This window comes from Sphingomonas caeni (genome assembly GCF_026013415.1).
Lineage (GTDB): Bacteria > Pseudomonadota > Alphaproteobacteria > Sphingomonadales > Sphingomonadaceae > Sphingomonas > Sphingomonas caeni.
In genome coordinates this window covers 1-55070 of record NZ_JAPDOK010000008.1, presented here as the reverse complement: position 1 = coordinate 55070, position 55070 = coordinate 1, and the positions used below count along the sequence as shown (strand labels likewise).

Annotated in this window: 59 protein-coding genes (1 of these 59 running past the window's edge); 27 read left to right on the top strand and 32 right to left on the bottom strand. The window is 66.9% G+C overall.

Annotated features, from left to right (window positions below):
• From OF829_RS17095 to OF829_RS17080, 4 genes are all read left to right on the top strand, one after another.
• A protein-coding gene (locus OF829_RS17095; RefSeq protein ID WP_264941359.1) for a P-loop NTPase crosses the window boundary here: on the top strand, positions 1–361 show its 3' portion. The gene continues 935 nt to the left of window position 1, outside the view; the window shows 361 of its 1296 coding nt (coding positions 936–1296); its start codon lies off the left edge, out of view; it ends in the stop codon at positions 359–361.
• 82 nt (positions 362–443) lie between these two features.
• Positions 444–1421, top strand: coding sequence for a type II secretion system F family protein (locus OF829_RS17090; protein ID WP_264941358.1), 978 nt, complete (start codon positions 444–446; stop codon positions 1419–1421).
• A gap of 7 nt (positions 1422–1428) precedes the next feature.
• Entirely contained in the window at positions 1429–2424 is a 996-nt protein-coding gene (locus OF829_RS17085) for a type II secretion system F family protein (RefSeq protein WP_264941357.1), read from the top strand.
• 79 nt (positions 2425–2503) lie between these two features.
• Entirely contained in the window at positions 2504–3073 is a 570-nt protein-coding gene (locus OF829_RS17080) for a hypothetical protein (RefSeq protein WP_264941355.1), read from the top strand.
• 117 nt (positions 3074–3190) lie between these two features.
• Here the strand turns inward: OF829_RS17080 and OF829_RS17075 are convergent, their stop codons facing one another.
• From OF829_RS17075 to OF829_RS17050, 6 genes are all read right to left on the bottom strand, one after another.
• The gene (locus tag OF829_RS17075; RefSeq protein ID WP_264941354.1) at positions 3191–4342 is read right to left on the bottom strand and encodes a cupin domain-containing protein; all 1152 of its coding nucleotides are present in this window, start codon (positions 4340–4342) and stop codon (positions 3191–3193) included.
• The gene (locus tag OF829_RS17070) at positions 4339–5229 is read right to left on the bottom strand and encodes a hypothetical protein (protein ID WP_264941353.1); all 891 of its coding nucleotides are present in this window, start codon (positions 5227–5229) and stop codon (positions 4339–4341) included. The genes OF829_RS17075 and OF829_RS17070 overlap by 4 nt, the downstream gene beginning before the upstream one ends.
• An 83-nt stretch (positions 5230–5312) precedes the next feature.
• Positions 5313–5798, bottom strand: a complete 486-nt coding sequence (locus OF829_RS17065) for a hypothetical protein (RefSeq protein ID WP_264941352.1) — start codon at positions 5796–5798, stop codon at positions 5313–5315.
• Positions 5799–5802: 4 nt separating this feature from the next.
• A complete protein-coding gene (ppdK, locus tag OF829_RS17060; RefSeq protein WP_264941351.1) occupies positions 5803–8466 on the bottom strand; it encodes a pyruvate, phosphate dikinase in 2664 nt (887 codons plus the stop codon).
• Positions 8467–8898: 432 nt separating this feature from the next.
• Positions 8899–11232, bottom strand: a complete 2334-nt coding sequence (glyS, locus tag OF829_RS17055) for a glycine--tRNA ligase subunit beta (protein WP_264941350.1) — start codon at positions 11230–11232, stop codon at positions 8899–8901.
• Between the two features lies 1 nt (position 11233).
• Positions 11234–12088: a glycine--tRNA ligase subunit alpha gene (locus tag OF829_RS17050; RefSeq protein WP_264941348.1), complete on the bottom strand. Its 855-nt coding sequence runs from the start codon at positions 12086–12088 to the stop codon at positions 11234–11236.
• A 129-nt stretch (positions 12089–12217) separates the two neighbouring features.
• On the opposite strand from OF829_RS17050, the gene OF829_RS17045 reads away from it, so the two are divergent.
• The 7 genes from OF829_RS17045 to pth all read left to right on the top strand — a co-directional run bounded on the left by OF829_RS17045 (position 12218) and on the right by pth (position 17248).
• Positions 12218–13282, top strand: coding sequence for a TraB/GumN family protein (locus OF829_RS17045; protein WP_264941347.1), 1065 nt, complete (start codon positions 12218–12220; stop codon positions 13280–13282).
• A 116-nt stretch (positions 13283–13398) separates the two neighbouring features.
• Positions 13399–14283 carry a TraB/GumN family protein gene (locus OF829_RS17040; RefSeq protein WP_264941346.1) on the top strand — a complete coding sequence of 295 codons (885 nt, stop codon included), beginning with the start codon at positions 13399–13401 and terminating at the stop codon, positions 14281–14283.
• Positions 14284–14514: 231 nt separating this feature from the next.
• Complete coding sequence (locus OF829_RS17035) at positions 14515–14841, top strand: ArsR/SmtB family transcription factor (RefSeq protein ID WP_264941345.1); 327 nt, start codon at positions 14515–14517, stop codon at positions 14839–14841.
• 2 nt (positions 14842–14843) lie between these two features.
• A complete protein-coding gene (locus OF829_RS17030) occupies positions 14844–15326 on the top strand; it encodes an SRPBCC family protein (RefSeq protein WP_264941344.1) in 483 nt (160 codons plus the stop codon).
• 264 nt (positions 15327–15590) lie between these two features.
• Positions 15591–16199, top strand: coding sequence for a 50S ribosomal protein L25/general stress protein Ctc (locus OF829_RS17025; protein WP_264941343.1), 609 nt, complete (start codon positions 15591–15593; stop codon positions 16197–16199).
• Positions 16200–16278: 79 nt separating this feature from the next.
• Positions 16279–16677 (top strand): hypothetical protein, encoded by a 399-nt coding sequence (locus tag OF829_RS17020; protein ID WP_264941342.1) that lies wholly within the window; start codon positions 16279–16281, stop codon positions 16675–16677.
• A gap of 4 nt (positions 16678–16681) precedes the next feature.
• Positions 16682–17248, top strand: a complete 567-nt coding sequence (gene pth / locus OF829_RS17015) for an aminoacyl-tRNA hydrolase (RefSeq protein WP_264941340.1) — start codon at positions 16682–16684, stop codon at positions 17246–17248.
• Here the strand turns inward: pth and OF829_RS17010 are convergent.
• Entirely contained in the window at positions 17217–18236 is a 1020-nt protein-coding gene (locus tag OF829_RS17010; protein WP_264941339.1) for a hypothetical protein, read from the bottom strand. The two genes, pth and OF829_RS17010, sit on opposite strands and share 32 nt — an antisense overlap.
• 45 nt (positions 18237–18281) lie before the next feature.
• On the opposite strand from OF829_RS17010, the gene OF829_RS17005 reads away from it, so the two are divergent.
• Positions 18282–18797 (top strand): MarR family transcriptional regulator, encoded by a 516-nt coding sequence (locus OF829_RS17005; RefSeq protein WP_264941338.1) that lies wholly within the window; start codon positions 18282–18284, stop codon positions 18795–18797.
• 143 nt (positions 18798–18940) lie between these two features.
• Here the strand turns inward: OF829_RS17005 and OF829_RS17000 are convergent, their stop codons facing one another.
• Positions 18941–19957 carry a transferrin-binding protein-like solute binding protein gene (locus OF829_RS17000; RefSeq protein ID WP_264941337.1) on the bottom strand — a complete coding sequence of 339 codons (1017 nt, stop codon included), beginning with the start codon at positions 19955–19957 and terminating at the stop codon, positions 18941–18943.
• A 294-nt stretch (positions 19958–20251) separates the two neighbouring features.
• Positions 20252–20830, bottom strand: coding sequence for a hypothetical protein (locus OF829_RS16995; protein WP_264941335.1), 579 nt, complete (start codon positions 20828–20830; stop codon positions 20252–20254).
• Positions 20831–20994: 164 nt separating this feature from the next.
• Here OF829_RS16995 and OF829_RS16990 point away from each other — a divergent pair, with 164 nt between their 5' ends.
• Positions 20995–21711 carry a hypothetical protein gene (locus OF829_RS16990; RefSeq protein WP_264941334.1) on the top strand — a complete coding sequence of 239 codons (717 nt, stop codon included), beginning with the start codon at positions 20995–20997 and terminating at the stop codon, positions 21709–21711.
• Between the two features lie 48 nt (positions 21712–21759).
• A complete protein-coding gene (gene ychF, locus OF829_RS16985) occupies positions 21760–22857 on the top strand; it encodes a redox-regulated ATPase YchF (protein WP_264941332.1) in 1098 nt (365 codons plus the stop codon).
• Between the two features lie 535 nt (positions 22858–23392).
• Here the strand turns inward: ychF and OF829_RS16980 are convergent.
• Positions 23393–24424, bottom strand: a complete 1032-nt coding sequence (locus OF829_RS16980) for a glycoside hydrolase family 88/105 protein (protein ID WP_264941331.1) — start codon at positions 24422–24424, stop codon at positions 23393–23395.
• A 50-nt stretch (positions 24425–24474) separates the two neighbouring features.
• On the opposite strand from OF829_RS16980, the gene OF829_RS16975 reads away from it, so the two are divergent.
• Genes OF829_RS16975 through OF829_RS16955 form a run of 5 tightly spaced genes read left to right on the top strand, consistent with a single transcriptional unit; the run spans position 24475 to position 30046 of the window.
• The gene (locus tag OF829_RS16975; protein ID WP_264941329.1) at positions 24475–24780 is read left to right on the top strand and encodes a hypothetical protein; all 306 of its coding nucleotides are present in this window, start codon (positions 24475–24477) and stop codon (positions 24778–24780) included.
• 43 nt (positions 24781–24823) lie between these two features.
• The gene (locus OF829_RS16970) at positions 24824–26659 is read left to right on the top strand and encodes a hypothetical protein (RefSeq protein ID WP_264941328.1); all 1836 of its coding nucleotides are present in this window, start codon (positions 24824–24826) and stop codon (positions 26657–26659) included.
• Between the two features lie 53 nt (positions 26660–26712).
• Positions 26713–28248 carry a carboxylesterase/lipase family protein gene (locus tag OF829_RS16965; protein WP_264941327.1) on the top strand — a complete coding sequence of 512 codons (1536 nt, stop codon included), beginning with the start codon at positions 26713–26715 and terminating at the stop codon, positions 28246–28248.
• A gap of 43 nt (positions 28249–28291) precedes the next feature.
• Complete coding sequence (locus OF829_RS16960; RefSeq protein WP_264941326.1) at positions 28292–29578, top strand: alkaline phosphatase family protein; 1287 nt, start codon at positions 28292–28294, stop codon at positions 29576–29578.
• Positions 29579–29599: 21 nt separating this feature from the next.
• Complete coding sequence (locus OF829_RS16955) at positions 29600–30046, top strand: MaoC family dehydratase (RefSeq protein WP_264941325.1); 447 nt, start codon at positions 29600–29602, stop codon at positions 30044–30046.
• A gap of 188 nt (positions 30047–30234) precedes the next feature.
• On the opposite strand, the gene OF829_RS16950 is transcribed toward OF829_RS16955, so the two are convergent.
• The 5 genes from OF829_RS16950 to petA all read right to left on the bottom strand — a co-directional run bounded on the left by OF829_RS16950 (position 30235) and on the right by petA (position 34392).
• Positions 30235–30864, bottom strand: a complete 630-nt coding sequence (locus OF829_RS16950; protein ID WP_264941324.1) for a hypothetical protein — start codon at positions 30862–30864, stop codon at positions 30235–30237.
• Between the two features lie 186 nt (positions 30865–31050).
• Entirely contained in the window at positions 31051–31602 is a 552-nt protein-coding gene (locus OF829_RS16945; RefSeq protein WP_264941323.1) for an adenine phosphoribosyltransferase, read from the bottom strand.
• Between the two features lie 99 nt (positions 31603–31701).
• Complete coding sequence (locus OF829_RS16940) at positions 31702–32556, bottom strand: cytochrome c1 (protein ID WP_264941321.1); 855 nt, start codon at positions 32554–32556, stop codon at positions 31702–31704.
• A 16-nt stretch (positions 32557–32572) separates the two neighbouring features.
• Positions 32573–33829, bottom strand: coding sequence for a cytochrome b (locus OF829_RS16935; RefSeq protein ID WP_264941320.1), 1257 nt, complete (start codon positions 33827–33829; stop codon positions 32573–32575).
• An 11-nt stretch (positions 33830–33840) separates the two neighbouring features.
• Complete coding sequence (petA, locus tag OF829_RS16930; RefSeq protein WP_264941319.1) at positions 33841–34392, bottom strand: ubiquinol-cytochrome c reductase iron-sulfur subunit; 552 nt, start codon at positions 34390–34392, stop codon at positions 33841–33843.
• Between the two features lie 327 nt (positions 34393–34719).
• On the opposite strand from petA, the gene OF829_RS16925 reads away from it, so the two are divergent.
• The 4 genes from OF829_RS16925 to OF829_RS16910 all read left to right on the top strand — a co-directional run bounded on the left by OF829_RS16925 (position 34720) and on the right by OF829_RS16910 (position 37109).
• The gene (locus tag OF829_RS16925; protein WP_264941318.1) at positions 34720–35169 is read left to right on the top strand and encodes a tRNA (cytidine(34)-2'-O)-methyltransferase; all 450 of its coding nucleotides are present in this window, start codon (positions 34720–34722) and stop codon (positions 35167–35169) included.
• 10 nt (positions 35170–35179) lie between these two features.
• Positions 35180–35401 (top strand): pentapeptide repeat-containing protein, encoded by a 222-nt coding sequence (locus OF829_RS16920; RefSeq protein ID WP_264941316.1) that lies wholly within the window; start codon positions 35180–35182, stop codon positions 35399–35401.
• Between the two features lie 171 nt (positions 35402–35572).
• The gene (gene hemF / locus OF829_RS16915) at positions 35573–36409 is read left to right on the top strand and encodes an oxygen-dependent coproporphyrinogen oxidase (RefSeq protein WP_264941315.1); all 837 of its coding nucleotides are present in this window, start codon (positions 35573–35575) and stop codon (positions 36407–36409) included.
• A 100-nt stretch (positions 36410–36509) separates the two neighbouring features.
• On the top strand, positions 36510–37109 hold the full coding sequence (locus OF829_RS16910; protein ID WP_264941314.1) for a GNAT family N-acetyltransferase: 600 nt from the start codon (positions 36510–36512) through the stop codon (positions 37107–37109).
• On the opposite strand, the gene OF829_RS16905 is transcribed toward OF829_RS16910, so the two are convergent.
• The gene (locus OF829_RS16905; RefSeq protein ID WP_264941313.1) at positions 37073–37801 is read right to left on the bottom strand and encodes a hypothetical protein; all 729 of its coding nucleotides are present in this window, start codon (positions 37799–37801) and stop codon (positions 37073–37075) included. The two genes, OF829_RS16910 and OF829_RS16905, sit on opposite strands and share 37 nt — an antisense overlap.
• Positions 37798–38592 carry a hypothetical protein gene (locus OF829_RS16900; RefSeq protein ID WP_264941312.1) on the bottom strand — a complete coding sequence of 265 codons (795 nt, stop codon included), beginning with the start codon at positions 38590–38592 and terminating at the stop codon, positions 37798–37800. Before OF829_RS16900 ends, OF829_RS16905 begins: the two co-directional genes overlap by 4 nt.
• Before the next feature lie 126 nt (positions 38593–38718).
• On the opposite strand from OF829_RS16900, the gene lipB reads away from it, so the two are divergent.
• From lipB to OF829_RS16885, 3 genes are all read left to right on the top strand, one after another.
• Complete coding sequence (lipB, locus tag OF829_RS16895; RefSeq protein WP_264941311.1) at positions 38719–39375, top strand: lipoyl(octanoyl) transferase LipB; 657 nt, start codon at positions 38719–38721, stop codon at positions 39373–39375.
• 86 nt (positions 39376–39461) lie between these two features.
• Positions 39462–39701: a hypothetical protein gene (locus OF829_RS16890; RefSeq protein ID WP_264941310.1), complete on the top strand. Its 240-nt coding sequence runs from the start codon at positions 39462–39464 to the stop codon at positions 39699–39701.
• Between the two features lie 447 nt (positions 39702–40148).
• Positions 40149–40841: a hypothetical protein gene (locus OF829_RS16885; RefSeq protein ID WP_264941309.1), complete on the top strand. Its 693-nt coding sequence runs from the start codon at positions 40149–40151 to the stop codon at positions 40839–40841.
• A gap of 155 nt (positions 40842–40996) precedes the next feature.
• On the opposite strand, the gene queE is transcribed toward OF829_RS16885, so the two are convergent.
• The 11 genes from queE to OF829_RS16830 all read right to left on the bottom strand — a co-directional run bounded on the left by queE (position 40997) and on the right by OF829_RS16830 (position 50208).
• A complete protein-coding gene (gene queE, locus OF829_RS16880) occupies positions 40997–41629 on the bottom strand; it encodes a 7-carboxy-7-deazaguanine synthase (RefSeq protein WP_264941308.1) in 633 nt (210 codons plus the stop codon).
• The gene (gene queC / locus OF829_RS16875) at positions 41626–42321 is read right to left on the bottom strand and encodes a 7-cyano-7-deazaguanine synthase QueC (RefSeq protein WP_264941307.1); all 696 of its coding nucleotides are present in this window, start codon (positions 42319–42321) and stop codon (positions 41626–41628) included. Before queC ends, queE begins: the two co-directional genes overlap by 4 nt.
• Before the next feature lie 169 nt (positions 42322–42490).
• Positions 42491–42892: a DUF3617 domain-containing protein gene (locus OF829_RS16870; protein WP_264941306.1), complete on the bottom strand. Its 402-nt coding sequence runs from the start codon at positions 42890–42892 to the stop codon at positions 42491–42493.
• A 98-nt stretch (positions 42893–42990) separates the two neighbouring features.
• Positions 42991–43917, bottom strand: coding sequence for an Hsp33 family molecular chaperone HslO (gene hslO / locus OF829_RS16865; protein ID WP_264941305.1), 927 nt, complete (start codon positions 43915–43917; stop codon positions 42991–42993).
• Positions 43918–43953: 36 nt separating this feature from the next.
• Positions 43954–44367, bottom strand: coding sequence for a hypothetical protein (locus OF829_RS16860; protein ID WP_264941304.1), 414 nt, complete (start codon positions 44365–44367; stop codon positions 43954–43956).
• 36 nt (positions 44368–44403) lie between these two features.
• On the bottom strand, positions 44404–45321 hold the full coding sequence (gene argF, locus OF829_RS16855) for an ornithine carbamoyltransferase (protein ID WP_264941482.1): 918 nt from the start codon (positions 45319–45321) through the stop codon (positions 44404–44406).
• A gap of 153 nt (positions 45322–45474) precedes the next feature.
• Positions 45475–46671 (bottom strand): aspartate aminotransferase family protein, encoded by a 1197-nt coding sequence (locus tag OF829_RS16850; protein ID WP_264941303.1) that lies wholly within the window; start codon positions 46669–46671, stop codon positions 45475–45477.
• Positions 46672–46778: 107 nt separating this feature from the next.
• A complete protein-coding gene (locus tag OF829_RS16845; RefSeq protein ID WP_264941302.1) occupies positions 46779–47171 on the bottom strand; it encodes a GIY-YIG nuclease family protein in 393 nt (130 codons plus the stop codon).
• A gap of 151 nt (positions 47172–47322) precedes the next feature.
• Positions 47323–48696: a patatin-like phospholipase family protein gene (locus tag OF829_RS16840; protein ID WP_264941301.1), complete on the bottom strand. Its 1374-nt coding sequence runs from the start codon at positions 48694–48696 to the stop codon at positions 47323–47325.
• 233 nt (positions 48697–48929) lie between these two features.
• Positions 48930–49352, bottom strand: a complete 423-nt coding sequence (gene arr, locus OF829_RS16835) for an NAD(+)--rifampin ADP-ribosyltransferase (RefSeq protein WP_264941300.1) — start codon at positions 49350–49352, stop codon at positions 48930–48932.
• Between the two features lie 13 nt (positions 49353–49365).
• Positions 49366–50208, bottom strand: coding sequence for an ABC transporter permease (locus tag OF829_RS16830; RefSeq protein WP_264941299.1), 843 nt, complete (start codon positions 50206–50208; stop codon positions 49366–49368).
• 66 nt (positions 50209–50274) lie between these two features.
• Between OF829_RS16830 and OF829_RS16825 the strand changes: the two genes are divergently transcribed.
• Positions 50275–50934, top strand: a complete 660-nt coding sequence (locus OF829_RS16825) for a GcrA family cell cycle regulator (RefSeq protein WP_264941297.1) — start codon at positions 50275–50277, stop codon at positions 50932–50934.
• Positions 50935–50949: 15 nt separating this feature from the next.
• Here OF829_RS16825 and OF829_RS16820 read toward each other — a convergent pair whose 3' ends face one another.
• From OF829_RS16820 to OF829_RS16805, 4 genes are all read right to left on the bottom strand, one after another.
• Complete coding sequence (locus OF829_RS16820; RefSeq protein ID WP_264941296.1) at positions 50950–52314, bottom strand: phage terminase large subunit family protein; 1365 nt, start codon at positions 52312–52314, stop codon at positions 50950–50952.
• Positions 52315–52839: a hypothetical protein gene (locus OF829_RS16815; RefSeq protein ID WP_264941295.1), complete on the bottom strand. Its 525-nt coding sequence runs from the start codon at positions 52837–52839 to the stop codon at positions 52315–52317.
• Between the two features lie 194 nt (positions 52840–53033).
• Positions 53034–54464 carry an ImmA/IrrE family metallo-endopeptidase gene (locus OF829_RS16810; RefSeq protein WP_264941294.1) on the bottom strand — a complete coding sequence of 477 codons (1431 nt, stop codon included), beginning with the start codon at positions 54462–54464 and terminating at the stop codon, positions 53034–53036.
• Positions 54455–54889, bottom strand: a complete 435-nt coding sequence (locus OF829_RS16805; RefSeq protein ID WP_264941293.1) for a hypothetical protein — start codon at positions 54887–54889, stop codon at positions 54455–54457. Before OF829_RS16805 ends, OF829_RS16810 begins: the two co-directional genes overlap by 10 nt.
• Between the last annotated feature and the right edge of the window lie 181 nt (positions 54890–55070).

Below are 55070 nucleotides of genomic sequence, written 5' to 3'. Positions count from 1 at the left end.
CGCGCCGCAGACCCAGGTGATCGTGCTCGCCAACAAGGTGCATCCGCAAGCGCTGCTCGAGATCAGCCGCAAGGATTTCGAGGGCTCGATCGAGCGCAAGGTCGATTTCGTGGTTCCCGCCGAACAGAAGATCGCGGCGCAGGCCGCCAAGCTCGGCAAGCCGTTCGCGGAAGCCGGCAAGAACGCCAAGTCGCTCGCGCCGCTCGTCGAACTGGCCGGCCGGGTGACCAACATCACCGATTCGGGCGAGCGCGACGATGCGCCGGCCAAGGGAAGCAAGGGCGGCAAGAGCGATGCCAAGGGCGGCAGTTCGCTGCTCGACAAGCTCAAGCTCAGCATGCCGAAAAAGGCAGCCAAATAGGCGTGGGCAAGTAATCGCTTAACCGGACCGGGGCTATCCTGCCCCGCGGTTGGCAAGATCGGGTGGCGGAGACGGGAACGGCATGGACTTTCTGCCGTATGTGTTGATCGGTGGCGGCGCCTTCATGGTTCTCGCGATGATGGTCTTCGCCTTCTCCGGACCCTCGGCCGAGCGTGCGGGCGCGCGCCGCCTTACCGCCGTTCGCGGCCGCCATTCGGGCAGCCCGATCGCGAGCGCAATGGAAGCCCAGCTCCGCCGCATCTCGACCAACCGCACGACCAAGATGGACACGTTCGCCGGGCGGTTCATCCCCAACCCCGCGCTGCTCAAGAAGCGGCTGCACATGACGGGCAAGAACTGGTCCGTCGGCAAATACGGCATGGTCTCGCTCGGGCTGTTCGTGATCCCTGTCGCGCTGCTGCTGCTCCGCGGCGCACCGATCTGGCTGTCGCTCGCGATCGGCATCTTCGTCGGCGTCGGCCTGCCGCACAAGGTCGTCGGCTTCTTCATCAAGAAGCGCGTGCTGACCTTCACCGCCAGATTCCCCGACGCGATCGAGCTGCTTGTCCGCGGCCTGCGCTCGGGCCTTCCGATCACCGAGACGATCGCGGTCGTCGCCCAGGAGCTGGACGGTCCGGTCGGCGAGGAATTCCGCGCCATCTCGGACAAGATGAAGATCGGGCGCACGCTCGACGTGGCGCTTCAGGAGACCGCGGACCGCCTCGGCACCCCCGAGTTCCAGTTCTTCGTGATCACCATCGCGATCCAGCGCGAGACCGGCGGCAACCTCGCGGAAACGCTCGGCAACCTCGCCGATGTGCTGCGCAAGCGCAGCCAGATGAAGCTCAAGATCAAGGCGATGTCGTCCGAATCAAAGGCGTCGGCGCTGATCGTCGGCGCGCTGCCCTTCATCGTGTTCACGATGATCTGGTTCATCAACAACGCCTATATGTTCCACTTCTTCACCGACGAGCGGCTGATGGTGGCGGGCGGCGGCGGCCTGGTCTGGATGGCGATCGGCGCCTTCATCATGGCCAAGATGGTCGATTTCGAGATCTGAGGGCCCCATGCAACCGACCTCCGGCCCCACGATCCTTGGCGTAGACGTCCTCATGGTGGCGACCTTCCTCGCCGCCATCGCCGCCTTCTCGGTGCTGCTCGCGGTCTATGCTGCGACCACCGTGCGCGATCCCATGGCCAAGCGCGTCAAGGCGCTCAACGACCGCCGCGAACAGCTCAAGGCGGGCATCACCGCCTCGACGTCGAAGCGCCGCGCCAAGCTGGTCCAGAAGAACGAGAGCGCCGACAAGATCCGCGCCCTGCTCTCGTCGATGAAGGTGCTGCAGGAAAGCCAGCTCAAGGTCGCCCAGCAGAAATTGATGCAGGCCGGCATCCGTTCCAAGGAATGGGCGCCCGCCGTGATTTTCGGCCGGCTCGTGCTGCCGATCGTGTTCGGCGGGCTGATGATCTTCCTCGTCTACGGTACCGAGATGTTCGCCGACTGGACCCCGATCAAGGCCTATGGCCTCGTCGCGGGCGCGTTCATCCTGAGCTACAAGGCGCCCGACATCTACCTCAAGAACAAGATCACCAAGCGCAGCCATGCGATTCGCAAAGGGCTTCCCGACGCGCTCGACCTGCTCGTCATCTGTGCCGAAGCGGGACTGACCGTGGACGCCGCATTCGGCCGCGTCGCGCGCGAATTGGGCAAGGCCTATCCCGAACTCGGCGACGAATTCCAGCTCACCGCGATCGAACTGGGCTTCCTCACCGACCGCCGCCAGGCCTTCGACAATTTCGCGCAGCGCATTGATCTGGATGCGGTTCGCGGCGTCGTGACCACGATGATTCAGACCGAAAAATACGGCACGCCGCTGGCATCGGCGCTGCGCGTGCTCTCCGCCGAGTTCCGCAACGAGCGCATGATGCGCGCCGAGGAAAAGGCCGCGCGCCTGCCCGCGATCATGACGATCCCGCTGATCCTGTTCATCCTGCCGGTGCTGTTCATCGTCATCCTCGGCCCGGCCGCCTGCTCGATCAACGACAGCTTCATCAACCGCTAAGCCGCGGACGCGGATCGAGTCTGGAACGAATCTCCCGGCCAAGGTAAATTCCCCCGCATAAAATTGGGGGGAGCCGAACATGCAGGACTTGCCGTTCCAGTCGCCGACGCAATTCACGGCGCTGGTCCTGACGCTGATTGCCGGATGGCTGTTGGGGCTGGGCAGCGCTTCCGGGGGGCGCAAATGGCGCGAGCGCTATGAGGACGAGGAAGTCGAGCACTCCAGCTATCGCCACCAGGCCGAGATCGACCTGAAGGAAGCCAATCGCCGTGTCCGCGATCTCGAGGCCGAATGCGAACGGCTGAAAAAGGCGGTGACCGCCGCCGAGGCTACCGCGGCGACCGCCGCGGTGGCACCCGCCGCTGCCGCCGCAAGCGAGGAATCGGGCGGCGGATGGCGCGGCTGGTTCGGCTGGGGCCGCGACAATCTCAGCCGGATCAAGGGCATCGACGAGGCGCGCGAGAAGCGTCTCAACGAGCTGGGCATCAAGACCTATCGCGAGATCGAGAAGATGACCCCCGACGACGAGGCCGCGCTCGAGCAGAGGCTCGAAATGGAGAAGGGTGCGATCGCCAAGGAAGAGTGGCGCGAACAGGCCGCCTTGCTCCGCGCGGGCAATGAGGACGAGCATCTCAAGCGCTTCGGCTGACTTCAGCCTCGATCGCCGGATTATCATCCCGGCGAAAGCCGGGACCCAGGGTGGCAAAGCGCATCGCTCGCGGCTCTGGGTCCCGGCTTTCGCCGGGATGACGGCTTTCCGCTGAGCTCAGTCGTCCGCGAAGAGAAAGACCAGCGACTTACGGGCGAGACCGGCAACGGCGTCGCCCGTTGCCGTCTGAGGCAGCGCCTTTTCCAGTTCCGCGATCGTGGCGCTGTCGCGCGCGAGCAGCTCGGCGAGCACCGCGCGCTCGTCCGGGCCCAGCTGCACCGGCTTGCCGCCGATCGCCACGCGCGGTCCGTCGAGCGGCACGCGCCGCCGGAGCGAGGGCGTGACGAGCGTGCCGGGCCGTAGCTCCTGCATATGTCCCAGATTGATCGGCCGCATCGGGCCGGTGTCGCGGTCGATCTCCGCGGCAAAGCGGTTGAGGTCGAGCCCGTCCGCCAGCGCGCGAAGGACCGCCTGCAACCGCTCGGTCCGCGCGGCGCGCGCTTCATCGCCGGCCAACGCATTGATATCCTCGCGCCCCGCCTCCTCGCGCTCGGCGATCGCGGCGAGCCACGGCAGCAGGTCCGAGGGACGCGGCGGCTGGATGCGCACGGTCAGGTGCATCGATGCCTCGCCCACCGTCTCGGCCCAATGCACCTCGCCGCGCGGCAGATAGAGGAGATCGCCCGGCCGCATCAGGATCTCGGCCTCGACCGGGCCGGGATCGTCGCCCACCGGAAAGCGCTGGCGGTCGAGCGGGAAACGGTGCGGCTGGCCGTGGCAGAACCAGCGCTTGCTGCCATGGATCTGGAGCACGAGCACGTCGTGCGGATCGAAATGCGGCGGGAAGGCGCTTTCGCGGCGAAAACTGGCATAGCAATTGACGTCGGTGCTCGCGCGGAAATGCCGCTCGATCATCGCGTTGAGCGCGGCGACGCGCGGCACGTGGCGGCCGACGCGGTTGAGCACCATGCTCATCCCCTGCTCGCACAGATCGTGGAGCGCCCTGGCCGAGAGCTTGCGCTCGACATCGACGCGGGTGCGCGGCACCAGCAGGTCGAACCAGGCATCGCGCCCGCGCTGGATCACGCGCAGCTCGGATTCGAGCAGCATCGCCCGGCTGGGTAGCATGTTGAACACGTCCCAGGGCAGCAGCCGGGCGAAGGCGGCGGCGCGATCGGTCGAGAGATGCACCCGCCGCAGCTCGAGCATCGCCGCCTCGATCAGCGCGGGATCGTGCGGGTGGCAGAGATCGGCGACAGAACGGATCAACGGAAGGCCTCGCGCGCCAATTGGTCGGGCAGGCGAATCTCGGGCGCGCCGCTGCTCCAGTCGCCGCGGCACACCGGCAGCTCGAGCGCCCCCGCCATCCGCCCGGGCTCGAGCGGCTGGGGGCCCGTATCGAGCAGCATCTCGCTCAGCACGCGCCCGTCCCCGCCGAATGCCTGGGCATAGATGGTCTCGCCCGTCCTCGCCTTGCAATCGATCCGCACCAGATAGTGGACGCGGGTGATCCCGCTCTCGCCCTTCTCGATCAGCACCATCGTGCTCACCAGCCTGCGCCCCGCGCTGTCGGTGATCACCGATCCGCGTTCGGCGAAATATTGCAGCCGTTCGGGCGCGTCGCCCGCATCGGTCAGCCGCTGCCAGCCATTATGGCCGCGGCTGTCGACCAGCGACCGGCGCTGCACGATCAGCTCGAGCGAGGGCGCGATCGGGTTGACGCCCGCCACCTTGCGCAGATGGCTGAAGGTCTCGTCGCACACCAGGTCGCGCAGATCGGCCAGGATCGTGCCGCGCTCGACGTCGCGGGCCGGGCCGTCATTGTCGCCGCCCACCACCCTGCCCTTTTCGGACCAGGCCTCGGTGTGCACCGGCTGGTAGGTGCCGCCCTTGCAGTCGAAGCGGTAGACGACCTGCGTCATCGAGAAACTCTTGCCCGACGAAAGCCGCCCGGGCCGCTCGCTGACCATGGCCGCGCGGATCTCGCGGATCCCGGTCGCGGGCCGGCGCAGCGAGGCCAGGTCGATCAGCGCCAGCGCCTCGTCGTCGCCCTCCCCCATGAAGCTGATCGCGCGCCAATCGGGGGTGACCTGCACCGTCTGCGCCGCGGCGGGGCTTGCGAGCAGCGCCAGCATTCCAACGATCATGCGCTTCATGCGTCCCCCCATCCTCGGCGGACCCACGATAGGGCGAAGCCCGGCGGCAATCGAGTCCCCCGGCGTGGCGCCCACGTGCGGGATCAGGACGTGAAGACCTTGGCCTGCAACCCCTCGATGGGAGCATCGATCGTACCCGTGGCGCTCCAATCGCCGGTGCAGACCGCCTGGAGCGCGGGATAGGCCGCCGACTGGGGCGTCATCATCACGCGCTCGCCGGAATCCGGCGGAGACGGTTTTCGGGTGCCGTTATAATATTCGACCTTGCCGAGATTGACGACGGCCATCTCGTCGCAAACGACCCGCATCCGCGACATGATGCCGTCGCCCGGGGCCATTCCCTCGACCGTCACGAAGAAACTGAACTCGCGGACATTGGGCGTCCCGATGACCGCGACCGAATCGCGATCGACGAGGAAGGCGGCGCGCTTCGGCGCTTCCCCGTACAGCCCGATCACGTTCCAGTGTTTCGAGGTCAGGCTGCGGTCGAACGGGTCGCCCTGCTGCGCCTGGGCGGCGCCCGCGGAGAGCGCCGCACCGATAACCGCAATCGCCAGAAGCTTCCGCATGCCTTCACTCCCGCTTGAGCGCCGCCTGCGCCGCCGCGAGCCGCGCGATGGGGACACGATAGGGCGAGGCGGAGACGTAATCGAGCCCCACCTGTTCGCAGAAATGGATCGAGGCGGGATCGCCGCCATGCTCGCCGCAGATGCCGAGCTTGATGTCGGGCCGGGTCGAACGCCCGCGCTCGGCGGCGATGCTGATCAGCTCGCCGACGCCCTCGACATCGATGCTGACGAACGGGTCGCGGGCATAGATGCCCTTTTCGACATAGGTGGTGAGGAAGCGCCCGGCATCGTCGCGGCTCACGCCCAGCGTGGTTTGGGTGAGATCGTTCGTACCGAAGCTGAAGAACTCGCCCACTTCGGCGATCTCGGCGGCGCGCAGTGCCGCACGGGGCAGCTCGATCATCGTGCCCACCAGATAGTCGATCGTCCGGCCCTTTTCGGCGAAGACCGCCTGCGCCGCCTTGTCGACCACCGCCTTCATCAGCTCGAGCTCGCGGCGGGTCGCGACCAGCGGGATCATCACCTCGGGGATCGGCGCCTCGCCGCTCTTCTCGGCGACGTCGCACGCCGCCTCGAAGATCGCGCGGGCCTGCATCTCGTAGATTTCGGGATAGGTGACGCCGAGACGGCACCCGCGATGGCCGAGCATCGGGTTGAACTCGTGCAGCTCGGCGATGCGGCGCTTGAGCTTCTCGACATCGAGGCCGACCGCGGCTGCAACTTCGGCGACTTCCTCCTCCGCATGCGGCAGGAACTCGTGGAGCGGCGGATCGAGCAGGCGGATCGTGCAGGGCAGCCCCACCATCACCTCGAAAATCTGGGTGAAGTCGCTGCGCTGCTCGGGCAGCAGCTTCGCCAGCGCGGCGCGGCGGCCCTTCTCGTCCTCGGCGAGGATCATCTGGCGGACCGCGGTGATGCGCGCGGCGTCGAAGAACATATGCTCGGTGCGGCACAGGCCGATCCCCTCGGCACCGAAATCGCGCGCGGTGCGGCAGTCCTGCGGGGTCTCGGCATTGGTGCGGACCTTGAGGCGGCGGCCGGTATCGGCCCACTCCATCAGCGTGCCGAAATCGCCCGACAGCTCGGGCTGGACGGTCGGCACCGCGCCGAACATCACCTCGCCGGTCGTGCCGTCGATGGTGATCACCTCGCCCTCGCGCACCTCGCGGTTGCCGACGCGGAACAGCTTCAAATGCGCGTTGATCGCCAGCGTGCCCGCGCCCGAGACACACGGCCGGCCCATCCCGCGCGCGACCACCGCGGCGTGGCTGGTCATGCCGCCGCGCGCGGTGAGGATACCCTCGGCGGCGTGCATGCCGTGGATGTCCTCGGGGCTGGTCTCGACGCGGACGAGGATGACCTTCTGCTCGGCGGCCTTCCACTTCTCGGCAGTGTCGGCGTCGAACACCACCTTGCCCGATGCCGCGCCCGGCGAGGCCGGAAGGCCCTTGGTCAGCACGTCGCGCGGGGCATCGGGATCGAGCGTCGGGTGGAGCAGCTGATCGAGCGCCGCGGGTTCGACGCGCAGGATCGCCTCCTCGCGGGTGATCAGCCCTTCATCGGCCATGTCGACCGCGATCTTGAGCGCGGCCTTGGCGGTGCGCTTGCCCGAGCGGGTCTGGAGCATCCAGAGATGCCCGCGCTCGACCGTGAATTCGATGTCCTGCATGTCGCGGTAATGCCGCTCGAGCAGGTCGAAGACCCTGGCGAGCTCGGCGTAAACCTCGGGCATCGCCTCTTCCATCGAGAGCGGCTTGGCCCCTGCCCGCTCGCGCGCGGCCTTGGTCAGGTACTGCGGCGTGCGGATGCCCGCGACGACGTCCTCGCCCTGCGCGTTGATCAGGAACTCGCCATAGTAAGCCGCCTCGCCGGTCGCGGGATCGCGGGTGAAGGCCACGCCCGTGGCCGAGGTGTCGCCCATGTTTCCGAACACCATCGCCTGGACATTGACCGCCGTGCCCCAGTCGCCGGGGATGTCGTTCAAGCGGCGATAGACCTTCGCCCGCTCCGACTGCCACGATCCGAACACCGCGCCGATCGCGCCCCAGAGCTGGTCGTGGACGTCCTGCGGGAAGGGCTTGCCCCACAGCTCCTGCACGATCGCCTTGTACTCGCTCACCAGCGCCTGCCAGTCGGCGGCGGTCATGTCGGTATCGAGGACGTGGCCGCGATCCTCCTTGGCGATCTCGAGCGCTTCCTCGAACCGATCATGATCGAGTTCGAGCACCACATCCGAATACATCTGGATGAAACGGCGATAGCTGTCCCAGGCGAAGCGGGGATCGCCGCTGATCTCGGCCAGCCCGGCGACGGTCGCATCGTTGAGGCCGAGATTGAGGACCGTGTCCATCATGCCGGGCATCGAGGCGCGCGCGCCGCTGCGCACCGAGACCAGCAAAGGATCGGCGGGGTCGCCGAAGCGCTTGCCCGTGATCCCCTCGATATGCGCGATGCCGTTCGCGACCTCGGCGGTCAGGCTGTCGGGGAAGGCGCCGCCATTCTCATAATAGAGCGCACAGACCGGGGTGCTGATCGTGAAGCCCGGAGGCACGGGCAGCCCGATGCTCGCCATTCCATCGAGATTGGCGCCCTTGCCGCCAAGCAGGTTCTTGTCGCCATTGCCGCCGTCCGAGACTCCGCCGCCGAAGCGGTACACATATTGCGTCATGCGACTTCCCTGTTCGTGCGCCCGCGCGGGCCTCCCCGCGCCTACCGCAGGTGCGAACAAGGGGGAAGCGCCTGACCGCGTTGTCAGGAGAAGAAATGCTTCGCGGGTGCGAAAGCGAGCCGGAAGGTGAGGCGAAAGTTAGGCCCGTGCGCGGTTTCGCTCACCAGCTGGGTGGGTGAAAGGTAACACCAGGGTTGCAGTGGTTCGCACCTTTCAGGCGCACCGGTATCGCGATGTCAAAGAGCGGCCCCGGATCACGGAGCGCGCCGAGCCAAGCAGGCGAAATCCTACATTGCAAGCCGATCAATCCTCCCCCGCCAGGGGGAGGTGGCGCCGAAGGCGTCGGAGGGGGAGGAATCACGAACAAGCGTTTGGGCTTCCTCCCCCTCCGTCAGCTGCGCTGACACCTCCCCCTGGCGGGGGAGGATTGGGTCAGCCCTCGATCTTCGAGAAATCCGCCACCCGGTGCACCGCATCCCGCATCCGCGCGAGCAGGGCGAGGCGCGCGGCGCGCTTGGTCTGGTCGGCGTCGTTGACGGTCACCTGATCGAAGAAGGCATCGATGGGCGCCCGCAGCGTCGAGAGCGCGGCCATCGCGCCCGCGAAATCCTCGGCCTCGATCGCCGCGGCGGCGCGGGGCTCGGCGGCGTTGAGCGCCTCGATCAGCGTCGATTCGGCGGGCTCGGCCGCGTAGATATTCGCGCCGGTGCCGGCATCGGTGCCGTCGAAGCCCTCCTTCTTGAGGATGTTCGCGGCGCGCTTGTAGCCGGCGAGGAGGTTGGCGCCGTCCTCGGTGGTGACGAAGGCCTGGAGCGCGTGGACGCGGGCGAGCAGGCGGACGAGATCGTCCTCCCCGCCCAGCGCGAACACCGCGTCGATCAGGTCGTGGCGGACCCCGGCTTCGCGTTGCTGGACCTTGAGGCGGTCGGCGAAGAAGTCGAGGAGGCCGGGCACACCGGCGACCAAAGCTCGGTTCGCCGAATAGCGAAGCCAATAATTTACGAAGAACGAACCGCCGATTTCGACCGGTGGGTCTTCCGGGTCATCGTCGGGATCGACCGCAATTAGCTTCTTCCAAGGAGTTCCGCTGAATTCGAGCTTGGAATCGGGCTTCAATTCACTGCGGACCCGTTGGTCCGCCTGATCGAAATACCGCTTTGTTCCAAAGGCTATGGGGCTCTCGAGGTGATACCGAAGTCCCGAAACAATCGTCAGTATTTCGACGGCCAAAGTCGCGCGCCGTAGCGCAAAAGGATCTTTCGACCCAGTTGGGCGCTCGTCTGAAAGGAAGAAGCCGACAAGCGTATCCAGCTTATCCGCCAGCGACACCGCCACCGTCACCGGCGCGGTCGGGACATCATCCCCCTGCCCCACCGGCTTGTAGTGGTCGCGGATCGCTTCGGCGACGGCCGGGTCCTCGCCCTGCGCGGCGGCGTAATAGCCGCCCATCAGGCCCTGGAGTTCGGGGAACTCGCCGACCATGCCGGTGACGAGATCGGCCTTGGCGAGGCGGGCGGCGCGTTCGGCCTGATCCGCGAGCTTGGCCACTTCTTCGTCATCCCGGCGAAGGCCGGGACCCAGGGTTTCGGGCGACTGCCCTGCTTGGCTCTGGCCCCCGGCCTTCGCCGGGGTGACGATGTTTTCGGTGACCAGCCACCGCGCCAGCTTCGCCACGCGCTCCACCTTGTCGGCGACCGTCCCGAGCTTTTCATGAAACACGATCTTCTCGAGCTTGGGCTGCAAATCCTCCAGCCGCGTCTTCAGATCGGTCTCGTAGAAGAAGCGCGCATCGCTCAGCCGGGCTGCGAGGACCTTCTGGTTGCCCTCGACGATCTTCGCCCCGCCATCGAGCGCGTCGATATTGGCGGTGCAAATGAAGGCGTTGGCGAGCTTCCCGTCCGCGCCTGAGCAGACGAAATATTTCTGGTTCACGCGCGCCGTCAGCTGGATCACCTCGGGCGGGACGCTCAGGAAATCGGCGTCGAAGCGGCCGAGCAGCGGCACCGGCCATTCGGTGAGCCCGGCATTTTCGTAGAGCAGCCCCTCATCCTCGATCAGCGCGAGGCCGGCCTTGCCCGCCGCCATCTTCGCGCCGACGGCGATGATCGCGCGGCGTTCGGCACCGTCGACGATGACGTGGCAGGCGCGCAGCTTCTCGATGTAATCCGCCGCGCTGCCGATGGTGATCGGCCCGGGATGGTGGAAGCGGTGGCCGACCGTGGTGACGCCCGATTTGACCCCCGCGACCTCGAACTGGACGAGCGCGTCGCCGAACAGGGCGACGATGCCCTGCAGCGGGCGGACCCAGCGCAGGCTCTCGGTCGAGGCCGAGGCTTCGCCCCAGCGCATCGATTTGGGCCAGGGAAAGGCGTGGATGACGTGCTGGCACGCGTTGGACAGGACCGAGGGCGCGGGCATGCCCGGACGCTCGATCACCGCGAACAGCAATTTGCCGCCCTTGGCGTCGTCGCGCTCGACGAGCTGGTCGCGGGTGAGGCCGGTCGAGCGGAGGAAGCCCTCGATCGCCTGCGCGGGCGCGTCGGCGCGGGGGCCCTTGCGCTCCTCGGTCATCGCGGTGGTGGCGTCGGCGACGCCGCGGACGATCAGCGCGAGGCGGCGCGGGGTGGCGTAGCTCTCGATCCCTTCATGGTCGAGGTTGAGCGCCTCGAGCCGCGCGGCGAACAGCGACGCCAGATCGGCGCGCGCCTTTTCCTGCATCCGCGCGGGGATTTCTTCGGAGCGGAGTTCGAGGAGGAAATCGGTCATGTCACGCCGCCCACCCGTTCTTCTCCATCCACGCCGCGCACGAGCCCTTTGCGAGGTCGCGCACCCGCCCGATATAGGCCTGGCGCTCGGCGACCGAGATCACGCCGCGGGCGTTGAGCAGGTTGAAGATGTGGCTCGCCTCGATCGCCTGCTCATAGGCCGGGATCGGCAGGCCGTGGCCCAGGCAATTCTCGCATTCGGCCGCGGCCTTGCGGAACAGGTCGAACAGGGTCTCGGTGTCCGCGACCTCGAAATTCCATTTCGACATCTGGCGCTCGTTTTCGAGGAAGACGTCGCCATAGGTGTAGACCGGGCCATTGCCCTCGGCGTCGTTGAAGACGAGGTCGTACACGCTGTCCTTGTTCTGGATGTACATCGCCAGCCGCTCGAGCCCGTAGGTCAGCTCGCCCGCGACGGGCTTGCAGTCGAAGCCGCCCATCTGCTGGAAATAGGTGAACTGGGTCACCTCCATCCCGTCGCACCACACCTCCCAGCCTAGTCCCCAGGCGCCGAGCGTCGGGCTCTCCCAGTCATCCTCGACGAAGCGGATATCGTGGGTCTGCATGTCGACGCCGATCGCCGCGAGGCTGCCCAGGTACAGCTCCTGCAGATCGGGCGGGCTCGGCTTCAGGATCACCTGATACTGGTAATAATGCTGGAGCCGGTTGGGGTTCTCGCCATAGCGGCCGTCGGTCGGGCGGCGGCAGGGCTGGACGAAGGCGGCGTTCCACGGATCGGGGCCGAGCGCGCGCAAGGTCGTCGCGGTGTGGAAGGTGCCCGCGCCCATCCGCATGTCATAGGGCTGGAGGATCAGGCAGCCGCGCGCACTCCAGTAATCGTGGAGCGTCAGGATCATGCGCTGGAAGCTTAGAGGCTGTGACACGAAAACCACCGGTGAGAGAAATTTCCCGCGCTTTGGCGCAGGGGCCGGGGGCGGTCAATGGCGAGCGTTGACAGGCCCAAATGGTTAATATCTGCTCGCGGCGTGGGGAGAATCGCATCCAAACCGAAGAAGGGCTGGGCGCTGCTGCGCGCGATGCTGCTCGCCTTCGCGCTGGCCGGCACGGCGATGGCCGAGGACCGCGGCGATCCCAAGCTCGATTATGTCCGCTTCGCCCCCGACGAACAGCTGACGCTGTCGGGCAGGCTCGTCCGCCCCGATATCGATGCGCGGCGCGAAGAGGCCACCCAGGCCGAGATCCGCCGCGTCGCGGCCTCGCAGAAATATCAGCCGCGCCCGGCGATCTGGCGGATCCGCGATGCCGACACGACCATCTATCTGTTCGGTACGGTCCATTCGCTGCCGCCGGGATTCAAGTGGCGCAATCCGGTGCTCGAGGGGGTCGTCGTCCAGGCCGACACGCTGATCCTCGAATCGACCGAGAAGGATGGCCAGGAAGTCACCTTCCTCGAAGGCACGTCCGCGCAGAATGGCGGCCCGCCGCTGCCGCCGCTGATCGAGCGCGCCTCGCCGCAGTTCCGGCCCAAGCTCAAGGAATTGCTCGCGGTGCTCCCGCCCGACGCGGCGTCGGGGCTCGACAGGATGCCGACCTGGATCGCAGCGATGGGGATCGGCTATCTGCGCGACCTGATGATCGGCGACATGCCGAGCCAGGGCGCGGACGACTGGCTGGAACAGCATTTCCGCGCGACCGGGCGCCCGGTGGAGGCGATCGAGGATTCGAAGGCGGTGGTCTCGAACATCAATGCGATCCCCGAGGACGCGCAGCGGATGATGCTCGACGCGGCGCTGGCAGCGCCCGACCGGACGCATGCCGAGCTCGACGCGCCGGCGCATGCCTGGGCACAGGGGAATGTCGGCTATGATTCGCCGCTGCGGGTGTTCGCGGACCAGCTCGATCCGTCATCGGCGATGGCCGATCCGTTGCTGATCCAGCGCAACACCGCCTGGGTCGATTCGCTGATCGCGCGGCTGGCGGCCAAGCCCGGGGTGGTGCTGTTCGCGGCCGGCGCCGGGCATTTCGTGGGACCGGGTTCGGTGATCGATCTGCTCCAGAAACGTGGGCTTCGCGTCGAGCGGGTTCAGTAGCCTCCCTATCGGCCGTCATCCCGGCGAAAGCCGCGACCCAGAGTCGCGAGCGCTGCACTTTGTTACCCTGGGTCCCGGCTTTCGCCGGGATGACGAAGAGGGTAGCGAGGGCTCATATGAAAAAGCTGCTGATCCTGCCCGCCCTGCTGGCGCTCGCCGCCTGCGGGTCGCCCGCCCCTGCCCCCGCCGCCAAGGACGCCGATCCGGCCTTGTGGGTGGTCAAGGATGACGACACGACCATCTATCTGTTCGGCACCATCCATGCGCTCAAGCCGGGCCTGAGCTGGTTCGACGAGGGGGTGAAGCAGGCGTTCGACAAGAGCGACAGCCTGGTGCTCGAACTGGTGCTGCCGCCCGATGCCGAGCTGCAGGCGCTGGTGGGCGAGATTGGTTTCACGCCCGGGCAGCCGCCGCTCTCGGCGCAATTGCCCGCGGGCGAGGCGATGAAGATGCAGGCGGCTTTGGCCGCGGCGGGGCAGCCCAGGGACGGGCTCGACGCGATGGAGCCGTGGCTCGCCGCGGTGATGCTCGCCAACCTGCCCTCGCAGCAGGCAGGCTATGAGCAGAAGGACGGCGCCGAGGCGGTGCTGACCGCGGCGGCCAAGGCGGCGGGCAAGCCCGTCGAGGGGCTGGAGACGGCGCGCGAGCAGTTCGGCTATTTCGACCGGCTCTCCCCCGGCGCGCAGCGCGCGCTGCTGGTCGAGACGATCGACGGGCTGCCCAAGGGCGCGGAAACGCTCGACCAGATCGTCGCGCGGTGGCGCGCGGGCGATGCCGACGGGATCGCGAAGCTGATCAACGAGGATCTCGCCGATTCGCCCGAACTGGCCGAAGCGCTGCTGGTGAACCGCAACCGGCATTGGGCGGACTGGATCGCGGGGCGGATGAAGACGCCGGGAACGGTGTTCGTCGCGGTCGGCGCGGGGCATCTTGCCGGGGGGCAATCGGTGCTGGCGGAGCTGAGCCGGCGCGGGTTTTCGGTGACGCGGGTTACGTACTGACGCTGCGCCCCTGCGAAGGCTGCGTATATCGATTGCAAATGCGCCTTCCCGAATCCTCCCCCTGGCGGGGGAGGTGGCGCCGAAGGCGACGGAGGGGGAGGACTCCCAAACGTCTGTTCTGGCATCCTCCCCCTCCGTCAGCTTCGCTGCCACCTCCCCCTGGCGGGGGAGGATTGACTCGCATCCGACTCTAATTTAACCGATAGGTTATCAAACCTAGAGGTTACATATATGCAGCCCGACCCGCTCAGCGCCACCTTCGCCGCGCTTGCCGACCCCACCCGCCGGGCGATCCTCGCGCGGCTGGCGCTGGGCGAGGCGCCGGTGGGCGAACTCGCCCAGCCCTTCGCGATGAGCGGGCCCGCGGTGACCAAGCATCTCAAGGTGCTCGAGGGCGCAGGGCTGATCTCGCGCGGGCGGATCGGCCAGCAGCGCCCGGCGAAACTCGAGGCCGCGGGGCTCAAGGCCGTGAGCGACTGGCTGGGCGAATATCGCCGCTTCTGGGAATCCAGGTTCGACGATCTCGACGATTATCTGCAGCAAATCCAAGGAGAATGACCATGACGACCGACACGCTGGGTGTGGGCTATGAAGTGACGATCGAGCGCAGCTTCGATGGGCCGCGCGCGCTGGTTTTCGATTGCATGACCAAGGCCGAGCATCTTGCGCGCTGGTGGGGCCCGCGCATGTTCGACGTGCCGCAATGCGAAAGCGATGCGCGCGTCGGCGGCGCGATCATGATCGAGATGCGCGGCCCCGAACCCTATGGCAGCAACATCGTCCGCGGCGAATATCTTGAAGTGTCTCCGCCCAAGCGCCTGTCGTTCCGCCTGCGCGCGTTCGAGGGTGCGGATGGCAGCTGGGGCATTCAGCACGTCACCACGATGCAGTTCGAGGACGGCCCGGGCGGCACGACGCTGATGACGATGACGACCGTCACCGAGCAGGTCAGCGACGAACTGCTGCCGGCGCTGGGCGGGATGAAGGAAGGCTGGAGCCAGAGCTTCGACAAGATGGCGGAACTGCTGGCGGAACTGGGCTAAGGCCGGATTCATCCTCCTCGAATCGTCATCCCGGCGAAAGCCGGGACCCAGGGTTGCAGGCGATGTGCTTCGTGGCTCTGGGTCCCGGCCTTCGCCGGGATGACGGATAGGGTTCAATCTTGGCGGATCACATCCTAGCGCCCGTCGCCGCCACGCTTGCCCTCCGCCCCCCTTTCCGCTAGGGGCGCACGCTTGCCGCGGCAGGGTCATCCCTGGAGGCCTGCCGGGCATGAAGACTGAAACATCTAGCGTATTGGAAGACAGATGAGCGAAATGCTTACCTTGTCGGCCGAGACGCGTGATCGGGTTGGCAAGGGAGCCTCCCGTTCGCTGCGTCGCGAAGGCCGCGTCCCCGCCGTGATTTACGGCAACAAGCAGGACCCCGAGGGCATCCACCTGAGCGAGCGCGAGCTCGTCAAGGCGCTGATGACGGGCCACTTCTTCAATTCGGTCGTGATGATCAACGGCCAGCGCACGCTGCCGAAGGACGTCGCGTTCGACGTCGTCAGCGATCGCCCGATCCATGTCGACTTCCTGCGCATCGGCGAGCATTCGACCGTGCACGTCAACGTGCCGATCGTCTTCACCGACGAAGAGGAAAGCCGCGGCATCAAGCGGGGCGGCGTGCTGAACATCGTCCGCCACGAGCTCGAGCTGGTCTGCGACGCGGCCGAGATCCCCGACGACATCACCGTGTCGCTCAAGGGCTTCGACGTGGGCGATTCGATCCATATCTCGGCGGTGACGCTGCCCAAGGGCGCGAAGTCGGCGATCACCGACCGCGACTTCACCATCGCGACGATCGTGGCGCCCTCGGCGCTCAAGTCGAGCGAAGGCGACACCCAGACCACGACCGAGGACGAGGCCGAATAAGGCTTCGCACTTTTCCGGTTCAAGAAATCGCCTCCGCGCCTAAGGTGCGGGGGCGATTTTCTTTTCGGGGAGCGGTGCGATGAAGACGATGATGATGGGTGGCGCGGCGATCGCCGCGGCGATGCTGATGGGCGCGGCGCCGGCGGCGGCGCAGCAGCGGCCCACGGCACAGGCCAAGGCGGACCCCGACGCGGTGTGCCTGATCGCGATCACGATCACGCTGTCCCAGTATGAAAAGAATGTCGCGTCGGTGCCGGACGAGGCCAAGGCGACGGTCAAGTTCTTCGAAGGCGCGCTCCATTTCTATTCGGGCAGGATCGCCGCGCGCTATACCGAGGCGCAGTTCGGGCCGGTCATGCGGGCGGGCTATGCCGAATATAACGCGCTGCCGGCTTCCGATAAGCCCAAGCGCTCGGCCGATTGCACCATCGCCGAGGGCGATACGCTGAAGGCGATCGCGAACGCCATCGGGGGCTGAACGAATGCAGCTCTGGGTCGGCCTGGGCAATCCCGGCCCCACTTATGCGATGCACCGGCACAATGTCGGCTTCATGGTGCTCGACGCCATCGCCGAGGTGCATGATTTCTCCGCGCCCAAGAAACAGTTCCAGGGCTGGACCCAGGAGGGGCGGATCGGCGCGGAGAAGATCGTGCTGCTCAAGCCCGCGACCTGGATGAACGAGAGCGGGCGCGCGGTGCGCTCGGCGATGGATTTCTACAAGCTCGCCCCCGGCGAGGTGACCGTCTTCCATGACGAGCTCGATCTCGCGCCGTTCAAGGTCAAGGTGAAGACCGGGGGCGGCACCGCGGGGCATAATGGGCTGCGCTCGACCGACGCGCATATCGGCCCCGATTTCCGCCGGGTGCGGCTGGGGATCGGGCATCCGGGGCACAAGGACCGGGTGACCGGCTATGTGCTCGGCAATTACGCCAAGAACGAGATCGAGCAGCTCACCGACATGCTGGGCGCGGTCGCCGCAGAGGCACCATGGCTCGCGGCGGGCGACGATGCGCGCTTCATGAACGAGGTTGCGCTGCGGCTCGGCTGACGAGCAGCGCGAACAGGATCGCGGCGACCGCGTTGGTGACGGCCTTGAACCAGAAATCGGGCGTGCCGGGCTCGAAGCCGGCATAGAAGAAGACCGCCATCGTCGCGATCATCGTGCCGGCGATCAGCCAGGCGCGGTGACGGTCGCTCCACGCCGGGTGCGCGGACCAGCCAGGCAAGGTCGTCACCATCGCCGCGCAGAGCAGCAGCGCCGGGCCGACCGCGGCGGCGGGGGGCAGCGCGGGCATGGCGCCGAACGCGATCACCTCGAGCCCGAACCACAGCACCGCCCAGACCGCGCCGCCGAGCGCGAGCAGGATCGGCGCGGGCGGCGCAAGCGGCTTGGGCGCCGCCGGGCGCAGGCTCAGCGCCGCAGCGATCAGCGCGGCGATCGCCGCGGCCGCGATCAGCACATAGGTCAGCGGGGGAGTATAGGCCGGCAAATGGAAGACCTGGGTGCGGGCGATCTGGGTCCAGCTGAACCAGGCGAAGAAGGATCCGAACGCGAACAGGGTCAGATGGACCGCCCAGCCCGCTTTGTTCAGCCAGCGGGCGTGGCGGCGGGCCGGGAACAGCATCTCGGTGAGCATCACCGGCACGAACACCACCAGCACCGCCTCATAGACCGCGGCCCAGAGGAAATAGACATAGTTGATCCCGAAGGCGCGGCCATATTCGACGCCCTTGATCTGAACCACCAGCGAGGCGAGCGAGGTCTGCTGGATCAACCATTCCTCGGCGATCGCCAGCGCCAGCGCGAGGCAGAGCATGCTCGCCCAGCCGCGATTCCCCGTGCGGACGAGTTCGCGGATCATCACCGCGCCGCCGCCCCACACCATCATTTCCACCGGAAAGACGAAGAGCGAGCTGAACCGGGTCGCGCCCGGAAGCACCTCGGCGATCAGCGGCGCGAGGACCGCGAGCGTCAGCGCGGGCGCGATCCGGGTCAGGAATCCGCGCTTTTCGATTGCATCTCGCGGCGGGGCCATCCATTCATCCTTCATGTCGAAAGAATCTCATGGACTAAATATCTCATGAGTGAGATAAATGCAACCGGTGATGACAGGGGCGGCGAAGCGGCGCCCAGCGTGGCGGAAGTCGATATGCTGCACCGGGATTTGAGCACCGCGGTGATCCTGTTCCACGAGGGCGTCTCGCGCCAGCTGGGCGTCTCCGCCGCCGAGCGCAAATGCCTGTCGGTGCTGTGGCAGCTGGGGGTGGCGACGCCGGGGCAGTTGCTCGAGGCGACGGGGCTGTCGAGCGGGGCGATCACGGGCATCGTCGACCGGCTCGAGCGCGCGGGCTATGCCAAGCGCGAGCCCAACCCGAACGACCGCCGCAGCCTGTTGATCAAGCCGCTGCGCCAGGCCGAGCTGATGCGCAAGATCGGCCCCGCCTTCGAGGGGCTGCGCGGCGCAATGGAGGGGGTGATCGCAAGCTATACCCCCGCCGAACGCGCGCTGATCGACCGGCACCTGCGCACGACGATCGCGGTGCTGCGCGAACAGACCGAGGCGATGGAAGCGCCGAAGCGCAAGCGGAAGGGCTGACCGCTCAACAATACGTCATCCCGGCGAAAGCCGGGACCCAGGAATCACGGGCGGCATCGCTCGCGGCTCTGGGTCCCGGCTTTCGCCGGGATGACGATCAAGGGACGGTCCCGCGCCACCCGGAGGCGGCGCGGGAAATACCGTCAGTTCTTCTTGCCGACGATCGCGCCGACGATGCGGGTGTCGGTTCCGCCGATCGTGCCCGCACCCGAGAAGGTGATGCCGAGCTCCGAACCCTGCGGGCCGAAAAAGGCGCCGAGCAGGCTGCCGGGGATCGGGCTGCCCGCGCCGAAATTGCCGGTGAAGGTGGTCGCGCCCGCCGCGATCGAGCCGACGCCGGTATAGGTGCCGAACGGCGTCTCGGCCCCGCCGGCGGCGACGGTGGTGACGTTGGCGGTGAAGGTCACGCCGCCGGTCGCCCAGTTGACGGTGACCGCAACGGTGCCGCCGAGGCGGACGACCGTGCCCCCCGCACCGCCGGTGACCGCGCGGCCCGCGACGCGCGCGGTATAGGTCGCGCTGCCGGTGGTCGGCATGTCGGTGCCGACGGTGGGATAGCCCCAGGCGCCATAGGTGATGCGGTGCGCGCCCGCGGTGCTGTCGGCGCGCAGCCAGCCGGTATAGCTGGTGCGGGTCAGCGCCAGCCCGGCATCGGTCGTGACCTTGTCCTTGACCGTGTTGTTGAGGAATTCGGCGCGGCTCGTCTGGCCCGCGGTGGTGCCGTTCTGGACAAAGGCGAATTCGGTGACGCCGGTCGCCGGGGGCGTGCCCGCGGTCAGATCGGCGTTGACGAAGCGCGACTCCTCGACATTCTCGCGGACGACCTGCTGGCTGCCGGTGGTGCTGGCGGTGGTCGGATCGACCAGGACGGCGAGACGGAAGCGGGTCGATGGGCCTTCGACGCCCGAGGGGCCGAGGACGAGCGTGCCGGCGCCGCTCGGATCGCCGGTATAGCTGGTATAGGCGTTGATCGAACCGAACTCGGTCGCGGCGGTCAGCGGGAAGCTCGAATAGCTCACCGGGGTCGGCGTCGGAGTGGTCGTCGGCGTCGGGGTCGGCGTCGGGCTGGGGGTCGGAGACGGGTCGCTGCCGCTGCAGGCGGCCAGGGCCATCGCCAGCGAGAGCGCAGCACCTTTGAAGACGAACGAACGGCGAATCATAAAACCCAGCTCCTTGAAGGAATCGCGGCCCCCGAAAGGGCCTTTGCCCCCTGTACCCCGGATGAACAAGAGGCGTCGAGTCGGGAGAGCGACGCAATGCCCGGCCCAGTCGCCCGGTCCGGAACCACCATCAAGACAAATGCTTGAGGCAAAACCGAGGCGAAACTGTGCCAGCGCAGGACTGGGCGGTGGAAACCCAAATTACCCGTCATCCCGGCGAAAGCCGGGACCCAGAGCCGCGAACGATGCCGACTGTTGCCCCGGGTCCCGGCTTTCGCCGGGATGACGGATTGGTCAGCTCGCCTTGTCGAGCCGCGCGCGAAGGGCCTGCATCTGGAACATGCGGTGGGTCTTGTCCTTGCCCTGGAACGGGCCGACGCCCGCCTCGGCGGCCTGCTGGATACAGGCGGTGACGCGGGCATTGCCCGGCGCAGCCTTCTCCTTGCCTGTCGCCGTCCCGTCGCCGTCGAAATCGCGGCCCACGGTGAATTTGGTCTTCACGTCATTGTCGAACGCCCAGGCCAGATAGGGCTCGATATTCGCCTTGGAGAGCTCGGGCGCGCCATCGGCGGCGGCGACGACGGTGTCGCCGAGCACCTTTTCGAGCTGCGCGCGGTAATGCTTCACATAGACGTCGGTGCCGCCCACCCCGGCGCCCGCGAGGAAGGCCTGCTTCCAGCGCATCGCGCTCAGGCATTCGACCGCGAAGCCCGCCTGGCGCTTCATCTTATTGTCGGCCTCGGCCTTCAGGACCTTGGCATTGTGCGCCTCGATCTCGCGCGCTTCCTTGTTGGGGTCGCACGCCGCGGCGCCCAGGAGCAGCGCGGCACACGCGAGTTTCAGGGCCGTGCGGCCCGCCATTCCGGTCTTCATGATTTCCCTCCCCAACGCCTTGTTTCGCCACAGTTTGGCGCGCGTTCGCCCCAAGTCAACGACACTTCGCTAACCCTTCCGGGTAACCTCCCGGCAAGGCGAAGGATTTACGATGTTATCGGGCCGGGGAATCGAGTGATGCGTAGCCAGCGGAACAGCCGGAAATGAGTGCAGAGGTGTTCATGCGCCGCTGGCTGGGGCTGTTCGCGCTGCTGAGCGGCCTCATCGTGTTCGCGCCGTTCCTCAGCCATGCGGTGGTAACCAATTCGGGGTGCGGCGACACGATCGGCGCGTGCGCGTCGCTGCAGGCCACGCTCGACTATCACAGCAGCTGGCTGGTGCTGGCGATCGTGCTGGCGCCGCTGATCGTCGCGATTGCGGCGCGGACGCTGACCATGAGCATCTTCGCCTGGGCCTTTCCCTTCGCGCTGCTGATGATGGCGGGGGCGATGCCGCTGTTCGTCCAGCTGAGCGCGTTCCGTGAACCCAATTATCTCGAAAATCTGCTGGCGCTGCCCGCGCTGATCCCCTTGCTGTTCCTCGTCGTGCTGCTGCTCGCGCTCAGCGTGGGCAGCGACGAGGACAAGGGTGCGGCGGGCGCGTGGAAGGCGATCCTGGGCTTTGTCGCGCTCGCTGCGGCGTTCGTCTCGGCGCCCGCCTGGCTGCTCGGGCTGGCGAGCATCCCCTATGCGGGGCAGTTCGCGCCGATGCTCGCTTACTATCTGGGGCTGGCGCATGGCGCGCTGGGGATCGCCGCGCGGATCCCGCAGCTCGTCAATACCGCGCTGGTCGGCTTCACGCTGGCGGCGGCGGGCACGATGCTCGCCTCGCGCGAGGGCCATGGCGGCGGCGGGCGGCAGCGGCTGGTATTCCGGGCCTGAAGCCTCTATCGGGCACGCCTTCCCCGATTTCAGGACAGGCATTTTCCCATGGGTTTCCGCTGCGGCATCGTCGGCTTACCGAACGTCGGCAAGTCGACGCTCTTCAACGCACTGACCGAGACCGCGGCAGCGCAGGCGGCCAACTATCCCTTCTGCACGATCGAGCCGAATGTCGGGAATGTCGCGGTGCCCGATCCGCGGCTCGACAGGCTCGCCGCCATCGCCGGCTCTGCGAAGATCATCGCGACCCAATTGGGCTTTGTCGACATCGCCGGCCTCGTCCGCGGCGCTTCGAAGGGCGAGGGCCTGGGCAACCAGTTCCTCGGCAATATCCGCGAGGTGGACGCGATCGTCCATGTGCTGCGCTGCTTCGAGAATGACGACATCCAGCATGTCGACAACAAGGTCGATCCGATCGCCGACGCCGAGACCGTCGAGACCGAATTAATGCTCGCCGACCTCGAAAGCCTCGAAAAGCGCGTGCCCAATCTCATCAAGAAGGGCCAGCAGGGCGACAAGGAATCGAAGATCGGCGCGAGCGTGCTGGGGCAGGCGCTCGAACTGCTGCGCGCGGGCAAGCCGGCGCGGTTGACCGAGCCCAGGGATGCCGAGGAGAAGCGCGTCTTCGATCAGGCGCAGCTGCTGACGAGCAAGCCCGTCCTCTATGTCTGCAACGTCAACGAGGAGGACGCCGCCAACGGCAACGCCCTCTCCGCGCGCGTGTTCGAGAAGGCGAAGGCCGAAGGGGCGGAAGCCGTCGTCGTCTCCGCCGCGATCGAGGCCGAGATCGCCACCATGCCGCCCGAGGAGCGCGGCGACTTCCTCGCCGAGCTTGGGCTCGAGGAGACCGGCCTCGCCCGCGTGATCACCGCAGGGTACAAGCTGCTCCATCTGCTGACCTTCTTCACCGTCGGCCCCAAGGAAGCGCGCGCCTGGACAGTCCATACCGGCGCCACCGCCCCCGAGGCCGCGGGCGAGATCCACAGCGATTTCGAAAAGGGCTTCATCCGCGCCGAAACGATCGCGTACGACGATTATGTCGCGCTGGGCGGCGAGGCGCGCGCGCGCGAGGCCGGCAAGCTACGCGCCGAGGGCAAGGCCTATGTCGTGCATGATGGCGACGTGATGCACTTCTTGCATAGCTAATACTGCACTTTTGAAACTTTTCTATTTAGTTTCAAATAGATATTTCAAATTCAAAGCTCAAAAATTCAGGCAAGTGCCTCCCGTCCTCAGAATCGCCTTTTTGTTCAGCGACTTCCGAGCCGTTAGCGGTTGCGGTCGAACTCTTCGGCCGTGGTCGTCCTCAACTCGAACCACGTGCCCACTCGCAGGTACAGTGTACGACGGCGGCGCACACATTTGCGGAGGGCAATAGCTTCGATGATAGGCTTGAGAACGTAGGCCAAAGAGCGGACCAACACCGCTGCAATTTCTTGCATGGGTGCGCCGTTCCTTTTCTACAGGCACAAAAAAAGCCGCTTTTGCGGCTGTTTGGCGGACGCAATCCGTCCCCCGTCTTTTTCGACCACTTTCGTGGCACTGCGTCAACATCGACGGGGTTAAAGGTCGTTTGCCGCCGTCAACATGTGTAAGTTTCGAGCCGAAATACACCAGTTGCAATAAATGCAGTTACCCTAGTGTTCGCCACATGGTGCGTTTCGCATCATTGGGAAGCGCTTTAGCCCACCATCTCCGCCGCGAACCACAGCAGCCCCGCCTGCCCGTGCAGGTCGCCGGTGACGGTCGGCCGCCCCAGATAATAGGCCGCGTCCTGCGACTGGCCGGTGCCGACGCAGACGTTCGACAGCTTGCCGTCCTCGCCGACATAGGACCTGAGCGCGGTCCATGCCTTCCGCGCGGCGGCGGCATAGGCGGGCCCGGTCAGCAACCCGCGCCGCGCGCCCAGCGCCATCGCGAAGCCGAACATCGCGGTGCCGCTCGTCTCCTTCCACGCTTCCGGATGGTCGATCAGCTGGCGCCACATCCCGTCCTCGGCCTGATGGGCGAGGAGCGCGGCCATCATCTTGCGGTAGCCGGCGAGGACTGGCGGATAATCGGGATGGCTGCGGGGCAGTTCGGAAAGGATCTCGGCCAGCCCCGCCGCGACCCAGCCATTGCCGCGCCCCCAGAAAAAAGGCGCATCCGGGCCATGGTGGAACAGCCCGTTCGGCTGCTGGAGCTTCGCGACATAGAGCCGCGCCATCAGCGCCGCGCGATCGAGATAGACGCGCCGCCGGGTCGCGCGCCACGCCGCGAGCTGGAGCGCGCCGATCATCCAGATATCGTCGATCCAGTATCGCGCCTGTTTGGTCAGGCCGTCGGGCGCGGTCTCGGCCCATTGGCCGTCGGCGAAGCCCAGCCCGGCCGCGCGATCGCCCAATTCGAGCGGCCAGACGCCGAAGACATTGGCGTCGACATGGTTGCGCGTGTTGGGGAGGTTGGCGGCGATCACCCTGGCGTAGCGGGCGGCGACGCGTTCGCTCAGCGCTTTGTCCCGCACCGCCCGCGCGAGGCGGAGCGCGCCATGGGCGCAGCATATCTCGGCATAGTGGAGCGCATGAACGTCGCCGACATCGTACATCATCAGATCGGCGCGATCGAGCCACGCGCCGGCGGAAAGCCTGCCGATCCGCGCCGCAGACGGCTCGGCGTCGCGCATCGCACCAAGCGGCGCGGCGAGCATCAGCAAAAGCGCTTCGCGGCGGATCATTTCGTCAGCATAGCGTTGTCCCCACGCCTGTCCGCCCCTATTATGGGGTGATGCTGCTCCGCCTGCTCCTCGCGCTGACGATCGCGCTGCTGCCGATGCCGGCGGTGGCCGCGTGCCATGCGCCGCAGGCGCCAACGCAAATGGGGGCGCATCATCACGGCGTGAAGCACGAACCCGTGAAGCAGGCGCCCGCCGAGCAGCTCTGCATGGGCTGCGTCGCTCCGGCGACGGTGCCCTCCCCCGAACTCGCGCCGCCGCTCGCCTTTGCGCGCCCCGGCACGCCCGCGGAGCCGCTGGCGGGCGAGCCGCTGACGGGCCTCCCGCCCGCGACGCCCCCTCCACGTTCCCAGGTGTGAATCCGTTGCGCAACCGCGCATCCTCACACCTACGGAGTTATCGATGACCAAGTCTCTCCTGCTCGCGGCGACCGCCGCGGCTGCGCTGACGGCGTTCCCTGCCGCCGCGCAGAATCACGCGCAACATGCCGGGCACGCCATGCCGATGCCCACCAAGCCGACGCCCAAGCCGACGCCCACGCCGACGCCCGCGCCCAGACCGCATGCGGGTCACGCCAGGCACGGCGCGCCGGCGCACCGGCCCTCTCCCGCCCCGACGCCCAGCCCGCACGCGGGTCACGCCATGCCGGACATGCCGATGCCCGCGCCTGCGCCTTCACCGGCGCCTGGCGGTGGCCATGCTGGACATGCCGGGCACGGCGGTATGGCTGGCATGACGGCGCCCGCGCCGTCTCCTGCGCCCACACCCGACCCGCATGCGGGGCACGTCATGCCCGGCATGTCGGCGCCCACGCCGTCTCCCGCGCCCGCACCCGACCCGCATGCGGGGCACGTCATGCCCGGCACGCCCTCGCCCGCGCCTTCGCCGGCGCCTACAGGCGGCCATGCGGGACATGCCGGGCATGACGATATGCCCGGCATGTCGATGCCCGCGCCGTCTCCTGCGCCCGCACCCGACCCGCATGCGGGGCACGTCATGCCCGGCACGCCCGCGCCTTCGCCTTCGCCGGCGTCCGCAGGCGGCCATGCGGGACATGCCGGGCAGGACGATATGCCCGGCATGCCGATGCCGGACAGCGGCATGCCGCTACCCTATGGCGAGGGATCGGGAACCGCCCGCCTGCCCGGCGCCGATGGGGGGATGCACGGGCTGCATCTTTCCGCGGGTGACTGGATGGTGATGGCGCACGGCTATGCCTGGGGCGTCTATACCGATCAGTCGGGCCCGCGCGGCGACAGCATGGGCTTTGTCGCGTCGATGGGGATGCTGACCGCCGAACGCGACGCCCCGGGGGCCCGCGTCCGGCTCCAGTCGATGTTCAGCCTCGAGCCCGCGATGGGCGCGCCCGGCTATCCCAACCTGTTCGCGACCGGCGAGACCGCGGGCGGCCGGCCGCTGGTCGACCGCCAGCATCCGCACGACCTGTTCATGGAGCTTTCGGCCCGTGTCGACGTCAAGCTCGGCGGCGGGGGCGATACGGTCTTCGTCTATGGCGGTCCGGTCGCCGAACCCGCGCTGGGGCCTTCGGCCTTCATGCACCGCGGCTCGGCGCGCTATCTGCCGCTCGCGCCGATCAGTCATCACTGGTTCGACAGCACGCACATTACCTATGGCGTGGTGACCGCGGGCTATTCGTCCAGGCGCTTCCAGATCGAGGCATCGGCGTTCCGGGGACGCGAGCCGGACGAGCGGCGCTGGGACATCGAGACGCCGGCGCTCGACAGCTGGAGCGTGCGCGCGAGCTTCAGCCCTACGCCGAACTGGCTGCTGCAGGTCAGCCATGGCCGGCTCAACCAGCCCGAATCGAGCCATCCCGGCGAGGACGAGGGGCGGACCACCGCGAGCATCCAATATGCCGATGGCCGGTTCAGCGGGCTGCTCGCCTTCTCGGCCAAGAACCGGATTCCCGGGCCGGTACTGACCGCCTGGACCGGCGAGGCGAACTGGAATGTCGCGGGCGGGCATAATCTGTTCGGCCGCGTCGAGATCGTCGAGAATGACGAACTCTTCCCCGACCATAATCACCCCCTGCACGACCGCATCTTCCGCGTGGCGAAGTTCGAGGGCGGCTATGCCTATCGCATCCCGCTGACCGACACCGTCAATCTGGCGCTGGGCGGGAGTGCGATGACCTATGCCCGGCCCGGCGCGCTCGCTCCCTATTATGGGCGGCCGATCGGCTTCACTGCCTTCGCCAAGCTCTCGCTCGGCGATTGACGGGACCGCCCGTTCCGCCGATCCTCGCGCTAATCAGGCGGGAGGATCGGCGGATGCGGTGGCTGGCGGCTTTACTGGCGGTGCTGGTGGCGACGCCCGCCCCCGCGCAGATGACCCGGACGCGGATCGATACCGGCGAGTTGCAGGGGAAGCCCTCGGGCAAGACCGGCGCGTTTCTCGGCATTCCCTTCGCGGCCCCACCGACCGGCGCCAACCGCTGGCGCGCGCCCCAGCCTGCAGCCGCATGGACCGGCGTTCGGCAGGCGACCGGCTTCGGGCCCGACTGCCTGCAGGACCTCGTCCCCAATCGCGGCGCGATCGGGCCCTGGACCTGGGAATATCTGCCCCAGGGGCCGGTGAGCGAGAACTGCCTGTTCGTCAACGTCTGGACTCCCGCGGCGGGCAAGGGCGCCAAGCTGCCGGTGTTGTTCTGGATCTATGGCGGCGGCTTCACCGGCGGGGGAAGCTCGCTCCCGCTCTATGACGGCACCGCGCTGGCGAGCCGCGGGATCATCGTCGTCTCGGTCAATTACCGGCTCGGCATCTATGGCTTCTTCGCCCACCCCGAGCTGAGCAGGGAAGCGGGCAGCTCGGGCGATTACGCCTTTCTCGACCAGATCGCCGGCCTCCAATGGGTGCGGCGGAACATCGCAGCGTTCGGGGGCGATCCGGGCAAGGTGACGATCATGGGGCAATCCGCCGGCGCCGCCTCGGTCCATGCGCTGATCGCCTCGCCGATGGCCAAAGGCCTGTTCCGCCAGGCGATCGCGCAGAGCGGATCGGGGATGGGGCGAAACTATCCCAGCCTCCAGACCGTCGAGACGATGGGCGCCGGTTTCGCCGCGGCAGCCGGGGCGCGCAGCCTGGCTGAGCTGCGCGCGCTCTCGCCCGATCAGATCAGTGCTACGCTGCACAAGCCCGAGATGCGCGGCGCGCGCTGGAGCCCGGTCGCGGGCACGCCGGTGCTGCCCGACGAGGACAAGGCTGTGAACCTCGTTCCCGTACTCACCGGCCTCACCGCCGACGAGGGCAGCGCGATCAGCCCCGAATACCGGCTCGACAGCGCAGGCGGGATCCGCGAGGCGCTGGTGCGGCGCTACGGAACCTTCGCCGACCGTTTCGCGCCGCTCTATCCCGCGCCCGACCCCGAGACCGCGCAAGCCTCAGCGCGGCTGATGGCGCGCGAGCGCGGGATCGCGGCGATGCTCGCCTGGGCGCGGTCCCGTCCGGCGGGGGCGCCGCCGGTCTATGGCTATCTGTGGACCTATGCCGAACCGGGGTCGAAGCCCGAATACCGCGCTTTCCACTCGGCCGAGCTCGCTTATGTCTTCGGCACGCTGTCGGTAACGCCCGAGCGGCCCTTCACCGACCGCGACCGGATGATTTCGCAGATGACGGGCGATTATTGGGCCGGCTTCGTCAAGACCGGCATCCCCGGCCGCCCCGGCCTGCCCGCCTGGCCGACGATCGACGGCGGCCAGATCATGCTGCTCGGTCCGGCCTTTGGCGCGATGCAGCCGATGCGGCCCGAGGCGCAGGCGCAGTTCGACGCCTTCGCGGCAGCGGGAGGCCGCGTCACCCTGTTCTGAGCTTACTTTATCCCGTCACGCAAAGCTGGCATGGCGGGGCTCGATGCGCTGGTATTCCAAACTCGCCGCCGCGGGCCTTGCCGCGCTGCTGCAAGCCTGCGCGACCGCTCCGGCGGTCGCCCCCGTCCCCGCCGTCCAGGCGGAGGTGCGCGCGCCGATCACCATCCTGATCTCGATCGACGGCTTCCGCGCCGACTATCTGAACCGCGGCGTGACCCCGGTGCTCTCGCGTCTCGCCGCCGAGGGCGCGAGCGGGACGATGCGGCCGAGCTTCCCGTCCAAGACCTTCCCCAATCACTGGACGATCGTCACCGGGCTGCGCCCCGATCGCCACGGCATCACCGCCAACAAGATCGAGGACCCGGACAAGCCCGACAAGCCGTTCAACATGGAGAATGACGACCCCAAATGGTGGAACACCGCCGAGCCGATCTGGGTCGCCGCGGAAAAGGCGAACATCCGCACCGCCACCATGTTCTGGCCCGGCTCGAACGTCGCCTTCGGGGGGCACCGCACCGGCAATTGGAGCGAGGTCGAGGGCGGCGCCCGCCCGCGCGACTGGCAGCAGTTCAACATGGCGATCAGCGGCGAGCAGCGCGTCAATGGCGCGCTCGATTGGGCCCGGCGCCCCGCGGCGATCCGGCCGCGCTTCATGACGCTCTATTTCGACACGATCGACAGCGCCGGCCATGATTTCGGTCCCGACGATCCGCGCACCACCGCGGCGCTGGGCGACGTCGATCGGCTGATCGGGATGCTCGTCGATGGCCTGGCGGCGATGGACCAGCCCGCGAACCTGGTGATCGTCGCCGATCACGGCATGGCCGGGACCAGTCCCGAGCGGACGATCCTTGTGGGCAGCTTCCTGCCGGCGGGCAGCTATCATGTCGTCGAAACGGGTCCCTATGCGAGCTTCGCCGTCATCCCCGGCCATGAGGCCGAGCTCGAAAAGGCGCTGCTCGGGCGGCACGATCATTTCGAATGCTGGCGCAAGGCCGAAATCCCGGCGCGCTTCCACTATGGGACCAACCCGCGCATCCCCCCCTATTTCTGCCTCGCCGATATCGGCTGGCTGCTCGCCGAAAAGCCGCCCAAGCCGACCGACGATCGCGGCAACCATGGCTATGACAATATGGCGCCCGAAATGGCGGCCCTGTTCATCGCCCATGGCCCGGCTTTCATCCCCGCAAAGCTGCCTGCGTTCGACAATGTCGATGTCTATCCGCTGCTGCGCGACCTGCTCGATCTGCCGCCGGTGGACGGACTCGACGGAAGCGACGCGGTGTTCATGAGCACGCTGCATTACGATCGAGGGGTTGCCAAAAGATAGTTTTCAAACGAAACCGATCCCATGCTCTATTTCGAAGACATGCAGGTCGGCCTGAAGCGCAGCTTCGGGCGTTACGAGGTCACCCGCGAAGAGGTGCTCGAATTCGCGCGCAAGTACGACGCGCAGCCCTTCCACCTTTCCGACGAGGCGGCGGCCAGGACCCATTTCAAGCGGCTCGCGGCGAGCGGCTGGCATACCTGCGCGATGACCATGTCGATGCTGGTCGAGAATATGGGGATGGCACCGCAGGCGAGCCTGGGCGCCGCGGGGGTGGACGAGCTGCGCTGGCTCAAGCCCGTCTATCCGGGCGACGTGCTGCGCGTCGAAACCGAGGTGCTCGAACGCCGCGCATCGCAGAGCCGGCCGGAGATGGGCAGCGTCCGGAACCAGACCACCGTGTTCAATCAGAATGACGAACCGGTGATGCGGTTTATCGCGATCGCGCTGGTGCGGCGACGGCCGGCCTAGATCAAGATTACGCCGTCATCCCGGCGAAAGCCGGGACCCAGAGTCGCAGGCGGCATCGCTTGTTGCCCTGGGTCCCGGCTTTCGCCGGGATGACGGAAAGGGTTCTATCCAATCCCGTTGCGGGATCAGTGCCCCTCGAACGCCACCAGCGAACTGACCGCCGCGCTGGCGAGCCTCCCACCCACGCGCTAGTCGAGATCACGCTCCGAAGGCGCGCGCCGCTCATAGCCCCAATCGGCATGGGGTCCGTTCGCATCGACCCAGAACATGAAACCATGGACCGATGAGTCGTTCGGGTTGGGCGTGGTGCGCGCATGGGCATGGGTGGGTCCGCGATAGAGGAGCCCGTCGCCGGTCAGCATCGTATAGGCGCGGTGCGGCAGGTCGCCCCAGTCCGCGAGCAGCGGGATCTCCGCCTCCTCGCCCTCGGTAGCGATCTCGAGCGGCCACGCCGCGTCGCCCGAGCAGGCCAAGGTCAGAGACAGCCCATGCTCCGACGCCGGGCGGTCGCGATGAACCCGCAGCGTGGCGCCGCGCGAATAGACGCGGAACATGCTGTAGCTGGGAATCAGATCGAGCCCGGTGACCGCGGACATGACGGGCGTCAGGCCCCAATGAAACGCCGCCAACGCGGGGTAGCGATTGCCATAGACCTGGACTGCCGCGCCGCGCACCGCGGTCCGGTTCTGCGGGCCGGTCCGCACGCTCTTGCCGTGCTCGCGGCATGCGGCGATGAATTGCGCGACGATGCGCGACGCGGCTTCGGGGTCGATCAGCTTTTCGAGCAGCGCATGGCCCTGCCCCCGATAGCTTTCCATGGCTCGCGTCAGCGCTTCCAGCCGCATGGCTAATCATACCCCCGAAGCCATTCGACATAACGCGCGACCAGATAGGCGTCGATGACGAGATGCGTCTCTTCCCCCCAAGCCCGACAAATAGGGGGCAGTCCCCCATCTATCTCCACGAGCGGAGCAATGTCATGTCATCGGACTCCAGCTACGGGCTCAGTGCCCCTCGAACGCCACCAGCGAGCTGACCGCGATCCCATCCGCGCGCAGCGCATCGGCGCCGCCAAGCTCGGGCAGATCGACCACGAACGCCGCCTGGGTCACCACCGCACCCGCCTTGCGGAGCAGCCGGACCGAGGCGCGGGCGGTGCCCCCGGTCGCGATCAGGTCGTCGACCAGCAGCACCCGCGCGCCGGGGGCGCAGGCGTCGGCATGGATGTTGATCCGGTCATGGCCATATTCGAGGGCATATTCCTCGGCGATCGTGGCGCCCGGCAGCTTGCCGTCCTTGCGGATCAGCAGCACGCCCGTGCCGAGCTTCACCGCCAGCGCCGCGCCGAAGATGAAGCCGCGCGCCTCGACCCCCGCGACCAGATCGACCGGCCCCGCGACCCGATCGGCCATGCGCTCGATCGTGAGCGCCAACCCCTCTGCATCGAGCAGCAGCGTGGTGATGTCGCGGAACATGATCCCGGGCTTGGGAAAGTCGGGGATGGTGCGGATGCGCCGCCGTATGTCCTCGTTGGCGAGCGCTACGGCGGCGTCCATGACTCTTTCCTCCGTTCGCCCTGAACCTGTCGAAGGGCTGCTTGCGATCGCGAGCGGTTCGTCAGCCCCGGACCGGGTCCGGGGCCGAACGGTTCTGGATCAGTGCTTCACGCCGGCCCAGACGGTGCGATAGGCACCGAAGGCGAGCAAGGTGGTGACGAGCAGGAAGAGCACGACCGCGAGGCCGGTCTGCTTGCGGGTCTCCATCGTCGGCTCGGACGCCCAGGTGAGGAAGGCCGAAACGTCCTGCGCCATCTGCGGCACGGTCGCGCGGGTGCCGTCGAGATAGGTCACCTGCCCGTCGCTGGTCAGCGGCTTGGGCATCGCGATGTTCAGATTGGCGAAATAGGGATTGAAGAAGGTGCCCGGGGGCGACTTGGCGCCGGGGAACTCCCTGAGCAGTTCCTGGCCCTTCTCGTTCTTGTACCCGTTCTGGTCGGCATAGCCCGTCAGGATCGAATAGACATAGCGGGCGCCGCCATGCCGCGCCTTGGTGATCAGCGAGAGATCGGGCGGGGTGCCGTTGCCGCTGTACGGGATGTGCGGGAAATGATCCGAGGGCAGGTTGCCGCGCTCGCCGCGGTCGCCGGTCTTGGGATCGAGCGTGGGCTGCTTGGCGTGGTTGTCGAAGTCCGAGGCGAGCTTCTTCACCTGCGCGTCGTTATAGCCCAGCCCCTTGAGCTCGCGGAACGAGACCAGGGAGAGTGAGTGGCAGGCCGCGCAGACCTCCTGATAGACCTGATAGCCGCGCTGCAACTGCGCGACGTCGAACTTGCCCAGCACCGGATTGTCGAACGAGAATGTCACATCCTCCTTCGGGTGCAGGTGGAATTCCTGCTCGGCGGTCACGGCGGGCTTCTCCGCGGTGATCGTGCCGTACAGCGCGATCAGCAGCACGAAGATGAAGCCCCCTCCGACGAGGAACTTGATCGAGCGGACGAAAAGCGGAAGCATGATCGTAATTTCCCCTTTACGCGCTCTTGCCGAGCACGGCTTCGGTGATCGAGCCGGGCAGCGGTTTCGGCGTCTCGATCCGCGAGATGATCGGCACGATGATCAGGAAGTGCGCGAAATAATAGGCTGCCGCGATCTGGCTGAGCATCACGTAGAGCGGCTCGGCGGGCGAACCGCCGCAGAAGCCCAGCACCAGCACGTCAACGATCAGCACCCAGAAGGACAGGCGGTACAGCGGCCGGTAATTGCCCGAGCGCACCGGCGACTTGTCGAGCCAGGGCAGGAAGAAGAGGATCAGGATCGAGCCGAACATCGCCAGCACGCCCCACAGCTTCGCCGGCAGGATGAAGTCCGCCGTGAAGGCGCGCAGGATCGCGTAGAAGGGCCAGAAATACCATTCGGGCACGATGTGCGCGGGCGTCGAGAGCCCGTTCGCCGGGATGTAATTGTCCGGATGGCCGAGCAGGTCGGGCGCGAAGAAGATCAAGGCGGTGTAGATCACCATGAACACGCCGAGCCCGAACCCGTCCTTGGCGGTGTAGTACGGGTGGAACGGCACCGTATCCTGCTCGCCCTTCACCTCGACGCCGGTCGGGTTCGACGAACCCGGAATGTGCAGCGCCCAGATATGGAGGATCACCGCGCCGACGATCACGAACGGCAGCAGGTAATGGAGCGAGAAGAAGCGGTTGAGCGTCGCGTCGTCGGGCGCATAGCCGCCGAGCAGCCATACCCGGATCCATTCGCCGACCACCGGGATCGCCGAGAAGAAGCCGGTGATCACCTGCGCGCCCCAGAAGCTCATCTGCCCCCAGGGGAGCACATAGCCCATGAACGCGGTCGCCATGGTGAGCAGGAAGATCACGACGCCGAGCAGCCACACCATCTCGCGCGGCGCCTTGTACGATCCGTAATAGAGCCCGCGGAACATGTGGATATAGAGCACCACGAAGAACATCGAGGCGCCGTTGGCGTGCGCGAAGCGGAGGAACCAGCCGCCGTTGACGTCGCGCATGATGCCGCCATTGACCGAGTTGAACGCTTCCGCGCCGCTCGAATGGAAGTGCATCGCCAGCACGATGCCGGTGACGATCTGGATCACCAGCACGACGCCGGCAAGGACGCCGAAATTCCACCAGTAATTGAGGTTGCGCGGCACCGGATAGCCGGCGCCGATCGCGTTATAGACGAAGCGGGGGAGCGGAAGCCGCTCGTCGACCCACTGCATCAGCGGGTGCTTCGGCTCGTAATGGCGTGCCCAGGGAAAGCTCATTCTCGGTTTCCTCAACCCACCGTGATCTTGGTGTCGGTGTCGAACTTATACGCCGGCACCGCGAGGTTCTTCGGCGCCGGACCTTTGCGGATGCGCGCCGCGGTATCGTAGTGCGAACCGTGGCACGGGCAGAAATAGCCGCCGAAATCGCCGCGCGCCTCGCCCTCGCCCGCGCCCAGCGGGACGCAGCCGAGATGGGTGCACACGCCCAGGGTGATCAGCCAGTTGGCCTTGCCCTCCTTGGTGCGCTCGGCGAGCGTCTGGGGATCGCGCAGCTCGGAAACCTTGACGGCGTTGGCCGCGGCGATCTCCGCCGGGGTCAGGTTGCGCACGAACAAGGGCTGCTTGCGGAACGACGTCTTGATCGCCTGGCCGGGCTCGATCTGCGACACATCGACCTCGGTGGTCGACTGGGCGAGAACATCGGCGGAGGGGTTCATCGAATTGATCAGCGGCAGCACGGCCACCACCGCACCGACGCCCGCGACAGAAACCGCAGCGTAGGTCAGGTAATCGCGGCGGCGCGGATTCTCTAGACCTGACGGATCGTCTTCAGTTGCCATGCTTCAGCCCTTGCACTTCGAACAAATGGGCGCGGACGCGCTTTTTAAACCGGACATGAGACGCTTGCGCGCCTCCCAGCCGCCCGGTGCCCCCGGTGGCTCGGGGCGCTGATAGACGCGCGAACGCGGCTTTGCCAACAGCATTTTGACGGGGGAGTGACGCAGGGCCTCGCCACGGCTGGAGCGGACGCCTCCGGATCAATCGTCATCCCGGCGAAAGCCGGGACCCAGAGCCAAGCAACGCATCGTCTGTAACCCTGGGTCCCGGCTTCCGCCGGGATGACGGAGATGGTTCAACCCGGACCCGTCTCGTTCTAGAGGAGCGTCATGCGCATCGCCCTCTACCAACCCGAAATCGCCGGGAATGTCGGCGCGATCCTGCGCACCGCCGCCTGTTTCGGCGCGGGAGTCGACCTGATCGAACCGATGGGTTTCGCCTGGGACGACCGCAGGGTCGCGCGGGCGGGGATGGACTATATCGATCACGTCCCGGTCACGCGCCATGTCGATTGGGACGCCTTCCTCGCCGCAACCGCGGGGCGGATCATATTGTTCACCACAAAGGGCGCGGCACGGCTCGACGAGACCGTATTCCGGCCCGGCGACGTGCTGCTGTTCGGATCGGAGGGCTCGGGCGCCCCCGATGCGGTGCACGACCGCGCGGACCTGCGCGTGCGGATCCCGATCCGGCCCGAGGTGCGGTCGCTCAACCTCGGCGTATCGGCAGGAATCGCATTGGCCGAGGCGTTGCGGCAAACCGGCGGCTGGCCCCGTTGAGGAGGGAATGATGGACCGATTCGAAAACAGACGGATGACCGATGCGGTGTTCGACGATGTGAACCTGGCCGGCGCGCGGTTCCACAACGTCAATCTCGCGGGGGCGAGTTTCGAGGATGTGAATCTTTCCGGGGTGCGGATCGAGAACGCCAATATCCAGGGGCTGACGATCTTCGGCTATGATGTCGGCGCGATGATCAGGAAGGCGCTGGAGGAAGACGGCTGCCACTAGAGCGAAGCAGGGCCGAACCTTTTACCGTCATCCCGGCGAAAGCCGGGACCCAGAGCCAAGCAGGGCAATCTTTGTGACTCTGGGTCCCGGCTTTCGCCGGGATGACGATTCAATATGAAAGCTGCCCGCCCGAGGCTCGACTTCCCCCTAAACCGACGGCAATGCGCCCGCATGGAACTCGACTCTCAGCAACAGGCCGCCCGCACCTGGTTCGAATCGCTTCGCGATTCGATCTGCGCCGAATTCGAATCGATCGAACGCGAGGCCGGATCGGACGCGAGCTTCGACTATATCGCCTGGGACCGCGCCGATCCCTCCGGGGACGGCGGCGGCGGGGTGCGCGGCGTGATGAAGGGCCGCGTGTTCGAAAAGGTCGGCGTGAACGTCTCGACCGTGGGCGGCAGCTTCGAAGGCGATTTCGCCAAGACCATCCACGGGGCGGGCGAGAACCCGGCATTCTTCGCCACCGGCATCAGTCTGGTCGCGCACATGGCCAACCCGCACGTTCCCGCGGTCCATATGAACACGCGCTTCCTGTGCACCACCAAACGCTGGTTCGGCGGCGGCGCAGACCTCAACCCGCCTTTGCCGATCGCGGAAGACACGGCGGACTTCCATGCACGTCTGAAGTCCGCCTGCGATGCGCATGACTCCGGCCATTATCCGCGCTTCAAGGCATGGGCCGACGATTATTTCTACATCCCCCACCGCCAGGTGCATCGTGGGGTGGGCGGCATCTTCTACGATCATCTCGAGAATGACTGGGATGCCGATTTCGCCTTCACCCGGGACGTCGGCCGCGCGTTCCTCGACATCTTCCCGCGCATCGTCCGGCGGCGGATGGCGATGCCCTATACCGATGCCGAAGTGGCGCAGCAGCGCGTGTGGCGCGGGCGCTATGCCGAGTTCAACCTCATCTACGATCGCGGCACCTTGTTCGGGCTCAAGACCGGCGGCAATGTCGATGCAATCCTGATGAGCCTGCCTCCGCTGGCAGCATGGGAGTAAATCTCTTTTCGTCGTCCCGGCGAAAGCCGGGACCCAGAGCCCAGAGCGCGTCACTTGCGGCTCTGGGTCCCGGCTTTCGCCGGGATGACGAGTATTCGGCATGGGATTGATCCCTGTCCCCGATGAGCAGGTGGCGTGCATCGTCACCTCGCTCGAGATGCTGACGCGCCCCGCGCCACGCCCGGCCCCGCCCTCCCCCTTCGCCCTGGTCCGCTGGCACGCGCCTTCGCCCGCACGCTACAAGACGCTGTTCCGCCGCGTCGGCGAGCCCTGGCTGTGGTTCTCGCGGCTGGTGATGGACGAGGAACGGCTGCGCGCGATCATCGAGGACGAGGCGGTCGAGATCTACGCCGTCACCGATCGCGCCGGGATCGAGGTCGGCATGCTCGAGCTCGATTTCCGCGTCGCCGAAACCTGCGAGCTCGGCTTTTTCGGCCTCGTCCCCGAGCTCAACGGCCAGGGCCATGGCGGCTGGCTGATGCACCAGGCGCTTACGCTCGCGTGGCGCAAGGGGGTCGCGCGCGTGTGGGTGCATACCTGCACGCTCGATCATCCCGGCGCGCTGCGCTTCTACCGGCGGCACGGCTTCGTGCCCTTCAAGCGCATGGTCGAAAGCTTCGCCGATCCGCGCCTCGCGGGGATCCTGCCCGCCGAAGCCGCGCCTCACATCCCCGTGCTGGGCGGCGGCAGCGCGCGATAGGCCGCGGCTTCGAGCAGCACCGCGAAGAGCATCGCCGCAGCCATCACCGCCGCCGTCAACGCCTTGAGCGGGCCCGAGACAAGCTCGCCCAGCGGCTCGGCCGCGACCGCCAGCGGCATCAGCGCCCCCCCGCCGAATACCGACAACCCCCAGGCGGTGAAGACGACAAGGAACAGCGGCCAGCCATTGCCATGGGTTCGCCCGAACGCCGCGAAAATCGCGTTCACGGGCCCGCGCTCGCGCTCGCGCAGATAGACGGCGCTGGTGACGAAGGTGCGCCCGGACAGATAGCAACCCGGCACGACGAAGGCGAACAGACCCAGCGTGACCGCCAGCGACGCGATGTAACGCGCCGCGATCAGCCCAGGCAGCAGCCGGAAGCCCCGCGCCATCGCCTCGCCCACGCTCGGGCGCGCGGGATCGAGCAGCATCAGCAGCAGCGTCCCCACCCCCATCGATTCGGCGATATAATGTGCCGCGAACCAGAGCAGGTTCTGCTGGAAATAGTCGAGCCACAGGTTGAGCACCGCCTGTTCGTCCAGCCCATCGACCGGCTTCATCGGGCCGACGAACAGGAACAGCGCAAGCTGGGGCAGCATGAAGAACACCGCCGCCACCGTCACCAGCAGTTGCGGCCCGCCGCGCCACAGTGCGGCGGCGTCCGCGAAAATGTCCGAAAGGCGCAGCCTCATGCGCGCGCGGCGCTGTGCTGGGCGCCGATCAGGGCCTGATAGAGCTTGGCGGCGAATACCGGCACGAGCGCGAAGAAGGCGGTCTGCACCGCCGCGACCATCACCGAGGTGAGCACGCTCGACAGGCTGAGCGCGCCGCCGGGCCCCGCGACGAGGGTGAAGACCGATCCGAACACCAATTTGGTCGCCAGCGTCGCGACGGTCGAAACGATCGCGTAGAGCAGGGTCACCCCGACGATCGGCAGCGCCACCCCGCGGGTCAGCCGCCAGCTGCGCGGGATCGCGCCGAACATCGCCTTTTCGGCGACGACCACCGGATAGGCGAGGATCAGCCGCGCGGTCAGCCAGACCGCGGCGACGATCGCAAGCAGGCAATAGATCGAAAGCGCCCACAAGACCGGCAGCGGCAGCGACATCGAGAGATCGTCGATCCCGCGCCCGCTCACGCCCACGGTCAGGATCGGCGGCAGCGCCAGCAGGCAGATCCCGCCAAAGGTGACGACCGACACGAGCAGCGCCGGCACCAGCCGCCTGAGCCCCACCGAACCCGGATCGCCGGGATGGTCGAGCGCCATCGCGGTGATCGCCAGCCAGCCCCAGGTCACCAGCCCTGCAAAGGCCAGCCCGATCAGGCTGAGCGTCAGCGCCAGCCCCGCACTCGCATTCTCCATCACCGGCTCGAGGCTGCCCTGGATCGACAGCGGCACGAAATAGGCGAGCAGGGAGATCGGCAGAATGGCGGCGAAATTGTCGGTCAGGAATTCGGCCGTCCGATCCCAGACGGTGCCCATCTTCACCATGGCAAAACGCTTTCCCCTTCGGGCGATCCCCAACCCCTGTTAGCGCCGCGCCCGACTCTTGCCAATGCTTGCCCCCAATGCTTGCGCAAACCGCGCGTGCGGCGCAATCGGCGCTTAATGACGAACGGTTTCGAAGAGATTGAGTGGCGCGTCTCGCCCGATCACGTGCCCTATGACGTGGCGCTGGCGGAAATGGAGGCGCGCGCCGATGCGGTGCGCGCGCGCACGGCACAGGAGCTGGTCTGGCTGCTCGAACACCCGCCGGTCTACACCGCGGGCACCAGCGCCGACGCCGCCGAGCTGCTCGATCCGCGCTTCCCCGTGTTCCGCACCGGGCGCGGCGGGCGCTACACCTATCACGGCCCCGGACAGCGGATCGGCTATGTCGTGATGGACCTGCGCCAGCGGCGCCAGGATGTGCGCTGCTATGTCCATGCGCTCGAAGGCTGGGTGATCGCCGCGCTGGGCGGATTGGGGATCGAGGCGTTCCGCGCGCCCGGCCGGATCGGCATCTGGACGCTCGATGGCGGGCGCGAGGCCAAGATCGGCGCGATCGGCGTGCGCATCCGCCAATGGGTGACGCTCCACGGCTTCGCGGTGAACCTCGATCCCGATCTCGGCCACTTCGGCGGCATCGTTCCGTGCGGAATCGCCGAGTTTCCGGTGACCAGCGCGGCAGCGCTCGGACGGCCAATTACGGCAGAACAACTCGATTCGTCGCTTTTTGCCACATTTTTGCCATTTTTGGACAGTTTGGGGCCAATCGGGTCTTGAGGGTTCGGACCGAACCGTCTAATGTCCACCTTGGTTTGGGGAATAAAGGCATCCGCCACCCGAATCCATTATCTAGGGAGCTCTAAATGCGTGCAATTCTTTCGAAGGTCGTTGCGGTTTCGATGATCGCCGGCGCCGGCCTGATGGTCACCGCTTGCGGCGGTGCGACCACCGTCACCACCAACAACGTCGCCACCGAAGAAGTCACCACCGAGAACGTTGTCGCCGAAGACACGATGACCGGCATGGACGCGGCGAACGCGACCGAGAACACCACCGTCACGGCGAACACCACCGAGACGACCACGACCAACACCACCAACTAATCCTCGCGCAAGCGACGATCTGTTCGACAGGGCCGCCCGGGCAACCGGGCGGCTCTTTTGGTTTTGGGGTGGTTTTTTGGCCACCTGCAGCCTCGAGGGGCCCGAGACCAACGAGCATTTCTCAATTCCTCCCCCGGAGGGGGAGGGGGACCGCGAAGCGGTGGAGGGGTAGTCTCCGCAGGCGACGGCATCGCGTATGGAAACTACCCCTCCGTCAGGCTGCGCCTGCCACCTCCCCCTCCGGGGGAGGAATGAAAAATGATAGCCTCGTCCAGGGTGCAACCGGGCAGGGGACGGGCTGGCACCGCACCGTTTCAGAACAAACCGAACCCAACCAAAGCGCCGCATTTCGACGCAGCTTGCGCACGACTGACACAAAAAGACTCTTGGGCCTGCAATCAAAAGACCCTAACCAGCCAATCCGGGGATAGAGGCAAGAGGGGATAGATGTCCGTGTCGCGTATCATGTTCATGCTGGCGATGGCCGCCGGCCTGGTTTCCGCAGCGCCGGCCTCGGCGCAATTCTTCATGAAGCCCGCCGATCTGCGCGGCGAGCGGGTGACGGGGACCGAGCCCGGCATCACCGGCCCGGCGCTGCCCGATGCGACCCCCGCCGAATTGCGCGCCGCGCTCACCTGGAACCTGCGCGCCGCGCTCAACGTCGCCGCGCTGCAATGCCAGTTCGAGCCGACCTTGCTGACGCTCGGCAACTACAACGCGATCCTGCGCGATCACCAGACCGAGCTGCGCGCCGCCTATGCGACGCTCGAGAAATATTTCATCCGCATGGCCAAGAACAACCGCAAGGTGGGCCAGACCGAGCTCGATCGCTACGGCACCCGCGTCTATTCGGGCTTCTCGACCGTATCGGCGCAGCTGACCTTCTGCACCGCGGCGGGATCGATCGGCCATGCCGCGGTGTTCGCCAAGCCGGGCACGCTGGGCGATGTCGCCGAAAACCGGATGCGCGAGCTGCGCAACAGCCTGGTGCCCTGGGGCGAGCAGCGCTGGCCCGGCACCCAGATCCGCCCCATCCAGGCGCAGCAGCCGATGCCGCCCTTCGCCAACGAGATGTGCTGGAAGAAGGACGTGTATCAGGTCAAGAAATGCGGCCCGTTCAAGATTCCGCCCGAGCTTTGAGGGGTTAGCGCGCCCGCTTCACCCTCTCCGTCATCGTTCACCGCACCCTATCCGTCATCCCGGCGAAAGCCGGGACCCAGAGACAAGCAGCGCATCGCCTGTAACCCTGGGTCCCGGCTTTCGCCGGGATGACGATCAGGGAAAACCGCCCCGCCCTACCGCAACCCCAGCAACTTGTGCGTCTGGAGCGTGAGCCGCCAGCGCGGCCGCTCCAGCGCGAATTCCACCGCGGCACGGGTGTTGGCCTCGGCCTCGGGGCTGTCCATCGGCTGGATCAGGAAGTTCGCGAAGTCCCAGGTCTCGAGGTCGGCGACATCGGTGCCGGGCTGCGGCCAGACCAATTTGAGCTCGTCGCCGCGGCGCTGGACCACCTCGCTCCCCGCCTTGGGGCTGACGCACACCCAGTCGATCCCGGGATGCACCGGCAGCGTGCCGTTGGTCTCGATCGCGATGCGGAAGCCACGCGCGTGGAGCGCATCCACCAGCGCGTCGTCGACCTGGAGCATCGGCTCGCCCCCGGTGAGCACCACGAAGCGCGCCCAGCGGCCCTCGCCCCAAGCCGCCAGCACCGCGTCGGCCAGCGCCCCGGCATCCGCGAACTTGCCCCCGCCCGCACCGTCGGTCCCCACAAATTCGGTGTCGCAGAAGCGGCAGACCGCGGTCGCCCGGTCCTGCTCGCGCCCGCTCCACAAATTGCATCCGGCGAAGCGCACGAACACCGCGCGCGCGCCGGCATTCACCCCCTCGCCCTGGAGCGTGAGGAACATCTCCTTTACGGCATAGCTCATACGGTCTCGGCGTAGGCCGTCGGGTCGGCGATCCCGGCTTCCTCGAACCCGCGCGCGCGGATCCGGCAGCTGTCGCAGAGCCCGCAATGCAGCCCGCCCGGCGCGGGGTCGTAGCACGACCAGCTCATGCCCATGTCGAGCCCGAGCCGCGCGCCCTCGCGGACGATATCGGCCTTGGTCATGGCCTGGAGCGGGGCGTGGATGCGAAAAGGGTGCCCCTCGACGCCCGCCTTGGTCGCGACCTCGGCGAGCTTCTCGAACTCGGCGATGAATTCGGGGCGGCAATCGGGATAGCCCGAATAATCGAGCGCATTGACCCCGATGAACAGGTCGCGCGCGCCCGCCGCCTCGGCCCATCCGAGCGCAAGGCTGAGAAAGATCGTGTTGCGGGCGGGCACATAGGTGACCGGGATATCCTCCCCCACCCCGGTCTTCGGCACATCGATATCGGCGGTGAGCGCCGATCCGCCGAACGCGCGCAGGTCGAGCGGGAGCACGACATGCCGCTCCGCACCCAGCGCCGAGGCGATCCGCCGCGCCGCCGCCAGCTCGATCTGGTGCCGCTGGTTGTAGTCGATCGACAGCGCGAGCAGCCGGTAGCCGCCCTCGCGCGCGAGCGCGGCGGAAACCATCGAATCGAGCCCTCCGGAGACGAGGACGACGGCGACAGGCGCGGGATCGGGATTGGCCATGGCGCGGTGCGCTAATCCTTTTTGCGCGCGGCCCCAAGAAAAAAGGGCCGCCGGAGCGACCCCTAGTTTTCGGGAAAACCCTGCCAGAGAGGAATGTTCCAGGAGGAACGATCCCTTCCTAGCGCAACAATGGTAAATATATCATGAACAAGATTTTGCCACAATTGGGCTAGCCGCACGGCCCCAGCTTGCGGCCCTCATATTCGTCCTGGAAGGGCATGCCGTCGACGATTCCGCTGGTCTCGACGCGGATCAGCCGCGCGGTTTCGACCGAGACGGTGGTCTGGCCATAGCCATGGCCGGGGCATTCATAGCGCACCGTGGCGGCGTCGCGGCTATTGTCGAGCACGGTCTGCGTGCATTGCTGCCCGGCGTGGCGCAGCTGGATCAAGGCCACCGGCGCGGTGAGGCAGAGCTTGCGCGCCGAACCATCGGCCTGCTTCAGCTGCCATTGGCCGCGCTCGATCGTGTTGAGCGCGGTCAGGCCGCTGTGCTGCGCCGGAGCGCTGCCCAGCGACAGGAACAGGATCGCACCGGCAGCGGCCGGGCGCAGGATACGCCGCAATCGCATAAACCCCGAACTCCCCGCCCCCCAGGTGAAAGGGCATCGGCTCCCCAGCCGAATCAGCGCCCATTTCCTATACGAAGATATGGCGGCGGCGGACGCGATTACAACGGCGGTGTAACGACGTCGGCCAGCGACACCGGGAATTGCTGTGCGCAAAAGGCACAATCGACGGTGATGATGCCGTTCGCATCGGCCATCTCGGCGCGCTGCTCGGGGCCGAATTTGGCGATGACCGAGGCGATATAGGTGGGGTCGCAGCGGCAGCCGCGGCCGAGCGCGGTCTCGCCGAGCACGCGGACCTCCTCTTCCTCGTTGAACAGCCGCCAGATCAGCGTCTCGAGCGGGAGCGCGGGATCGGCAAGCTCATCCGCCGCCATCGTCCCGCCCAGCGCCGCGACATGCTCCCATTCGGGATGGTCGAGCCGCGTGTGAATCCGCTCGCGCCCCTCCTCGCCCTCGGGCAGATGCTGGAGAAACAGGCCGCCCGCGACCAGCTCGCCATCGGCGCCGCGATGGACGCCGAGCCGGACCAGGCTGGGGATCTGCTCGGACTGGAGGAAATAGCTCTCCGCCGCCGCGGCCAGCGAATCGCCGTCGAGCGGGACGATCCCCTGATAGCGCTCCTTGGTCGCCGCCTGATCGAAGGTGATGGCGAGATAGCCGGTGCCGAACAGCGCGAACAGCGAGGGGCTGGGCCCCGCCTCGGCCATCTTGTCGGCATCGTACTGGACATAGCCGCGAATCTCGCCCCCGCGATAATCGCACACGAGCAGGCTGATCACGCCATTGCGCGTCTGCGCCTGGAGCGTGAGCTGTCCCCCCGCATCCTTGAGCAGCGAGCCGAGCAAAGCGGTGAGCGTCAGCGCTTCCGCGAGGATCAGCTCGATCGCGGGCGGATAGGCATGCGCATGCAGGATTTGCCCGAGCACCGGCCCGAGCCGCACCAGGCGGCCCCGGGCATGGCGTTCGGGAATGGTGAAGCCGATCGCGCGGTCGAGATCGGGGGCGGCGGGGGTCGTTTCAGTCACGGCGGCTACGTAGGCGCGGCGCGGCGGCGAAACAACTCAGGCCGAGCGCCGCCGCCCTCGCAGATAGAGAAGGCCCCACAAACCACAGCCGAGGCCCAGCCCGCTGGTCGCAACCACTAGCAGGAATCCCAACGCTCCGATGATTTGGCTGAAGCCGGGCAGGGAATCCCGCCATTCGCTGCGCGGAGGAACCAGCAGAAAATCCCAGAGCGGCAAAGTAAGCAGTCCGATGACCGCTGCGGTGCCGGTCCATATCAGCGACGACGCCGCAAGCTTCCATCGATCCTGAGTAACGCGGCGCGAAAGCGCGAGGGCTCCAAAGGCGGTGGCGAGTGCGACAATGCCGATGAGAACGGGCGGGGTTGGCACGCCCTCCCACCAGCCCAAAACCCGTGCGATCAAAACCGCAGCCACGCCCCATCCGACCAGCAGCATCGAGACCAGCAGCATGAACCTGAGAGCGACGATGCGGGGCGGCATTTCACCTCAACCGATTTGCCCGAAGCACCACCGCAGCACCGATTTCTGCGCGTGCAGCCGGTTCTCCGCCTCGGGCCAGATCAGCGATTGAGGCCCGTCGATCACCGCTTCGGTCACCTCCTCGCCGCGATGCGCGGGGAGGCAGTGGAGGAACTTCGCGTCCGGAGCCGCCGCGGCCATCAGCGCCTCGGTCACCTGGAAGGGCATCATCGCCGCGAGCTTGGTCTCGGCATGCGCCTGGCCCATCGAGATCCAGGTGTCGGTGACGATGATATCGGCCCCTTCGACAGCCTCGCGCGGATCGCCGACCACGCGCGCCCGGCCCTGCCCGCGCGCCACGTCGCTCTCGGGCGGCTGGAAGCCCTGCGGGCACGCCGCGACCACGTCGAACTGCATTAGCGCGCCCGCCTCGATGATCGAGGCGAGAACATTGTTGCCGTCGCCGAGCCACGCCACTTTGAGCCCGGGAAGCGATTTCCCGCTCTCGATGATCGTCAGCAGGTCCGCCATGATCTGGCACGGGTGCGAGGCGTCGGTGAGCCCGTTGATCACGGGCACGCTGGCAAACTCGGCCATTTCGAGCAGCTTGGCGTGATCGTCGGTGCGCACCATGATCGCGTCGCAATAGCCAGAGAGCACCCGCGCGGTGTCCGCCACCGTCTCGCCGCGGCCGAGCTGGCTGGTCCCCGCATCGAGGATCACCGAGCTGCCGCCCAATTGGCGGATCGCCATGTCGAACGAGACGCGGGTGCGGGTCGAGTTCTTCTCGAACACCATCGCCAGCGTGTGCCCGGCGAGCGGCGCGTCGCTATCGGCCCTGCCCTTGGGAAAGCCGGCACGCGCGGCCTTGCGGTCGAGCGCGTCGTTCAGCATCGCGGCGATGCCGTTGGGGCCGGCGTCGGAAAGGTCGAGGAAATGGCGCATAGTCACCTCAAATCCTCCCCCGGAGGGGGAGGTGGCATGCGAAGCATGACGGAGGGGTAGTCTCCTCAAGGGATGGTCTATCGCTTGTGGAGACTACCCCTCCACCAGCTTCGCTGGTCCCCCTCCCCCTCCGGGGGAGGATTTGAACAATCATCAATCATCGCTCGGCGGCGCATACGACCGCGCGCCCGCGCTCAGCCGCTCGATGCACTCGGTGATATGCGCTTCCTCGATGATCAGCGGCGGGAGCACGCGGAACACATTCTCGCCCGCCGCCACCGTCAGCAGCCCGTGATTGTCGCGCAGATGCGCCACGAAATCGCGGCTGACCGCAGGCTCCTTGAGCTTGATGCCGAGCATCAGCCCCTTGCCGCGGATCTCCTCGAACAGATGATCATGGTTGGGCACCAGCTGCTCGAACGCCTGGCGAAGGCGGTCGCCCATCTTGGCGACATGCTCGAAGAAGCCGGGCTCGAGCATCACGTCGAGGATCGCCTGCCCCGCCGCCATGCCCAGCGGATTGCCGCCATAGGTCGAGCCATGCGTGCCGACCACCATGCCCTTGGCCGCCTCCTCGGTGGCGAGGCACGCGCCGAGCGGGAAGCCGCCGCCGATGCCCTTGGCGACGGTCATGATGTCCGGCTCGATCCCGTAATGCTCGTACGCGAAGAATTTGCCGGTGCGGCCGTATCCGCACTGGATCTCGTCGAGGATCAGCAGCAGGCCATGCTCGTCGCACGCCTTGCGCAGGCCCTGGATGAACGCCATCGTCCCCGCGGTCATCCCGCCCTCGCCCTGGACGGTCTCGACCAGGAAGCCCGCGGTCTCGTCGTCGATCGCGGCGATCGCGCCTTCGAGATCGTTGAACTTCACATAGTCGAAGCCGGGCAGCAGCGGCTCGAAGCCGTCGCGCATCTTGGGCTGGTCAGTCGCCGAAATCGCGCCGATCGAACGGCCGTGGAACGCGTTCTTGAAGGTGATCAGCTTGTGCCGCTGCGGGTTGCCGCCCACATAATGATAGCGGCGCGCGGTCTTGATCGCGCACTCGATCGCCTCGACGCCGGAATTGGTGAAGAACACCGTGTCGGCGAAGCAATTGTCGATGATCCGCTGCGCCAGCGCCTCGCCCTGCGGCGATCCGTAGAGATTGGAGACGTGCATCAGCGTCGCGGCCTGATCGGCGATCGCCTTCACCAGATGCGGATGGCCATGGCCGAGCGCATTGACCGCGATCCCCGCGGCGAAGTCCAGATAGCGTTCGCCGCGCTCGCCGATCAGATAGCACCCCTCGCCTCGCACAGGCCGCACCCCGCACCGGGGATAGACGGGCATGAGCGGGGTGATGGTCACGGGGCTTCTCCTTGAAACGAAAAAAGGCGGCCCACCGGGAGCCGCCGGAGCGCGCTTTTACGATTCGGTGCCGTTACGCGTCAACACCGTGGGGAAGCCCCCTATCGTCATCCCGGCGAAAGCCGGGACCCAGAGTCTCGAACGGCATCGCCTGCGGCTCTGGGTCCCGGCTTTCGCCGGGATGACGGTGGCGGTTCGGGCAATGCCGGAAACCCGAAATCCTCGGCCAGATCGCGCCACGTCGGATTGGCTGCCTCGATCAACGCCAATTCCCACGCCCGCTTCCATTCCTTGATCCGCTTCTCGCGAACAATCGCGGATTCCATCTCACCATGCATTTCGAACCACACCAGCCGGTCGGCGCCATATTCCGCCGTGAACCCCTTGAAGCTCTTGCTGCGATGCTGGTGAATGCGGGCGATCAAGTCGGAGGTGACGCCGGTATAGAGCGTGCCGTTGCGCCGGCTGGCGACGATATAAACCGCGGGCAGCTTTTCCATGCCCGAATGTTCTCATAATGTTCCAAGTGACGCAAGCCCCTCTACCGTCACCCCGGCGAAAGCCGGGGCCCAGAGCCAAAAACGGTGCCGCCTGAGACCCTGGGTCCCGGCTTTCGCCGGGATGACGATCCGGTGGGAATGCCCCCGCCCCCTATTGCCCCGCGTGCCGGTCCCTCACCCAGTTCCACTGCTGGGCCGCCCCGCGCGAGGTGCCGTATTGCGAGAGGCACGCCATGTAATTGGGGTGGAATTCGAGCGGCTTCTGCAGATTGTCGATCACGTTCCACGCCGCGCAGCTCTTGCCGCGGAAGACATAGTCGTTGGGATCGACCGCGCCGGGCGCGAGGTTCTGGTTGCTGATGAACGCCATCCGCACCCCGCCATGGCGCAGGCCGTATGTCTCGGTATTGGCGACCGAGAAGCGATAGACCTGGTTCTCGAGGATATCGACCGCGCGCATCGCCACCGTCAGCGACGACCATTCGGTCACCGGCTTGCCGTCCGCGGTCCAGTTGCCGCCATAGAGACCACCATTGACGATCACATCGACCCGCGCATCCTTCGCCACCTTGTCGCCGAGCGCCGCGAGGATCGGTTCGAGGAATACGCCGAAGCGCGCGCCGCCATCCATATAGAGGTTGGTGCGGGTGCCCTGCCCGTCCTGGATCTCGAGCGTCACCGGATAGGCGGCGGGGGGCACCGAGGAGGAGGCGATCAGCGCATCGCCATAGCAATCCTGCAGCTCGCCCGTCCGGCCCTTCCACGCCGGCGTGTCGATCCGCGCGGCAAGCTCGGTCAGGTCGATCGCATAGCCGCGGCCGTCGTCGAGATTGACCGTGCCGACGAACAGCTTGCGGTTATAGGGCGCCGCGCCCTGCTCGGCGACGAGGCGCAGCGTATCGGGCGAGATCGCTGCCTTGAGCCGTGCGCGCAGGGGTCCGAAACTCGCCATCGCGCCCTTGGCAAGTCCGCCGAGGAAACCGCCCTTGCTCGGGGTGACGATGTCGCCTTCCTTGGCGATCGAGTAAGCGAGCGCGAGGTCGCCGGGGTTCGAGGTGCCGGGCTTGATGATGTCCGCGAGCGGGCCGTCGACCCAGCCATAGCTGCGGTCCTTGGGCACCGGCTGGTTGGCGAGGAACAGGAAGGTCGCCTGGAGCGATCCGGTGCTGACCCCGGTGACGACGTCGTAGCTCGGGACGCTCGGCAGCCCGTAGAAGAAGCCCGCGCCGAACGCGCCATGCTGGCTGCCGCCGCTGAGCACCAGATATTCGGGCGGGGTGGTCGCGGCGCTGCCCGCGGGGGCGGTGTCGTGGCTCGCCGCCTGCGCCTGGAAGACGGTGCGGAGTTCGCTGGTCATCGCATCGGGTTCGGGCGTCGGCTGGGTCGGCTGGAGCCCGCCCGAATCGACGCTGAGCGGGATCGCGCGATAGTTGCACGCGCCCACCGGCGCGGGCCGGGGATGCATGCATCCGCTGGCGCCAATCAAGAGCAGTCCGCCCGCCACGATCCGTCCGCTGCGATACATGGTCAATCCCCCTACAGTGCCCGTTGGGGAAGCGTATAATAGTGGCGAGGAAACTACAATCGACCGCCGAACATCGGTTCGACATTTTACCTATTCAAAATGGCTGTATCGAAAGTAATCATTTTATTTTTATGTCGCTTTAGCCTGCCTCGCTGCCGGACCCTTCAACCGCCATCCCGGCTTTTGCGGGGATGACGAATATGAAGTCGTTACACGATGCGTCTCGCCGCGCGTCAGTTGAGGATTTCGCCTCGTTCCTCCGGGGGTAGTGCAGTCAGCCGCTCTCGCCACAACTGCAGCGCTTCCGGTGTCAGCCTGGGCCAATGCTCGATTTCGCCGACGATCTTGAGCGGTGCGCTGCTGCGATACGACCGGGTCGGGTTGCCCGGAAATTTCTTGTCGGTCACGTTCGGGTCATTCTCGAATGCCCCGGTCGGTTCCACGACGTAGACCCGCGGGACTGCGCCGCCTTCGGCGAGCTCCGCCGCGATTTCAGCGGCAAGCCCGGCACCCTCCACCTTGGCGGTGAAGTAAACGTGGTTCATCACCACTTCGGGACGATAGTTCGAGCGGTATCCCGCCGTGAGCAAATCGCCCACGCGCAGATTCGCGATCGTGCCGTGAAAGAACGGCCCCTTCTCCAGCACGTCGGTCATCGTCCGGAAACCCTCAGCTCTTGATCTTCCACCCGCGCCGCAGCAGCCAGTAGCAGAACAGCCCCAGCGCGATATCGAGCCCGAGGATCACCAGGCTGCCGAGCAGGATCGGCGAATCCGCGACGCCGAGAAAGCCGTAACGGAAGCCCGAGATGATGTAGAAGAAGGGGTTCAAATGGCTGATCGTCTGGAAGGCCGGCGCCAGCCGCTCGACCGAATAGAAGGTGCCCGAGAGCAGAGCGAGCGGCGCCACCACGAAGTTGGTCACCGCCGCGGCATGGTCGAACTTCTCCGCCCAGATCGAGGTCAGCACCCCCATCAGCGCGAGGAACAGCGAGCCGAGCAGCCCGAACCACGCCACCGCCCACAAGTGCCGCGGCGTCACGTCGACGCCCCACAGGGCCATCGCCAGCCACACCGTTCCGCCCACGCACACCGCGCGCGTCACCGATCCGCCGGCCAGCGCCGCGAGCAGCTCGCCGATCGAGAGCGGCGGCATCAGATAGTCGACGATCGTCCCCTGGATCTTGCCCACCAGCAGCGAGAAGCTGGCATTGGCGAAGGCGTTCTGCAGCATCCCCATCACGATCAGCCCGGGCGCGATGAAGTTGGCGAAATGCACCTCATGCCCCTGGACGCTCACCGTCCGCCCGCCGCCGCCCAGCGCCACGGTGAAAATCACGAGGAACAACAGGGTCGTGACCGCGGGCGCCCATACCGTCTGGAGCTGCACCTTGAAGAATCGGCGCACCTCCTTGATATAGAGGGTCCTGAGCCCTCCCCAATTGACGTTGCGGATCACCGGCACGCCGAATGGTGGGATACTGGGTTCGCCGATTTCAGGCTGGCTGGTCATGAGGCGTTCGCGTAACGGCTGGCCACGAAGGCCGCAAGTAAGAGTGGCCGCAAGGTAAGGACGATAATGAGCTGGACCGACGAGCGTATCGAGACGCTGAAGAAGATGTGGGATAGCGGGCTGACCGCCACCCAGATCGCCGAGGAGCTGGGCGGCGTGAGCCGCAACGCGGTGATCGGCAAGGCGCACCGCCTGGGCCTTCCCGCGCGTCCCTCGCCGGTCAAGCCGAACGAGGCCAAGGCCGCCGCCGCTTCGGCGCCCGCCGAGCCGCGCCCCGCGCCCGTCCCGCGCGCCGCGCCCGAGCCTGCCGCCCCGCGCGCGGCGGCCCCCGCCGCCGCCGCCGCTTCCCCCGCGGGCGATGCCGAACCCGCCGCGGCCAAGCCCGACGGCCCCACGATGCGCTCGGTCGGCCCCGGCGGCTTCCTGCGCCAGAATCCCGGCGAGCAGTCCGCGCCGATCCAGCCCGCCCCGCCGCGCCGCCTCGTTCCCGCCAAGCCGAGCGACGCGATCGCGGGCAAGACGACGCTGCTCGATCTCAACGACCGCATCTGCAAATGGCCGCTCGGCCATCCGGGCGAGCCCGATTTCCACTTCTGCGGCGACAAGGTGAACCCCGGCTTCCCCTATTGCGTCGATCATTGCGGCCATGCCTATCAGGCGCAACTCCCCCGCCGCGACCGCCGCCCGCCCCCGCCGCTCCCCTTCGGCGGCCCGCGGGTGCGCTGAGGCGAGGGGCGCGGGTCACACCAGGCTCACCCGCGCCTCCCCCTTCCCGCCCAGCATCAGCGCGCTCATCGCCCAGACCATCGCGTCCGCCCGGTCGGGCGAGCGCCCCGCCCCCGCATAGCCGCCGCCCCGCGTCATCGCGCACAGCTCGTCCTCGAGCTCGGGAAAGCTCCCCGCGACCCCCGCCTGCCCGGTCTCGAACAGCATCGCCACCGGCTCGGCCCGGTCGCCCTTGCCGTAGCGCGCGAACACCTTGCGCACCGGCAGCGCGGCGTCGCGCGCCTTGAGCACGCTCATCGCCATGTCCCCGCCCTGGTTCGCCTCGACCACCACCAGGTCCGCCCCCCACGCCGTCGCCGCGTCGGCCACCTTCCCCGCCCAGCCCTCGGGCGAGAGCCCGCGCACGCTATGGTCGCCGATCACATGGCACACCCCGTCCATCGCCACCGCGCACGCCACGATCCCGCACGCATCGCCCTGCGCCGAGGCGGGCGGATCCACCCCGATCGCGATCCGCCGGAAGTGCCGCCCGCCCTCCGCCCCCTCGGGCCCCGCAAACGCCGCCCCCCGGCACGCCTCGATCAGCGCTCGGCTCCACAGCGCGCCCTCCGCCTCGCCGATCAGCTCGCCGTCCAGCTCCTCGCGCCCCTTGCGCGTGCCGCGATACTCGGCCTCCATCCGCGCCACCCACGCCGGCGAGACATGCGGATTGTCGCGCGATCGCCCCCGCGTCACCGCAGCGGTCTGCTCCAGCCGCACCAGCAGCGGCACCGCCCCCGGCGTCGTCGTCACCAGCGTGCGTGGCATGCCGCCGAGCCCCGAGCCCGCCGCAGGCGCAAGTCGAAGCCCCAGTTGCAGATTGTCCCATGTCGCCTGCGGATGCCGCCACTTGGCGATCTCGTCGCACCAGGCGACATGATGCTCGGGCCCGCGCAATTTCTCGGGGTCCGCCCCCGAAAACAGCCGCGCCTCCGCCCCCGACGGAAAGCGCACCAGCCGCTCGCTCTTCACCAGCGTCACCGTCTCGCCGGTCCGCGCCACCCGCATCACCCCGCTCACGCCGGTCACCATCACACGGAGCGCGTCCTCGATCGTCGCTCCCACCAGCGCGATCCTCAGCCCCCCATCGGCCCGCGCCAGCGCGCTCACCCATTCCGCCCCCGCGCGCGTCTTGCCGAAGCCGCGCCCGGTCATCATCAGCCACACCGCCCAGTCCCCCGCCGGCGGCGCCTGCCCGCCATGCAGCCATGCCGGCCAGAATTCGAGCAAGGCCCGCCGTTGCGGCACGCTCAGCCGCCGCACCACATAGCGCCGGTCATCCGCAGGCGCGCGCGTCAGTCTGTCGACCGCCGCCAGCAAACCCTTCTGGTCGCGCGTCACTTACGCGCTCCCTCCCTTTTTGCCCTTGCCTCGCGCCTTGCGTTTCCCTTGTGCGCGAAGCTCCAGCCCGCGCAGGATCGCCTCGGTCAACTCCCTCTCGCTTGCGCGCTGCAGCTTCGGCGCGGAATTGCCGGTCCGCCGCCCCAGCTCGCGCTGGCGCAGTCCGAGCAGAAACTGCCCCAGCGCGATATCCACCGTCTCGGGCCCCGGCGCGGTCTCCGCATCGGGCCCGGGCTCATAGCGTCCGCCCTTTGCCGCGCGCTCCAGCATCATCGCCTCCAGCGCGTCATAGCCGGTTTCCAGCGCTTCGGCGAAAGCCTGCCCAAATGCCGGATCGGACCGCCGGTGACGAAAGACGGTCGTGTTCGCGACCCCAGCCGCCTCCGCCGCACGGTTGACGTTACAGCATCCCGCCAGATGATCGAGAAACCGCTGCTTCTTCTCGGCGGAGAAGGCGTCCTTCCGCTCGGTCTGCACCTGCACCCGCCGGCTCTTCCCCGCCAGCGCCACGCTCTTGTCCCTCATCGATCCGCCCCCGCGCTATTTGAGCGCGGAAGAACCAGATGGTTTCCTACATTGCAAGAGCAGTTAACCTATTTGGTTATTTCCTGCCTTGAGAGCGATAGCTTTGAACGCGTCCGATCCGCACCTGAGGGGATTTATATCCCGAATCTGCCCCGCGTTCAGCCCAGTTGCCGAGCATTAACTTGGTGCGGGGGTCAGCGCCGGGGGGCGATCGAGTCCAGGATCGCGTCGAGATCGACCTCGTGGCTTTGGGCAGCATGTTGAAGTTTCCACGCCGCAACGCTTCGCGTTACTCCGTACTGACGGGCCAATTCCTCGACGAGTTCCTCCAGAGCCTGCCTGCCCGAAGGCCGACCCTTCTCGATCCAAAGCGCGGCTGCCGAGCTGGTTGGGAGCAAGAACTCGCCCGCAAACGACTTGGCGCGCTGCTCGACGCTCGGAGGCATTCGGCTCTTCAGCACCTCGATCGCCCCAAGCGTATGATCTCCGTCCAGCAGAAGATGACAAAGCTCATGTGCGAGCGTGACGCGCAGGCTCACATTCTCTTCCGGAGGAATCGCTTCCCTCACGCGATGACGGCCGCTTCCTGTATTGAGAAAGGCTCCCGGCCCGTATTTGGTTCCCCAGATCGCAAGGCCGTCAAACGAACGCGGCTCGACCACCAGGCTACGAACCTCCACCCCCAGAGCTTTCGCCACGGCAAAAATATCGGCACGCTCGTTAGAGGCGATATGCAGCACTTCTCGCGCCCGAGCCGCTGCCACTTCGCCCTGCACGAAGGGAGGATAAATCCGGCGATCCAGAAGTGTTTTCGTGCATTCCGTCGAAAGCTCGACGAGCGCCCCGGCCTCTCGCCCCTTGAAACCGCGAGCCATGCTCAGAATCTCGCGGATCTGATCCTCCGGTAAAGCGCCGGCCATTCGCGCCGCAATCCGCAGCTCATCGTTATCGTTGGCGGCATCGGTGAAGCTTTGAGGCGCCTCGAGCGCGCCCTCCGATATAAGGGCTTGCGCCAGTTCGCGGTCCAGCCCGGCAGACCAGGCAAGCAGGCCGGCCGCATCGCCGTGATCCCTCGACGCCCAGGCGTCCGCCGCGCGCGCCCACTTCACGGGATCTGACTGCACGAGGCGGTCGCGGATCCAGTCGCCGGCGGAGCCCAGTTCCTCACAGGTCTCGGCGAAGGGGAGGTGCCATGTACGACCAGCGGTCTCGACGATCATCTGGTTGCCGGACCGCATCATCCAGAAATGCGGGAGTCCGAACAGGCCCCCGAAGCTCCGCGAGAGATCATGCGCATCTTCGAACGCCGACACAGCCGTTTCTTCCCGCTCGGCGATCGCACCGCCCAGCGCGGCCCAGCGAACGACAGCTTCACGGCGAAGGTCGGAAGGGCGATAGGGATTCACCGGGATCGGATAGACCTGCCTAAGAATGAGCGGCTTCCAGTATTCGGTGAAATAAGCGAGCAAATCGTCGATCTGAATTTCAAGGCCTTGCCCAGTCTCGCCGAGCACTGGCCAAACCGCCGTCCCGTCGATCGAAATCGACAGGCGTGCAGTCGCGATCCGGCCCGCCGAAGCGAGCGGCTCGATATCGAACGACAAACGCGGGGCGCTCATGCCCATGACCCATGCACCTCGATGTGCTCTTTCACCCACGCATCAAAACGATCGACGCACTCTTTTGCCGTAGCCTGAGCCCTTAACGCATCAATCAAGCCGCCAGCAAGTTTCCCGCGATATGGGTATCCGTGATAGGAATAGCCCCTGTCGGTGGTTATCGCCTCATAGATTGCACCTTCGTGTACAACATAGAGACGCTTGGGGACGTCAATCTCTCGATCGCCATTATCCCCGGCTAGGGCTTCGTTGACGAGACGGACATGATCCGCCGCGCTCAATGTCCTCGGGCATTTGCCGACCCACATCTTCGGATTGCCAGGCGAAAAGCGAATCTCGGGCTCATTGGACCGGCCCACATGCTTGAAGCGCCGCTCGCCCTTATCATATTTTCGTTTAGGTGCTGCAGCCGCTATCGCTGGTAGTGCCAAGGTCCCCTCCCCTGCCTAGGCACTATTGACGGTGAACTCCTACATCTCAAGTCCCGTATTTGTTCCGGCACACTCACGCGAGCATTGACGAGAACGCGTCGGAGAATGACTAATCTGGCCACAGATTACGAATGCCCTCTCCCGGCAAATTATCCCCACCATTCTCCCCCTCCCGCCCACC

What these genes read in the sequence shown, in the direction of transcription:
- OF829_RS16840 (WP_264941301.1), bottom strand. Translation starts at nt 48,696, where the DNA reads ATGTATCGCAGCGGACGGATCGTGGCGGGCGGACTGCTCTTGATTGGC.
- OF829_RS16885 (WP_264941309.1), top strand. Translation starts at nt 40,149, where the DNA reads ATGTCCGTGTCGCGTATCATGTTCATGCTGGCGATGGCCGCCGGCCTG.
- OF829_RS16920 (WP_264941316.1), top strand. Translation starts at nt 35,180, where the DNA reads ATGGACCGATTCGAAAACAGACGGATGACCGATGCGGTGTTCGACGAT.
- hemF (WP_264941315.1), top strand. Translation starts at nt 35,573, where the DNA reads ATGGAACTCGACTCTCAGCAACAGGCCGCCCGCACCTGGTTCGAATCG.
- OF829_RS17085 (WP_264941357.1), top strand. Translation starts at nt 1,429, where the DNA reads ATGCAACCGACCTCCGGCCCCACGATCCTTGGCGTAGACGTCCTCATG.
- OF829_RS16845 (WP_264941302.1), bottom strand. Translation starts at nt 47,171, where the DNA reads ATGGAAAAGCTGCCCGCGGTTTATATCGTCGCCAGCCGGCGCAACGGC.
- OF829_RS16910 (WP_264941314.1), top strand. Translation starts at nt 36,510, where the DNA reads ATGGGATTGATCCCTGTCCCCGATGAGCAGGTGGCGTGCATCGTCACC.
- OF829_RS17080 (WP_264941355.1), top strand. Translation starts at nt 2,504, where the DNA reads ATGCAGGACTTGCCGTTCCAGTCGCCGACGCAATTCACGGCGCTGGTC.
- OF829_RS16950 (WP_264941324.1), bottom strand. Translation starts at nt 30,864, where the DNA reads ATGGAAAGCTATCGGGGGCAGGGCCATGCGCTGCTCGAAAAGCTGATC.
- OF829_RS16825 (WP_264941297.1), top strand. Translation starts at nt 50,275, where the DNA reads ATGAGCTGGACCGACGAGCGTATCGAGACGCTGAAGAAGATGTGGGAT.
- argF (WP_264941482.1), bottom strand. Translation starts at nt 45,321, where the DNA reads ATGCGCCATTTCCTCGACCTTTCCGACGCCGGCCCCAACGGCATCGCC.
- OF829_RS17090 (WP_264941358.1), top strand. Translation starts at nt 444, where the DNA reads ATGGACTTTCTGCCGTATGTGTTGATCGGTGGCGGCGCCTTCATGGTT.
- pth (WP_264941340.1), top strand. Translation starts at nt 16,682, where the DNA reads ATGCAGCTCTGGGTCGGCCTGGGCAATCCCGGCCCCACTTATGCGATG.
- OF829_RS17000 (WP_264941337.1), bottom strand. Translation starts at nt 19,957, where the DNA reads ATGATTCGCCGTTCGTTCGTCTTCAAAGGTGCTGCGCTCTCGCTGGCG.
- OF829_RS16935 (WP_264941320.1), bottom strand. Translation starts at nt 33,829, where the DNA reads ATGAGCTTTCCCTGGGCACGCCATTACGAGCCGAAGCACCCGCTGATG.
- OF829_RS17025 (WP_264941343.1), top strand. Translation starts at nt 15,591, where the DNA reads ATGAGCGAAATGCTTACCTTGTCGGCCGAGACGCGTGATCGGGTTGGC.
- OF829_RS17050 (WP_264941348.1), bottom strand. Translation starts at nt 12,088, where the DNA reads ATGATCCTGACGCTCCACGATTACTGGAGTGCGCGCGGCTGCCTGATC.
- OF829_RS17010 (WP_264941339.1), bottom strand. Translation starts at nt 18,236, where the DNA reads ATGGCCCCGCCGCGAGATGCAATCGAAAAGCGCGGATTCCTGACCCGG.
- OF829_RS16905 (WP_264941313.1), bottom strand. Translation starts at nt 37,801, where the DNA reads ATGAGGCTGCGCCTTTCGGACATTTTCGCGGACGCCGCCGCACTGTGG.
- OF829_RS16870 (WP_264941306.1), bottom strand. Translation starts at nt 42,892, where the DNA reads ATGCGATTGCGGCGTATCCTGCGCCCGGCCGCTGCCGGTGCGATCCTG.
- ychF (WP_264941332.1), top strand. Translation starts at nt 21,760, where the DNA reads ATGGGTTTCCGCTGCGGCATCGTCGGCTTACCGAACGTCGGCAAGTCG.
- petA (WP_264941319.1), bottom strand. Translation starts at nt 34,392, where the DNA reads ATGGCAACTGAAGACGATCCGTCAGGTCTAGAGAATCCGCGCCGCCGC.
- queE (WP_264941308.1), bottom strand. Translation starts at nt 41,629, where the DNA reads ATGAGCTATGCCGTAAAGGAGATGTTCCTCACGCTCCAGGGCGAGGGG.
- OF829_RS17070 (WP_264941353.1), bottom strand. Translation starts at nt 5,229, where the DNA reads ATGAAGCGCATGATCGTTGGAATGCTGGCGCTGCTCGCAAGCCCCGCC.
- queC (WP_264941307.1), bottom strand. Translation starts at nt 42,321, where the DNA reads ATGGCCAATCCCGATCCCGCGCCTGTCGCCGTCGTCCTCGTCTCCGGA.
- OF829_RS17035 (WP_264941345.1), top strand. Translation starts at nt 14,515, where the DNA reads ATGCAGCCCGACCCGCTCAGCGCCACCTTCGCCGCGCTTGCCGACCCC.
- OF829_RS16900 (WP_264941312.1), bottom strand. Translation starts at nt 38,592, where the DNA reads ATGGGCACCGTCTGGGATCGGACGGCCGAATTCCTGACCGACAATTTC.
- OF829_RS16955 (WP_264941325.1), top strand. Translation starts at nt 29,600, where the DNA reads ATGCTCTATTTCGAAGACATGCAGGTCGGCCTGAAGCGCAGCTTCGGG.
- ppdK (WP_264941351.1), bottom strand. Translation starts at nt 8,466, where the DNA reads ATGACGCAATATGTGTACCGCTTCGGCGGCGGAGTCTCGGACGGCGGC.
- arr (WP_264941300.1), bottom strand. Translation starts at nt 49,352, where the DNA reads ATGACCGACGTGCTGGAGAAGGGGCCGTTCTTTCACGGCACGATCGCG.
- OF829_RS17030 (WP_264941344.1), top strand. Translation starts at nt 14,844, where the DNA reads ATGACGACCGACACGCTGGGTGTGGGCTATGAAGTGACGATCGAGCGC.
- OF829_RS16940 (WP_264941321.1), bottom strand. Translation starts at nt 32,556, where the DNA reads ATGCTTCCGCTTTTCGTCCGCTCGATCAAGTTCCTCGTCGGAGGGGGC.
- OF829_RS16890 (WP_264941310.1), top strand. Translation starts at nt 39,462, where the DNA reads ATGCGTGCAATTCTTTCGAAGGTCGTTGCGGTTTCGATGATCGCCGGC.
- lipB (WP_264941311.1), top strand. Translation starts at nt 38,719, where the DNA reads ATGACGAACGGTTTCGAAGAGATTGAGTGGCGCGTCTCGCCCGATCAC.
- OF829_RS16970 (WP_264941328.1), top strand. Translation starts at nt 24,824, where the DNA reads ATGACCAAGTCTCTCCTGCTCGCGGCGACCGCCGCGGCTGCGCTGACG.
- OF829_RS16990 (WP_264941334.1), top strand. Translation starts at nt 20,995, where the DNA reads ATGAGTGCAGAGGTGTTCATGCGCCGCTGGCTGGGGCTGTTCGCGCTG.
- OF829_RS16980 (WP_264941331.1), bottom strand. Translation starts at nt 24,424, where the DNA reads ATGATCCGCCGCGAAGCGCTTTTGCTGATGCTCGCCGCGCCGCTTGGT.
- OF829_RS16995 (WP_264941335.1), bottom strand. Translation starts at nt 20,830, where the DNA reads ATGAAGACCGGAATGGCGGGCCGCACGGCCCTGAAACTCGCGTGTGCC.
- OF829_RS17005 (WP_264941338.1), top strand. Translation starts at nt 18,282, where the DNA reads ATGAGTGAGATAAATGCAACCGGTGATGACAGGGGCGGCGAAGCGGCG.
- OF829_RS17020 (WP_264941342.1), top strand. Translation starts at nt 16,279, where the DNA reads ATGAAGACGATGATGATGGGTGGCGCGGCGATCGCCGCGGCGATGCTG.
- OF829_RS17040 (WP_264941346.1), top strand. Translation starts at nt 13,399, where the DNA reads ATGAAAAAGCTGCTGATCCTGCCCGCCCTGCTGGCGCTCGCCGCCTGC.
- OF829_RS16965 (WP_264941327.1), top strand. Translation starts at nt 26,713, where the DNA reads ATGCGGTGGCTGGCGGCTTTACTGGCGGTGCTGGTGGCGACGCCCGCC.
- OF829_RS16925 (WP_264941318.1), top strand. Translation starts at nt 34,720, where the DNA reads ATGCGCATCGCCCTCTACCAACCCGAAATCGCCGGGAATGTCGGCGCG.
- glyS (WP_264941350.1), bottom strand. Translation starts at nt 11,232, where the DNA reads ATGACCGATTTCCTCCTCGAACTCCGCTCCGAAGAAATCCCCGCGCGG.
- OF829_RS16975 (WP_264941329.1), top strand. Translation starts at nt 24,475, where the DNA reads ATGCTGCTCCGCCTGCTCCTCGCGCTGACGATCGCGCTGCTGCCGATG.
- OF829_RS16830 (WP_264941299.1), bottom strand. Translation starts at nt 50,208, where the DNA reads ATGACCAGCCAGCCTGAAATCGGCGAACCCAGTATCCCACCATTCGGC.
- OF829_RS17065 (WP_264941352.1), bottom strand. Translation starts at nt 5,798, where the DNA reads ATGCGGAAGCTTCTGGCGATTGCGGTTATCGGTGCGGCGCTCTCCGCG.
- OF829_RS16815 (WP_264941295.1), bottom strand. Translation starts at nt 52,839, where the DNA reads ATGAGGGACAAGAGCGTGGCGCTGGCGGGGAAGAGCCGGCGGGTGCAG.
- OF829_RS16945 (WP_264941323.1), bottom strand. Translation starts at nt 31,602, where the DNA reads ATGGACGCCGCCGTAGCGCTCGCCAACGAGGACATACGGCGGCGCATC.
- OF829_RS16860 (WP_264941304.1), bottom strand. Translation starts at nt 44,367, where the DNA reads ATGCTGCTGGTCTCGATGCTGCTGGTCGGATGGGGCGTGGCTGCGGTT.
- OF829_RS16810 (WP_264941294.1), bottom strand. Translation starts at nt 54,464, where the DNA reads ATGGGCATGAGCGCCCCGCGTTTGTCGTTCGATATCGAGCCGCTCGCT.
- OF829_RS16960 (WP_264941326.1), top strand. Translation starts at nt 28,292, where the DNA reads ATGCGCTGGTATTCCAAACTCGCCGCCGCGGGCCTTGCCGCGCTGCTG.